Raw genomic sequence first — 57671 nt, forward strand, 5'->3', positions numbered from 1 at the left:
GTCAGCGCCTGCAGGCGAGCGACCAGTTCGAGGAAAGAGAACGGCTTGCCAAGGTAGTCATCGGCACCATCGCGCAAGCCCTTGATGCGGTCTTCGACTCGCTCGCGGGCGGTCAGCATGATCACCGGGGTTTGCTTGCGCGCACGCAGCGCACGCAGTACGCCAAAGCCGTCGAGGGCCGGTAGCATGACGTCGAGGACGATCACTGCGTAGTCGCTCTCCAGCGCCATGTGCAGGCCTTCTACACCGTCGCGCGCCAGGTCCACGGTGTAACCCTGTTCCGTCAGGCCGCGGTGCAGATAGTCTGCGGTTTTTTCTTCGTCTTCGATGATCAGGACGCGCATGACCCCGCCTCAGTCTGTGGTCGCCAGCGCCGATGCCGGGGCTGGTTCAGGTCGATGGAATAGCCGCTCCAGCCACAAGTATATGACCGGCGTGGTGAACAGCGTCAGTGCCTGGCTCACCAGCAGGCCGCCAACCACCGCGATCCCCAAGGGTTGGCGCAGTTCGGCGCCGGTGCCGTAGCCGAGCATCAACGGCAAGGCGCCGAGCAGTGCGGCGAGGGTCGTCATGATGATCGGCCGGAACCGCGTGATACAGGCCTCATAGATCGCTTCTTGCGGTGACAGGCCACGGTTGCGCTGGGCATCGAGGGCGAAATCAATCATCAGGATACCGTTCTTCTTCACGATACCGATCAGCAGCACCAGGCCGATCAGCGCCATGATGGAAAAATCCTGGCCACAGATCCACAGCATGATCACCGCCCCGAGCCCGGCAGACGGCAGCGTCGAGATAATGGTCAGCGGATGGACAAAGCTCTCGTAGAGCACACCGAGGATGATATACACCGCCACCAGCGCCGCCAAAATCAGCCATGGCTGGCTGGCCAGCGAACTCTGGAAGGCCTGGGCCGCGCCCTGGAAATTACCGCTCATGGCGGCCGGCATGCCGATCTCGGCCTTGGCCTGGTTGAGCATGATCACCGCATCACCCAACGCCACGCCGGGCGCCAGGTTGAATGACAGGTTGGCAGCCGGGAACATTCCATCATGGGCAATTGACAGCGGACCGACCGTTGGCGCATCGAATCGGGCCAGGGCGGAAAGGGGCACCATTTCTCCGCTCAACGGTGAGCGCAGGTAGAAATAGTTGAGGCTTTCAGCCTTGCCGCGTTGCCGGGTGTCCAGTTCCAGAATGACGTTGTACTGGTTGATCTGGGTCTGGAATTCGTTTATCTGGCGTTGGCCGAATGCGTCGTACAGCGCTTCGTCGACATCGCTCGCCGTCAGGCCAAAACGCGCGGCGGCGCTGCGATCGATGCGGATATGGGTGATGCTGCCGCCCAGTTGCAGGTCGTTGGAAATATCACGGAACGCCGGGTTGCTGCGCAGTTTCTCGGTCAGACGCTGGGTCCAGATGCCGAGCGTCGCGCCATCGTTGCTCTTGAGCACATATTGATACTGCGCGCGGCTCGGGCCGGAGCTGAGGTTGATGTCCTGGCCGGCACGCAGGTACAGCACGATGCCTGGGACTTTCATCAGCTGTGGACGAATCCGGTCGATGAACTCGCTGGCCGAGACATCGCGGTCGCCGCGTTTTTTCAGGGATATCCAGAACCGGCCGTTGGCGATGGTCTGGTTGCTGCCCGAGACGCCGACCGAATGGGAAAAGGCCTGCACGGCTGGGTCGGCGGCGACTATCTCAGCCATTGCCAGGTGTTTTTTCACCATGTCGCCGTAGGAAATATCCGCAGCGGCTTCGGTGGTGCCCAGGACAAATCCCGTGTCCTGCACCGGAAAGAAGCCCTTGGGAATGAATATGTAGCCGGCAATGGCCAGGCCCAATGACATCCCGAACACCCCGATCATCAGGGTCTGGTGCGCGAGTGCACGGCGCAAGCCCTTTTCATACCATCCCAGCAGACGCTCACCGAACCCCGGCTTGCAATTGGCGTGATGCACCGGTGCGCGCATGAACAGCGCAGCCAGGGTCGGTGCCAGGGTCAGCGACACCACGACTGAAATCATGATGGTCGCGGTGGCCGTCAGGGCGAACTCCTTGAACAGCCGCCCGACCACACCGCCCATGAACAGCAACGGAATGAACGCCGCCACCAGCGAGAAACTGATCGACACTACGGTGAAACCGATTTCGTCGGCACCCTTGATCGCCGCCTCGCGCATGCCATCGCCAGCCTCCAAATGACGGTGGATGTTCTCCACCACCACAATCGCATCGTCGACCACAAACCCCACGGCCACCACGATGGCAACCAGGGTCAGGTTATTCAGGCTGAAGCCCATGATGTACATCAGGGCGAAGGTGGCGACCAGTGAAACACCCAGTACCGCCGAGACGATCAGCGTTGCGGAGAGCTGGCGCAGGAACAGCGCCATGACGGCCACGACCAGGGCAATGGCGATCAGCAGGGTGATTTCCACCTCATGCAGGGACGCCCGGATGGTCTGGGTGCGGTCGATCAGCACCTTGACTTGGACCGAGGCCGGCAGCATGGCCTCCAGGCCGGGTAACGCGGCCTGGATGCGGTCGACTGTTGCGACAATGTTGGCTCCCGGCTGGCGCGAGATCACCAGGTTCACGCCAGGTTGATCACCGGCCCATGCCTGCACGTAGGCATCTTCCGAGCCGTTGACGACCTTGGCCACATCCTTGAGATGAACCGGTGCACCGTCCTTGTAGGAAACGATGAGCTGTCCGTATTCCTCGGGGTGGAACAACTGGTCATTGGTCGACAGGGTTGAGATGCTTGATTCGCCGTATAGCGCGCCCTTGGCCAGGTTGAGGCTGGTCTGCTGGATGGCCAAGCGTATGTCGGCCAGGGTCAGGCCGATCGCTGCAAGCTTGTCCGCTGAAGCCTGGACGCGAATGGCCGGGCGCTGCTGACCGGTTATGTTGATTTGGCCCACGCCGTCGATCTGACTGATCTGACGCGCCAGCAGGGTTTCCACCAGGTCGCTGAGTTCCGGGCCGGGCAGCAGGGTTGAGTTGATACTGAGAATCAGCACCGGGCTGTCGGCCGGGTTGACCTTGCGCCAGGTCGGCAGGTTCGGCATATCCTTGGGCAGTTTGCCGGAGGCCGTGTTGATCGCCGCCTGCACTTCCTGCGCGGCGCTGTCGATGCTTTTGTCGAGGGTGAACTGCAGGGTCAGGTTGGTCGAGCCCAGGGCGCTGCTTGAGGTCATCTGGGTCACACCCGGGATGGCGCTGAATTGCACTTCAAGCGGCGTGGCCACCGATGAAGCCATGGTCTCCGGGCTGGCCCCGGGTAACTGCGCAGCCACCTGGATGGTCGGGAATTCGGCTTGCGGCAGCGGCGCGATCGGCAACTTCGGGAACGCCATCCCCCCCAGCAGCACCAGGGCGAAAGTCAGCAGGATCGTCGCGACCGGATGATCGATGCACCAGGTGGAAACCGAGCCGTGGCCTTTCATGGCTTAGGCTCCGACTGCACGACCTGCGGCGGCTCGGTCAGTACCTGTACCGTGGAGCCGGGCTTGAGCCGTGACTGGCCGTCACTGACCAGCACGTCGCCGGGCTCCACGCCCTTGATGATGTCCTGGCCGCTGCCTTGATACACCATCTGCACCTGGACGATCTCGACTTTGTCACCTTTGACCCGATAGACGAAATGTTGATCGAGGCCACGCTGTACAACCGTGGGTGGAACCACCAGCGCACCTTTATCCACGCCTGTCTGAATTTTCACTGTCACCAGCAGGCCGGGCCAGAGTTTCTGCCCGGGATTGTTGAATTCGGCTTTAGCGCGGATGGTCCCGGTGTTGGAGTTGATCTGGTTATCGATCAGGGTCAGATGCCCCTCGCCCAGCAGGTTGCCGGTCTCACTGTCTGTGTCGGATCCGATGTAGGCCAAGACCTGTGCATGTTCGGGATCGTTGATCAGGCCTTGCAGGGTCGGCAGCATTTGCTGGGGCAGGGAGAACTCCACGGCAATCGGGTCGATCTGGGTCACTGTGAACAGCCCCTGGGTATCGGTCATGCGCAGGAAATTGCCTTCATCTACCGTGCGAATACCCACCCGACCGGTGACTGGTGAGCGAATCTGGGTGTAGGACAGTTGTACTTGGGCCGCGTCAATCGAGGCCTGATTGCCTTGGGCTGTGGCCTTGAGTTGGTTGACCAGCGCCTGCTGCTGATCATAGGTCTGCTTCGACACTCCATCGTCGATACTGAGCAATTTGTAGCGCTTGAGGTTGACCAGTGCCACCTGCAGCTGTGCCTGGCTTTCACCCAGCCGCGCGCGGGCTTGGTCGAGGTTGGCGCGAATCGTGCGGTCATCGATGGTGGCGAGAAGATCGCCAGCTTTCACCCGTTGACCTTCCTTGACCAGCAATTTGGTGAGGACACCATCGATCTGCGGGCGCACCACCACGCTGTGCAGCGACAACACCGAGCCGATGCCGCTGACAAAACGCGAAACATCTTTTTCGGCGACATTGACTACGCGCACAGGGATAGCGGTCGGAGCTGCCAGTTTCGCCGTGGCCGGTTTACTCAGGTACCAGATGCCCAGCGCAATCAGCATGATCAGAGGGGTGGCGAGCAGGGCGGTCTTGTTCTGGATTCGCATGCGAGTGGGGCGCCAGGCAGGAAGTGCAAATTGGATTGAGATTTATACTTTCCTTATAGCCCTGTTACACCGTCAGCAAAGTGACTGCCAACTGACAGCGCTGTCAGTTTGGCCGCCAAGGTTACAATTGCGGTTTAAAGATCATTGCCCGGGTGCGGATACAGAGAGTGTCAGAACCTTTCTGGAGCGATCCTGCGATGAAGTTTACAGTCATGATTTCCAGCGCGCTGTTGCTGGTTCCGCTGGCCCTGTCGGCCGCGCCCGCGAATATGTCGGGCCGCATCAGCTTTGTCGGGCATATCGCCGAGTTTACTTGTGCCGTACAGAGCACGCGGGCGGTGCAGTTCAGCGAGTCGCGAAATCTGCAGGTCATTCCGGGGGTGGACCTGGAAGTGAGCACCCATGAAAACATCTGCGCGGGTGGTTCTTTGCCCTTGTCCGCCACATTCGAAGCATTGGCTGATAACGAGGCCATCAGTGTCTCGAAGCCTGTAAGAGGCATTGTCACCGTCACCTACCTCTAGGCAACGGTTGTCAGCAGGTGCTGTAAATTCTTGCAGTGCCGACCGAAGGTGCGCGTGCGTGGGTCGGCCGGGCAGGTATACTGCCGCCTTTCGTGGCTCGCTGACCGGGCCCGACTCTTTTGCATCACCCGGAGCTTTCATGACTTCCCCGACACAACCGCCGGTTGCCGACGCTTCGAGCGACGCCCCGGCAGACCTGCCAGACAGCGTCGACTCCAGCGCAGACAGCGAGACCAAAACTGCAATCCCGGAATTCAAGTTCCCGTTCAAGCCAGGTGAACTGGCCGCTGCGAAGAACGCCAGCCAGCCGTGGTACAAGAATGGCGCGAAGAACGGCCATACCAAGACGCCGGGCGCTGCGCCGCCGGGTACCCGCAGGTCGATGGGTAAGCGCTAGGCTTCAAGGTTTTTGGTGATTGATACGCCGCCATCGCGAGCGGGCTCGCTCCCACAGGGGCTTGGCCGCTCAGGGTCTGCGGTCACGTGGCGCGCAACGAAATAAACGCATAGTTTTGCGCTGCCTCGTCGGTCACCTCAGCACCGGCGGCTTGCACTTGGCCGGCGATGTCGTCACCTGATACATGGAACAGCCACTCGCTGGCCCATTCCGGCAACGTCTGCCCGGCCAGCTCATCGAAGATCGTGGCGAACTCGGCCATATCCGGCAGATACGCGGTAAACCCGTCGCCCTTCAACGCCGTGGTGCGGATCCCCAATAGCGCACACATCGCATCCTTGACCAGCACATCATCACGGTCCGCCTGACGGGAGCGCTGGATCAGTTCGGCCAGTGGCTGGTCGACCAGTGTGCCGCCCACGATCAGATCCGGGCCGTTTTCCCACGATTGCGGCGGACATTCCTTTACCGCGATGTTGAGTGGGATGTGTGGATTGATTTCCATGGGGTAGATGCGGCAGACCAATGGGCGGCGCTCATAGATGCGGCACAGGTTGTCTTCGTCAAGATTCCGGCAGCGACCAAGGTTGTAGGCGGCAAAGGTGATTGCCACAAAAGCCTCTGTTTTGCCGCTGCTGACTCGCACTGAACGGCGCTCGGCATGCTCGCGCTGCTGCGCCGGCAGGCCCAGGCCATTGTTGAGAAAACCCTCGACCAGCACGATCACCTGACCGCCGTCAGCGGCCCACATACGGGCTTCATCCAGGGTCAGGGGGACATGGTGATCGGTGCAGCATTTGCCACAACCTACGCAGGAAAACGTCGTATTCATTGAGCGGTCAGTCGCATCCGGAAACAGGAAAGCGGTGACGGAAAATCACCGCGAAGGCCTGGCTGGAAGCAAGTTATGAGCCACTCATTGAGTTTTGGCCGGCGGGCGGATGGAATCCCACTCGGTGACATAGGCGGTTTTGCTTTTCTTGTTGTAGAGGCACAGCTCGGTGCCTTGCTGGCCTTTCATGTGTTTTTGCGGGTACTGGCCTTGCAGCAGGAGTGCGGTGTACTCGACCCGATCATCGAATTGAGCGGCGCTGCCGATCGGTTTGGCGTTCTTCAGGCCGCTGGCCTTGGTGCAACTGGCGAGCACTGCCTTGTCGAAGGCAGCCCAGGCGTCGGAGCTGGAAGCCTGGGCCTGGGTGGCGAGGGCGCTGAGGCAGATGAAGGTCAGAGTGATTGCTTTCATGGGGTCTGAGATCCTTGGGCATGTGTTGTCCGAGGTTGGAGTATGCCTCAAGAGGGTAAGTTTGCCCGATTGCCAAAAGATCGCAGCCTTCGGCGATATCAGGCAGGAACCGGTTCCCGGCGAACCACATACATTCCGACACGCTCATATAACCGCTGCGCCCGAAGGTTGTCTTCCCGCACCTTCAAATCTACAAAACCTTCGCGCCTTTGCTGAAATGTATTGAAGGCATGGAGCAACAAAGTGCGTCCTAATCCTTGGCCCCGAGCCCGTGGATGCACCACCAGGTTTTTGATGTAGGCACTTGTCCAGCACTGACAAACACCCACTATGCCTGCGGCATCCAGAGCGATGAAGCACAGGGTCGGGTCGTACTCAGGATCAGTTTCAAAACGCTGTTGCCAGATAGCCAGTGCCGGCACGCGAGCGCCACCATCCTGATACCCCTGCGCCATCAAACGATGAACAGCTTCAGCCCGTTCAGGGTGGTATTCACCGATGACAACTCCCTGAGGCCAAGTGATCGCGGGCACAACTTCAGCGAGGTTGCGCCGCATCAGAAAACAGAAGTCCTTGCTCAAACCTCAATGACCTTGTTCTGCAACAGCCTTGGCGGCTTCGATCAGGCACTTGGTCAGTTCTGGCGAGGAGAACTTGGTCAACACTGCGTTTGCGCCAGCAAGACGGGCCTTTTCGCTGTTCATCGCACTGTCCAGTGAAGTGTGGAGCAACACATAGAGGTGCGAGAAATCCGGGGTTTCACGCAGGGTCCGGGTGAAGGCATAACCGTCCATCTCCGACATTTCAATGTCTGAAACGATGAGGTTGATCTGCTGTTGGGTGCCTTGCAAGTCCAGCAGGCAATCGATGGCTTCCTTGGCGCTGCGGGCGGTGTGGCATTGCAGGCCGAGGTTACGCAGGGTGTGTACCGATTGCTGCAGCGCGGTCTGGCTGTCATCGACCACCAGAATCCGCGCGTTGCCGAGTATTTCAGCGTCTTCCATGCTGAGTTCGGTCGGCGCCGATTCAATCTGCGCCGGGGCAATGCCGTGGATGACCTTTTCGATATCCAGCACCTGCACCAGCGTGCCATCGACTGAAGTGACCCCGGTGATGTACGAGCGCAAGCCACCAGAGCCGTAGGGCGGGGGGCGTATATCGGTGGTCAGGCAGTGGACGATCTTGCTGACGGCCTGCACGTGCAGGCCTTGTTTCGAGCGGCTGACATCAGTGACGATCAGGCAGCCACCGTTGGGGTCTTCCAGCGGCCGCTCGCCAATGGCGCGGCTGAGATCGATCACCGACAACGACATGCCGCGCAAGCTGGCGATGCCTTTGACGTGGGGGTGTGACTCCGGCAGTTTGGTCAGCGCCGGGCAGGGGATGATTTCACTGACTTTCAGCAGGTTGATCGCCATCAGCTTGCCGCTGCGCAAGGTAAATAGCAGAAGCGAGAGTGAGTCTGCGCGGGCTTTGGTGGAGGACATAAAAACCTTCTGTGGAAAAAGGTGATGGACGATCCGGGAACCGCCAACAACTATCGATGCCGTGTTATCGACTTGTTGCGGGCAGGCTTTAGCATTCAATCAATGTCGGGTGGAGCAAAAGGTCGTATTTCCTGCAGGCGCTGCCGAAGCCTGCGATCTTTGCTTATTTCATGCCGAGGCGTTTGGCCATCCGCCCAAGATTCGCTCGGTCCAGGCCTAGCTCCCGCGCCGCGCTGGCCCAGTTGTCGTGGTGCCGTTCCAGGCAAGCGCTGATCAATTGCCGCTGATAATTTTCGGTTGCTTCACGCAGATCGCCCGACACCCATGCCACCGCAACCCCTACGGGTTGCTCTGGCACTGCTTTGACGCCGCCACTGGGCAGATCAAAATCCGCCGCGCTCAAGCTGAGAATTTTTGGCCGTTCCTTGCATTGACCCAGCGCCTTCAGGGCACTGCGGCCGATTAAGTGCTCCAGTTCCCGCACGTTGCCCGGCCAGTCGTAGGCCATCAACGCGGCCTGGGCATCGCTGCTCAGGCGCAGGCTGTTGAGGCCCATGCGTGAACGGTTCTGCTCAAGGAAATAACCACTGAGCAACAGTACATCGCGTCCGCGGTCGCGCAACGCCGGCACCAGCAGTGGGTAGACGCTCAGTCGGTGATAAAAATCGGCACGATAGCGACCACCGCGCACCTCCTCGGCGAGGTCGCGGTTGGTCGCCGCAATCAAGCGCACGTCCACCCGATGTTCCTTGTCCGACCCCAGCCGTTGCAGTTGGCCGCTTTGCAGCACGCGCAGCAGTTTGGCCTGCACGGTCAACGACAGCTCGCCCACTTCGTCAAGAAACAGCGTGCCGCCATTGGCCAGTTCGAATTTGCCGCGCCGGTCACTCGTGGCACCGGTGAAAGCGCCGCGCACGTGGCCAAATAGCTCGCTTTCCACCAGGGTGTCGGGCAAGGCGGCGCAGTTGAGGCTGATGATCGGTTTGTCGGCACGAGCAGAAGCGGAGTGGATGGCCTGGGCCACCAATTCCTTGCCAACCCCGGTTTCACCGGTGATCAATACGGTCAGGTCGCTGCCGCCCACCAGGGCGATTTCTTCAACCAGGCGTTTATGCGCCTTGCTCTGGCCGATCATCTCGCGGTGCTGCTGGCCGCTTGCCTGGCGATAGACCTCCGCACGTTGATGTTCGTCTTCGGCCCTGTTGGCCAGGCGTTCGATCCGTTCGGCGGCATTGACCGTGGCGGCCGCAAGGCTGGCGAAGGCTTGCAGCGCGTCCAGTTCAATGGGTTCGAAACTTTGCGGATCAAGCGCATCCAGCGTCAGCAGGCCCCAGGGACGCTCGTCAATAAATAGGGGGCAGCCCATGCAGTCATGGACTTCCAGATGCTCATGCAGGCCATCGACCAGCCCGTCATAGGGGTCAGGCAGCTTGCTGTCGGCGGCAAACCGGGTGGGGCCGTGACTGCTGAGCAGCGCTTCGAAGCGCGGGTGCTCGCTAATTTTGAAGCGTCGTCCCAGGGTGTCGGTGCTCAGGCCGTCAACTGCCAACGGCACCAGCCAGTCTCCATCAATGCGCAGCAGCGCTGCGGCGTCGCACGGCAGCAGGGCGCGCATGGCTTCGAGCAGGCGTCGATAGCGCTCGCCTTCGGGGAGTTCGCGGGACAGGTCGGAGACCAGTGGCAGCAGGGCGGTGAGCAGGGATTTTGCAGTCATAGTGACTCCATATAGTCGATATGACTATAAATCTATCCAGGTCGAAATGACTATATATTCAATAAGTTATTGATTTTAAACGATTTTAAAATTGGCATGGAAACTGATACCTAAGGGGCAAACGAATAGAAACCAGGAGTCACCTTATGCTGAGCGCTCAAGATCGTGCAATCGTCAAATCCACCGTGCCGTTGCTGGAAAGCGGTGGCGAAGCGTTGATCACCCATTTCTACCGGATGTTGCTCTCCGAGTACCCAGAAGTGCGCCCGCTGTTCAACCAGGCTCACCAGGCCAGTGGTGACCAGCCGCGTGCCTTGGCCAACGGTGTGCTGATGTATGCCCGTCACATTGATCAACTCGACCAGTTGGGCGACCTGGTGGCCAAGATCATCAACAAGCACGTGGCCCTGCAGATCCTGCCGGAGCATTACCCGATCGTCGGCACCTGTTTGTTGCGAGCCATCTACGAGGTGCTGGGTAACGAGATCGCCACGCCTGAAGTGATGGCCGCCTGGGGTGCCGCCTATGGTCAACTCGCCGATATCCTGATGGGTGCGGAAAAAAGCATCTACGACCAGAAGGAGCAGGCGCCTGGCGGTTGGCGTGGCGCGCGGGAATTCATCGTGGCGGCCAAGGTCGAGGAGAGCGCGGAAATCATTTCGTTCTACTTCGAGCCGGCGGACAAGGGGCCGATCCTGGCAGCGGAACCCGGCCAGTACATTGGTATGAAGCTGATGCTGCAGGGTGAAGAAATTCGCCGTAACTATTCACTGTCGGCCTTGGCCAATAAGGGCCAATACCGCATCAGCGTCAAGCGTGAGCATGGAGGTCGCGCCTCCAACCACCTGCACGATCAACTGCATGTTGGGGCGTCTATCCAGCTGTTCCCGCCATCGGGTGAGTTCACCCTGAGCGCCAGCGACAAACCGTTGGTGCTGATCAGCGGCGGCGTTGGTATCACCCCGACCCTGGCGATGCTCGAAGCGGCGCTGGCAACTGAGCGTCCGGTGCACTTTATCCACTGCGCGCGTAATGGCAGCGTCCATGCGTTTCGTGACTGGATTGACGGTCTTGCCGAACGGCACCCGCAGCTCAAGCGTTTCTACTGCTATGCCGAAGATGACGGCGTAAGCCCTGCCGCACACAAGATTGGGGTGTTGAGCCAGGAACAGTTGGGCGAGTGGTTACCGCAGGAGCGCGATCTTGACGCCTATTTCCTCGGGCCGAAAGGCTTCATGGCCGCGGTCAAGCGACATCTCAAGGCGCTGGGTGTGCCGGAGAAGCAAAGCCGCTACGAGTTCTTCGGCCCGGCATCCGCGCTGGAATAATCACCGTTAGTTGAACGCCAAGGAACTTGTGGCGAGGGAGCTTGCTCCCTCGCCACAAGTTCCTTGGCGTTGCGGTCAGCCCTTGAGTTCCTTCAAATGCTTGTACACCGTCGCCCGCCCCATGTTCAGGACATTCGCCACATAGTTGGACGCGCTTTTGCCTTTGAATGCGCCTTCGGCGTGCAGGGCCAGGACCAATTCGCGTTTGTGGTCGCGGGTCAGCATGCTCAGGCTCAGCTGTCGCTCGCGCAGCCAGGCATGGAGGAACGTGTTGATCCGCTCCTGCCAGTCATCTCGGAACAATGAGTCCGGCTGCGGTATCAGCTTGCTCGGCGACAGGAACAAATCCAGCGCCGCCTTGGCGTTCTCGAACAGCGAAATATTCAGGTTGATGCACAGCACCGCCGAAGGATGGCCATCGCTGTCGCGCAACACACTGCTCAAACTGCGAATTTTCTGACCATCCCAATTGAGTTTTTCATACGGCCCGATATTCCGCTCGCAGACCTCTTCACTGAGCATGTCTTCCAGCGAGGAGTCATCGCCCACTACGCGTTTCGACAGGTTGTTGGCGATGTAGTCGACTTTCTGCGTGCGCAGATCGTGCAGCACCACTTCGGCATGGGGAAAGAACAGCGTCGCAATCGCGTCGCTGATAGCTCGGTAGTTATCCAGGGCCGGATCTCTCTCGGGTGCGTTCATTGGGTGGCGCTCCAGGCGGCGTCAGCGCCCATAAGGCAGGGCGCTGGAAGTTTGCCGTAAACGGCTGTGGACGTCACCTGACTACCCCTGCGTGCTCAGGCGCGCGGGGTCGAGCATCGCGGCGCTCAGGCCGAAACAAGTCAGGGTTTCGGGCAGGGGCTCGCCGCGCACCAGTGCCGCACTGGCCTGGCCCATCGCCGGAGAGGTCTGAATCCCATAACCCCCTTGAGCCGCCACCCAGAACAGGCCAGGTACCTGCGGATCGAAACCGGACAGCAAATCGCCGTCGCTGACAAAACTGCGCAAGCCCGCCCAGGTGCGGGTCGGGCGGCGGATGGTCAGGGTGGTGGCTTCCTCGATCTGGTAGATGCCCATGGCGATGTCCAGTTCTTCGGGTTGCACATCGTGCGGCTCGACCGGGTCGGCATTGGCCGGCGAGCCCAGGAACATCCCGGCGTCGGGCTTCATGTAGAAGGATTCATCCAGGCTGACCAGCATCGGCCAGTTGTGGATGTCCACGCCTTCCGGCCCGGCAAAGATGAACGCGGCGCGGCGCTTGGGTTGCAGGCCCAGTGGCCGGGCACCGGCGAGTGCACCGATCTTGTCCGCCCAGGCGCCTGCAGCGTTGATGACGATGGGAGCGCTGAAGGTCTGGTCATTGGTTGTTACCTGCCACTCACCGTCGGCATCGCGAATGAGGCTCAGCACCTCGCAGTCTGTATGCACTTGGCCTTGATTACGACGAATCCCGCGCAAATAGCCCTGGTGCAGGGCATCGGTGTCGATGTCGCTGGCGGTTGGGTCATAAATGGCACCATGGACTTTTTCCCGGCGCAGGATCGGCAGGCGCACGCACGCTTCTTCGGCGCTGAGCCATTGCATCTCCGGCACTGTGGCCTTTGCGCTCAGGTACTGGTTCTGCAGTTCAGCAGGGTCGCCGCTGAAGTCCACGGTCATCTCGCCACGCGGGGTCAGCAGCGGATGTTCGCAGAAGCCTGCAGGGGGGGCGTCGAAGAAATCCCGGCTGGCCTGGGTCAATGCCCGAACCTGCGGGGTGCCATAGGCCGCGGTATACAGCGCGGCGGAACGGCCGGTGGAGTGATAGGCCGGATGGGATTCGCGTTCGAGCACAATCACCCGGGCGTGCTGCGACAACCAGAAACCGGTGGAAGCGCCGGCAATGCCGCCGCCGATGATGATGAAGTCTGCCTGGCTCATGAACGTCTCCTGGAGGGGCGCAAATGCCATTGATATAGAGGAACACTGTGGGCGCCGGGCTTGCCCGCGATTGCATCACCGCGGCGAGCCTGACAGAACGCGGCGCCTGAATCGCGGGCAAGCCCGCTCCCACAGGGTCAGGTGTTAACGCTGTAGTTGGTAAAGGGCATTCGCCAGCGCGATGTCTTCCAGGCCCAGACCGATCGAGCGGAAGAACACATGACGGCCGTACTCTGGGCGTTGCACTTTCTCGCTGAGCAGGTCGGGCAGGTCACCAACGATGCAGCTCTTGTCCCAGCCATGCTGTTCACCGGCAATCAGCATTTCGCCGGCCGAACCGGGGGTGGTCAGACGGTAGTCGCAGAACACCTGCATGTCGTTGAGGCTTTGCGGCGGCACTTCGTGAGCCCTTGGCGCGTTGGTGCTGATGGAGGTGATAAGCGCCGGCTTGCTCAAACTGGACGGGTCAATGACCGGTCCAGCGGACGAGGTGCACAGCATGATCACGTCGGCGTCCAGCACGGCCGCTTCGCGACTGTCGACCAGCGTCAGGCGCGGGTCGAGGCCTGTGAGCTGTGCCTTCGCTTCAGCGTCAAGGCCGTCGAGGCCAGGGGAGTACAGGCTGATGCTCTGCCAGTCGCGCAGGCCTTTCACGTAAAGCAGGTGCGCCTGGGCCACCTTGCCACTGCCGATAATCGCCAGGCGCTGCGCCTTTGGCGGGGCCAGGGCATCAACCGCCACCGCAGTGGTCGCGGCAGTGCGCGCCGTAGTCAGTTCACCGGCATCGCACAGTAATAACGGCTGGCCGGTCTGCATCGACATCAACAAAGTCCACGCAGTCACCAGCGGGCCCTGCTCGCGCACGATGTACGGCGAAGTCTTGACGCCGTACACCCCGTCTTCTGCCAGCACGCCCAGGTAGTTGATGAAGTCGCCCGCGCGCCCGGGGAATTCCACCAGTTGCTGCGCTGGCTGCACCGCTTGCCCTGCCGCCAGGTCGCGGAACAGTTTGCGCAGGATCTGCGGCACATCGATTCGATCGAGTAACTCACGGGCTTGGGGTTGGGTGATCACGTAAGGCGTGCTGGACATGAACGGCTCCGGAGACTGCATATAAACTATTTTGTCTATTATGGACTTTTAGTTTTGTCCGGCAAGCGCCTATTGAGAAAAAGCCAGGCGAAAAAAAGGCGCAGTCCGTTTCCGGCTGCGCCTCTTGTACTGCGACCCGCGTTACGGGCGCTTGCGCTCAACCGTTCGCAGCAGATGCGTCGGCGGCGTTTCACAGCTGATCTTGCGACCCAGCAGAGCTTCGATGGACGGTAGCTGGTAGGAGTCGTCTTCACCGGCAAAGCTGATGGACACGCCATCGGCGCCCGCACGACCGGTGCGGCCGATACGGTGCACGTAGTCGTCCGGCACTTCCGGCAGAGTGAAGTTGATCACGTGGCTGATACCGTCGATGTGGATGCCGCGACCGGCCACATCGGTGGCGACTAGCACGCGGATCTTGCCCTCGCGGAAACCTTCCAGCGTCTTGATGCGTTTGTGCTGCGGCACGTCGCCGGACAACTGCGCGGCATTGACACCGTCACGCACCAGGCGTTCTTCGATGCGCCGCACTTCGTCCTTGCGGTTGGCGAACACCATGACCCGCTCCCAGCCGTTGTCGTTGACCAGGTTGTAGAGCAGTTTGTATTTATCGGCGCCGGCGACGGCGTAGATGTGCTGCTCGACGTTTTCGCTGGCCACGTTATGCGACTCGATCTCGACGATCGACGGCTCGGTGGTCCATTGCTTGGCCAGGTTCATCACGTCTTCGGTGAAGGTCGCGGAGAACAGCAGTGTCTGACGCTCGTTCTTCGGCGGGGTCTGGCGAATGATTTGCCGTACCTGCGGGATGAAGCCCATGTCGAGCATGCGGTCGGCTTCGTCCAGGACCATGACTTCGACCATGTCCAGGTGCACGTCGCCGCGCTGGTTGAAGTCCAGCAAACGACCGGGCGTAGCCACGAGGATGTCGCAGTGACGGGCTTCGAGGTGCTTGAGTTGCTTGTCGAAGTCCATGCCGCCGACAAACGTCATGACGTTGAGGCCGGTGTACTTGGTCAGGTCAGCGGCGTCCTTGGCAATCTGCACCACCAGTTCCCGAGTCGGCGCGATGATCAGCGCCCGCGGCTCGCCCATGTAGCGCTCTTTAGGCGGCGGGGTTTGCAGCAACTGGGTGATGATCGAGATCAGGAACGCGGCGGTCTTGCCGGTGCCGGTCTGGGCGCGGCCGATGGCATCCTTGCCTGCAAGGGTAAAGCCCAGCACTTGGGCCTGGATCGGCGTGCAATACGGGAACCCCAGGTCCTGGATGGCGTGCATCAGCTCGGGGGAGAGTTTGAAATCATGGAAACGGGTTTTGCCTTCCTGGGGTTCGACGACAAAGTCTTCGAGTTTCCAGGGAATAACCGGTGCCTTGGGCTTGGGTTCGCGACGCGGCCTGGCAGGCTTGGGCGCTTCGCTACGCGGCGGCTCGTCGCTCGTGTCCTCGACAGCTGGGGTGGCCGGTGGGGTCATCGGTTCGTGCTTCGGTGCCGCTGTGGTTGCGGCCCGGCCCGGCTGATTACCGTCGGTGCGGTGGCTGGGTGAGTGAGACGGAGCGCTGGAGGCTGGCGCGAGCTGCTCAGTCTCGCTTTTACCGAACATTTTCTTGAGTGCTTTGAGCACGGTCATCTCATCAATTGATTAAGGAATGTACGCCGGCCAGTGTAATGCAAGAACCGGGCGCGGCGTAGTGTGATGATCAAAGGCGGCTTTTAAACGGCGTGATTAACGCAGGCGCTCGGTGAGCCAGGCCCCGATATCGCGGATTTCCTGGGGTAACACTTCGTGTCCCATTGGGTATTCCTGCCATGTCACGGTGACACCACGGACCTTCAAGTGCTCGTAGGCGCTGCGCCCCATCGAGTTTTGCACCACTTCATCGTACTGACCGTGCAGGCACAGCACGGGAATACGCTGCTGGCTGGCGGAAATTTCCAATTCATCGCTGAACGTAGGAGCGTAGGTGGAGAGGGCAAGTACGCCACCCAGGGGGCCTTGGCATTTCAGGAAGGCTGCGTGCAATACCACGGCGCCGCCCTGGGAAAAACCGGCGAGGAAAATTCGCGAGGCGTCTATTCCGCTGGCGCGCTCGGTTTCGATCAAATCCAGCACCCGCTGTGCCGACTCGTCCAGTTGCTCGCGGCTGATCGCCCGGGCGGGGCTCATGGCCAATATGTCGTACCAGCTCGGCATCTCGTAGCCACCATTAATGGTGACGGCGCGTGTCGGTGCCTGGGGCAAAATAAAGCGGGTGCTCAACAGGATTTCCTGCAGCGCTTCGGCCACCGGCAGGAAGTCGTAACGGTCGGCGCCCAGGCCGTGCAGCCAGATAACGCAGGCATCTGCTGGCTTGACGGGTTGAAGAATCAAGGGCTCGGTCATGTTCGCTCCATTTTTGTGCGTGCGCTCCCATTGAGTGCGAGTTCTGAGTGCGCGGCTGGTTGATCAGTTAAGAAGATGTCGCAAGGTTACAAGTTTTGCTATTGACCTGTCTTTGAATCGCTTTAGCGAGCGGTCTGGTACGGGCTTTGCTATGAGACAACCCGAGCAATCAATCCTACAACCGGCGGTAACACTATCAGTGTACTGCTGGCGGCGGGATAGCAAAAAAAATCCGGTGATGGATGTTCGCCAGTAGCCGCTACGGGCTTCGCGAACGTGAAGGGCTACAGCCCGTTCGGCCGATTGGTGAGAAGTGAGTGATCCATGATGTGGATTTTCTCCTACTAGACTCATAGCTAAGGTTCTACGTCGCTTGACCCTCAAAAAAGCCAACACGGGTCAACAACGCCTCATAAGGGTGCGACTGGACTCACGCTCCGACACAACAAGAGCAAAACTGGAGGTTTGAATGAAGATGTTGAAATCCACCCTGGCCGTCATGACTGCAGCCGCAGTACTTGGCGTCAGCGGGTTCGCTCAGGCGGGTGCAACCCTGGATGCAGTGCAGAAGAAAGGTTTCGTGCAGTGCGGTGTGAGTGACGGCCTGCCGGGTTTCTCGGTACCGGACGCCACTGGCAAGATCCTCGGCATCGATGCTGACTTCTGCCGCGCAGTGGCCGCTGCAGTATTCGGCGACGCGACCAAGGTTAAATTCAGTCAACTGAACGCCAAGGAGCGCTTCACCGCGCTGCAGTCCGGCGAAATCGACATCCTGTCGCGCAACACCACCATGACCAGCTCCCGTGACTCGGGCATGGGCCTGAAGTTTCCAGGCTTCATCACCTACTACGACGGCATCGGCTTCCTGGTAAACAAAAAGCTGGGCGTCAAGAGTGCCAAGGAACTGGACGGTGCAACCATCTGCATCCAGGCCGGTACCACCACCGAACTGAACGTTTCCGATTACTTCCGTGGCAACGGTCTGAAATACACCCCGATCACCTTTGACACCTCCGACGAAAGCGCCAAATCGCTGGAATCCGGTCGTTGCGACGTGCTGACCTCCGACAAGTCCCAACTGTTCGCCCAGCGCAGCAAGCTGGCCGCGCCGAAGGACTACGTGGTTCTGCCGGAAACCATCTCCAAGGAGCCCCTGGGCCCTGTGGTGCGTAACGGCGACGACGAGTGGCTGGCCGTAGTTCGTTGGACTGGCTACGCCATGCTCAATGCTGAAGAAGCCGGTATCACTTCGAAAAACGTCGAAGCTGAAGCCAAGGCCACCAAGAACCCGGACGTCGCTCGTATGCTCGGGGCTGACGGTGAATACGGCAAGGATCTGAAACTGCCGAAGGACTGGGTCGTGCAGATCGTCAAGCAAGTGGGTAACTACGGCGAAGTGTTCGAGAAAAACCTCGGCAAGGACACTCCGCTGGAAATCGACCGCGGCCTGAACGCGCTGTGGAACAACGGCGGCATTCAATACGCACCACCAGTGCGCTGATGGTTCTATCACCCGGTGGGCCAACCGCCGGGTGATGTTCTGTTCCATTCTTTGCGGGGCACTTCATGCAAAATTCAATCGGCGCACCAAAGCAGAGGCTCAGCCTCAGCGATCCCAAAGTGCGTGCGTGGCTATTTCAGATCATCACCATTGTGGCGGTGGTCTCGCTGGGCTGGTTTCTGTTCGATAACACCCAGACCAACCTGCAGCACCGGGGCATCACCTCCGGCTTCGACTTTCTGGAGCGCAGTGCCGGTTTTGGCATCGCTCAACACTTGATCGACTACACCGAATCGGACAGCTATGCCCGGGTGTTTGTCATTGGCCTGCTCAATACGCTGCTGGTGACTTTCATCGGCGTGATCCTGGCGACGATCCTCGGGTTCATCGTCGGCGTTTCACGGCTGTCGAAAAACTGGATCATTGCCAAGCTGGCGACGGTGTATGTAGAAGTTTTCCGTAACATTCCGCCGCTGCTGCAGATTCTGTTCTGGTACTTCGCGGTATTCCTGACCATGCCAGGACCGCGCAACAGTCATAACTTCAGCGATACGTTCTTTGTCAGCAGCCGTGGCCTGAACATGCCGGGGGCGTTGGCGTCGGATGGTTTCTGGCCATTCGTGGCCAGCGTGGGCGTGGCCCTCGTCGCTATCGTGCTGATGAACCGCTGGGCTACCAAACGTTTCGAAGAGACCGGCGTGCCGTTCCACAAGTTCTGGGTGGGCGTTGCCCTGTTCCTGGTGATCCCGGCGCTGTGCACGTTGATTTTTGGCGCCCCCGTACACTGGGAAATGCCCAAGCTGCAAGGCTTCAACTTCGTCGGTGGCTGGGTACTGATTCCGGAACTGCTGGCGCTGACCCTGGCGCTCACCGTGTACACCGCGGCATTCATTGCCGAGATCGTGCGTTCGGGCATCAAGTCGGTCAGCCATGGCCAGACCGAGGCTGCACACTCCCTGGGGCTGCGCAACGGTCCGACCCTGCGCAAGGTGATCATCCCGCAAGCCCTGCGCGTGATCATTCCGCCACTGACCAGCCAGTACCTGAACCTGGCAAAAAACTCCTCGCTGGCCGCCGGTATCGGTTACCCGGAAATGGTTTCGCTGTTTGCCGGCACGGTGCTGAACCAGACCGGACAGGCGATCGAGGTGATTGCCATCACCATGAGCGTGTACCTGGCGATCAGTATCAGCATTTCCCTGCTGATGAACTGGTACAACAAGCGCATTGCGCTGATCGAGCGGTAAGGAAAAGCGCATGAGTACTCATACTTTCAAACCTGACATGCCGCCACCGGACCGCAGTATCGGTGTGGTGGCGTGGATGCGCGCCAACATGTTCTCCAGCTGGCTCAACACCCTGCTGACCCTGTTTGCGTTCTACCTGATCTACCTCGTGGTGCCGCCGATTCTCAGTTGGGCGATCATCAATGCCAACTGGGTCGGCACCAGCCAGGCCGACTGCACCAAAGAGGGCGCCTGCTGGGTGTTCATCCAGCAGCGCTTCGGCCAGTTCATGTACGGCTACTACCCGGTGGGCCTGCGCTGGCGCGTGGACCTGACCGTGTGGCTGGCGGTTATCGGCGTGGCCCCATTGTTTATCTCGCGTTTCCCGCGCAAAGCGGTGTACGGGCTGAGCTTCCTGGTGCTGTATCCAATCATTGCCTGGTGCCTGTTACACGGCGGTGTGTTCGGCCTGACCCAGGTGGCGACCAGCCAATGGGGCGGCCTGATGCTGACCCTGGTGATTGCCACCGTCGGTATTGCCGGCGCCTTGCCGCTGGGCATTGTCCTGGCGCTGGGGCGTCGATCGAACATGCCGGCGATTCGGGTGGTCTGCGTGACCTTCATCGAGTTCTGGCGCGGCGTGCCGTTGATCACGGTACTGTTCATGTCTTCGGTGATGCTGCCGTTGTTCCTGCCCGAAGGCATGAACTTCGACAAGCTACTGCGGGCCTTGATCGGCGTGATCCTGTTCCAGTCGGCCTATGTTGCCGAGGTGGTGCGCGGTGGCCTGCAGGCGATTCCCAAAGGTCAGTACGAAGCGGCCGCAGCGATGGGCCTGGGCTACTGGCGCTCAATGGGCCTGGTGATCCTGCCGCAAGCCCTGAAGCTGGTGATTCCTGGCATCGTCAACACCTTCATTGCGCTGTTCAAGGACACGAGCCTGGTGATCATCATCGGCCTGTTCGACCTGCTCAACAGCGTCAAGCAAGCTGCCGCCGACCCGAAATGGCTGGGTATGGCCACTGAAGGCTACGTGTTCGCCGCCCTGGTGTTCTGGATTTTCTGTTTTGGTATGTCGCGCTATTCCATGCATCTGGAACGCAAGCTCGACACTGGCCACAAGCGTTAGGAGTTCTTTTTATGAGCGAAGCAATCAAGCAGCCTGTGAGTCCTGAAGGCATTATTCAGATGCAGGGCGTGAACAAGTGGTACGGCCAGTTCCACGTGCTGAAAGATATCAACCTGAACGTCAAGCAGGGCGAGCGAATCGTCCTGTGCGGCCCGTCGGGTTCCGGCAAGTCCACCACCATTCGCTGCCTCAATCGCCTGGAAGAACACCAGCAGGGGCGCATCGTGGTCGATGGCGTGGAGCTGACCAACGACCTCAAGCAGATCGAGTCGGTGCGTCGCGAAGTCGGCATGGTGTTTCAGCACTTCAACCTGTTCCCGCACCTGACCATCCTGCAGAACTGCACCCTGGCGCCGATGTGGGTCCGCAAGATGCCCAAGCGCAAGGCCGAGGAAATCGCCATGCATTACCTGGAGCGCGTACGCATTCCGGAGCAGGCGCATAAATTCCCCGGGCAACTGTCCGGCGGTCAGCAGCAGCGCGTGGCGATTGCCCGTGCCCTGTGCATGAAGCCGAAAATCATGCTGTTCGACGAACCGACTTCGGCACTCGACCCCGAGATGGTGAAAGAGGTGTTGGACACCATGATCGGCCTGGCCGAAGACGGCATGACCATGCTCTGCGTGACCCACGAAATGGGCTTTGCCCGTACCGTGGCCAACCGCGTGATCTTCATGGACAAAGGGGAGATCGTCGAGCAGGCGGCGCCGAATGACTTCTTCGACAACCCGCAGAATGAGCGGACCCAGCTGTTCCTGAGCCAGATTCTGCATTGATCTGATTCAGGCGTTGAAAAAAACCCGGACTCACTTCCGGGTTTTTTTTCGCCTGCAATTTAGCGCCGTGACGCGATCTCGTATGAGCTGTGTTGATCTTTAATAGATAGCTGACTAAAATGTCAGGAAATTCATCCTATGATTGGATGACAGGGCGAATCTTATGTCTGAAATCTCTCCATTAGTTAAACGCTCCTTGGTCGATCAGGCCCTGGACCAATTGCGCCTGCGCATCACCGAAGGCGTGTGGACCGTTGGCCAACGCCTGCCCACTGAGCCGGAGCTGTCCGCAGAGTTGGGCATCAGCCGCAATACTGTGCGCGAAGCCATGCGCGTATTGGCTTTTTCCGGATTGATTGAGATTCGCCAGGGCGACGGCAGTTACCTGCGCGCAGTGATCGATCCGCTGGATACCCTGAAAGCGCTGTCGCGCTGCTCCCATGAACAGGCGCGCGAAACCCGGCACATCCTTGAAGTCGAGGCCATTGGCCTGGCCGCCTTGCGCCGCACCGACGAGGATTTGGCGGCATTGCGCGAGGCGCTGGGCGTCAGCGGCAGTCACTACCATGGCGACCTCGACAGCTACATCGCCTGCGACCTAGTGTTTCACCGGCGCCTGGTCGATGCCGCACACAACCCCACGCTCAGCGAACTGTATCGCTACTTTTCCAGCGTCGTCGGCGCGCAACTGCGCCAGACGCTGAACATCACCCCACGGCGCCAGGAAGTGTTCGATCTGCATATCGAACTGCTGGACGCCGTCGAGCAACGAGACCCGGAACGGGCCAAAGCCCTGTCCAGGCAGTTGATCAATGAACCTTGAACACGAGAAAACCATGTCCAGCCGCAACAGCAACATCCCTGAAGCCAAACGCACGGCAGAGCTCGAAGAGCTGCTGATCGATGCCGAGGCCGATGACGACGAGGTGCAGAACAGCCACCCGATCCTGCGCCGGCCCTGGCTGCTGTTGCTGGGCCTGATCCTGGTCGCATTGAACCTGCGTCCGGCGCTGGCGAGCATGGCGCCGATGCTCAGTGAGGTGTCGAAAAGCCTCGGGCTATCGGCAGCCCAGGCGGGTTTACTGACCACCTTGCCGGTGCTGTGCCTCGGCTTGTTCGCACCGCTGGCGCCGATTCTGGCGCGACGTTTCGGCGCCGAGCGGGTGGTGCTGGGCATTCTGCTGACCCTGGCGGGCGGCATCATCCTGCGCAGTTCATTTGGCGAAATCGGCCTGTTTGCCGGCAGCGTCCTGGGCGGTGCAAGTATCGGCGTGATCGGCGTATTGCTGCCCGGTATCGTCAAGCGTGACTTCGCCAAACACGCCGGCACCATGACCGGCGTCTACACCATGGCCCTGTGCCTGGGCGCGGCGATGGCCGCCGGCGCCACCGTGCCGCTGAGCGAGCATTTCGACCAGAGCTGGGCCATCGGCCTGGGCTTCTGGGTTATTCCTGCGTTGATCGCGGCGCTGTTCTGGCTGCCGCAAGTCGGCCATAAACATGGCGCGCACAATGTCGCCTACCGGGTTCGCGGTTTGCTGCGCGACCCACTGGCCTGGCAAGTGACCTTGTACATGGGCCTGCAATCGTCCCTGGCCTACATCGTGTTCGGCTGGCTGCCTTCGATCCTGATTGGTCGCGGCCTGACGCCGACCCAGGCGGGGCTGGTGCTGTCCGGTTCGGTCATTGTGCAGTTGGCCAGTTCGTTGGCGGCGCCCTGGCTCGCCACCCGTGGCAAAGACCAACGCCTGGCCATCGTGATCGTCATGGCCTTGACCCTCGGCGGCCTGTTCGGCTGCCTGTATGCACCGATCGACGGCTTATGGGGCTGGGCGATTTTGCTTGGGTTGGGGCAGGGTGGTGCGTTCAGCCTGGCGCTGACCCTGATCGTGCTGCGCTCGCGAGACGCGCACGTGGCGGCGAACCTGTCGGGCATGGCCCAAGGCTTTGGCTACACCCTGGCATCCATGGGGCCATTGGCGGTGGGCATCGTGCATGACTGGACCGGCGGCTGGACGGCGGTCGGCTGGATTTTCGGCGTCATAGGCCTGGGCGCGATCATTGCCGGACTGGGTGCCGGGCGATCGTTGTACGTTGGGGCGGTCAGCGAGAGGGTCTGACTACAGGTACACCATATCCAGCGTCGCCGAGCCGTCGAGTTGGATGTCGGTGCTCAGGTCCAGCCCGGCGGTGGGCGCTATCACCGTTTCCAGGGTGACCTGGCTGGTCAGACGCTGGATGGCAATCGGCCCGGCGTTGCTCCCGGCCATGTCGGTGAACCCGAGGTAGCTTCTGGCGCCAATCGGAATGGAGCGGCTGTTCGATGCGCTCCACGCCTTGCCACCTGTGGTGGAGTCGGTGCGATAGACCTGTGACAGCTCGTCCACCACCGTGTGCGCAGGATCGAAATGCAGCGCGTACAGGCCGATCTTGTTGGCACTTTGATCGTGGTTCAGGCCGTAGTAGATCTCGCTGTTGACGGTCGCCGAGCCGTCGCGATTGTCGTGCATCAGCAGGGCAAAACGCGCGGGGGCGATGCACTGGATGGTCAGTTCCAGGGTCTGGTCGCGCAGTCGTGTGGGCCTGTCGGCGTTGAGGTCGTGGCGGGAGATTTTGCCGAAGTCGACCAGGCCGCTGTTGGACAGCAAGGGCGTGCAGGCGATAGGAGTGAGGGTGCCTTTGACGCTCAGGTCGGTGTTTGAGGCGGCGAGGGTGGCGGTTGGCAGTGCGAACAGCAGTACCGCGCAAAGGGTTGAACGATAAGTCTTCAACGACAGATTCCTTTCGGGTGGAGGGTTGAACCTCTCGCGAGTTACTGGGCGAGAGGTTCAGTGCAAGGCCGGGTATCAGTATTTGATTTCCAGCGTTGCCGAGCCGTTGATAGGCGCTTCAGCGGTCAGGTCCAGGGAGTCAGCCCTTGCTATGTAAGTACTGATTTGAAGATCTGCGAGCAGCTCCTTGATCGCTATCGGAGTGGTGGGATCAGCAGGGGAGCCGAATGCGTTAATCGTGGTGGGGCGCATGTAGCTGGTCTGAACCCAGGTGTCGCCATTGTTTCTGGAGTTCAGGACGGTTGCAGGCACGTTGTCGGCGATCGCGTTCCTGATGAAACCTTGGAAGCCGCCCAGCTTCTGATCGCCATTGATCTTGCCCAAGCCGAAGAGATCCCCGTCATGGCCGGTATTCGGTCTGTTATCGATCGGCTTCAACGTGTACAACGTCGCGGAGTCGCAAAGCACACGGAACTGCAACGTATGTCTGGCCAGGAGTGTTTCCGTGGTCTGTTTCAGGTCCTTGGCAGAAACCTTGCCGTGTTCGACGATCCCCCCATTGGACAGTTCTGGTACGCATGCCGCCGGCGTAATGAGGCCAGTGACTGTCAACTCAGTGGTCGAATTCGCCAGCGCATAAGGCGCAACGCCGATTAGCGCGGTGGCGGAGAGTATCGCGAGGTACTTTTTCATCGTTGTTTCTCACTTTTTGTGGTTGTTCCCGTCTCTTGCCGGTGGCCCAAATGCGCCCAGGCTTTGACGGGATCGGGTTGGGTGTTACAGGTAAATGATCTCGATCGTCCCTGCGCCATCGAGGTCGATGGCGCTGCTCAGATCGAGGTTGTTGGTCGGGGCGATGACGGCTTGCACCGTTACCCGAGTGCTGAGTGTCTGGATCAGCACCGGGCCGGCGTTGCTGCCGGCGCTGTCGGTAAACGCCAGGTAACTGGTCTTGCCGATGGGAATCGGGTTGGAGTTGCTGGAACTCCAGGCTTTGCCGCCGGTGGTGGAGTCGGTTCGATAGAGCCTGGGGTAACGGTCGGCGCTGGCGTCGTTGGGGTCGACGTTCAGCGAGTACAGGCCAATTTTGTTGTCGCGGCGGTCTTTGCCCAGGCCGTAGTAAATCTCGCTGTTCACGGTCGCCGAGCCCAGGCGGTTGTCGTGCATGACCAGGGCAAATGGCGTCGGCGCGTCGCAGCCAACGGTGAGGGTCAATGACTTGGGGGGCAGGCGAGTGCTTTTGTCGGCGCTCAGGTCGTTTTTTGTCAGCGTGCCGAAGTCGACCAGGCCGCCATTGGACAGCGTCGGCTCACAGGCCGCCGGGGCAAACCGGGCGCGCAGGGTTGCCTCGCGGGTGAGCCCCGGCGCGATGGCGTCGAATACCCCGGTGGTTTCCCAGGTGAGCGCGTCACGCAGCTGCATCCCTTGTTCCTGAACCCACGCAGTGACCTCAAGTTGCGCGGAAAAAGTGCGTCCTTGGGACGGCGCTCCCGCCTGCACCGCCACCACCCCGTGACCCGGACGCCAGGTGAGTGTCGAGGCGGTTTGCGTCGGCGGTTGTCCTGGTGCGGCAATCAAACCGATATCGACTGAATGACCGTCGAGCACCGCATCGCGGATGCGTATCTGATAGCTGCCGCGATCGGCAAAGTGGAAACGTTCGGCCGTCGCCGCCATGGCCCGGTAAAACAGGCTGACGTCGGTGGGCTGCGAGCAGCTCAGGTTGAGGCTCAGGTTACGCACCCCGAGGTTGCGCTCCGGGGCGCCGTCGGGTCGTATCGCCCGGTTCATCAGCCCGTAGTCGAGTACGGGCTGGCTCAAATTGAGCTGACACTCATCGGCCACGGCGAGCGACGTAAATGCGCAAGACACCAAGGGGGCGAGGATCAGCAGTAAGCGTGACAGGTTCATCAAGTCATCCTCAGAGTGCCCGGCACTGGGCGGGGGCCATTTCGTAATAGGCGTTGGGGTCGGCGTCCGCCGGCAGTTCGAAACTCAGCGCGCAACGTTCCAGCCCCGGTGCGGTGATCCACAGCGCGCGACGGTCGAGGGCGTTGGGCACAAATACCAGGCCGTTGTCCTGCACCAGGGTCACGAACTCGCCCTCTGCCGTCGTCACGGAGGCGCCGCGCGGTAGCGGTGCGCCGTTGGCCATCGTGGCCTTGAGCAGGACGCGGCGGGTCAGGCTGATGCCGAATTCGACGGTGTCGACAGCGCCGCGACCGGCCGAAATCACGGCCAGGCCGTTGTGGATATCGGCGTTGCGCGGCAGGGTTTTGGTGTCGACTTCCACCGGGCTGCGGCCGTAAGCCGCGACCTGCGGGATCACCGCCTGGCCTTGCCAGTCGGTCCATACCGGGCCGCTGGGCGTCGACACCTTGATGGCGCCCATATCGCCCAACGACAGCAGGGCGAAGGTGTCGCTCACCGGGTAAGGCGACAGGGTCATGCCACCACTGTGCAGCACCGCCGCACCACGGGCGCTCGCCTGATAACTGGAGCGGTCGGCGTCGGCGCGGGTGTAGTTGAAATCCAGCTGGGTGTAGCGTGGCAGCAGTGAAACGCCGACCGTGGACTGCACTTGTTTGTCACGGGTGTCGTGCTCGACGCCGACCCGGTAACCGAACTGATCGTTGACCCGCTCACTCAAGCCCACGCCACTGCGGTATTCGCCGTCGGAACTGCGCACCCAGGTGCGCGCCCGGCGGTTCTCACCCAAGGGAATACTGAGGTTCAGGTAGACACTGTCGTCACTGCGGTTGGCGCCGCTGAGCTGCCATTCGGCGGTCGCCGATACCGATACGCCAGCGATGCTGGTGCCCCAGGAGGTGATGGCACGGCTGCTGCTTTGGCCGTCGAAGGAACTGGAGCGGCTGAAACCGCTGCTGAAGGCTCCGAGCCACGGGTGCGACCAGGACAAGCCCGCGCTCTGCTGATCGCGATACCCGGACTTGCTGTTGTCGCCGGTGTGGGCGAAAACCGCATCTTCCAGCTCACGGTAACCAAGGGTGCGATAGGAACTGCCGGCGTTGAGTGCCCACTGGTCATTCAAACGGTGCGACACGCTGAGGTCCGCCTGCAGTCCCTGGCTGGCTTGTCTGCCACTGGCGTCAGCGCCGGTCAGCGTGGCCTGAACCTGGGTGAACGGCGAGGGCAGCAGGCCGACACTGGCCCCTGCCGCACGATAATCGGCGGCGCCGGTCAGGCCGCCGCTCAACAACACTTGCGGGGTGAGCGCGCCGCTCCAGCCGCCGCTGATCACCCAGGGATCGCTGCCCTCGGTGCCACTCACACTGCGCACCTGACCGGCCGCCAGCGAGTAACCCGGTGCGGGCAGGCCGATGCCGAGCATGGCCGCAGGCACGGTGAAACGGCGCTCGCTGCCGTCGGCCTCTTTGACCGTGACTTCCACGTCAGAACGGGTGTTCAGGCGGCGCACGTTGTTGAGTGCAAAAGGACCGGCCGGCACCACCGTGGAATGGATCAGCGAACCGTTCTGGCGCACTTCCACCTGGGCCTGACTGTTGGCGATCCCTTCGATCACGGCGCCCTGGGATTCAACCTGCAAGGCCTGTTCGTTGAGCACTTGCAGGCCGGTGATCTGCGCGCCGGCCAGCACCGGGTTGTAGAGGTTGATCTGGCCCGCCTGCAGGACCATTTCCTGGCTGGCGAAGGTGCGTTGGGCGTAGGCCGCGATATGCGTAGTACGGGAAACATCGTCTTGCCAGGTTTGCACCTGGCGACTGCGCACGATCCAGTCCCCGGCATTAAATCCGAGTTCAGTATTGGCTGACGCGTAGCGACTCGACTGGTCGCCGTACTGGCTCTGCGAGCCGGTAATGTCGTAGTTGATCAGGCCGGCAATGCCGCCGGTTTGATACCCGGAAAAGTCCCGGGCAGCCGGACGAATCGCGTCGGTGGGCACGATCAGCGACAGGGCGAGGTTCGCCGGATCCGTTTCGATGATGGTTTGCGGCGACGTGCCAAGAAAGTCGTGACAGCGACCATCGTCCAGAAACGCTGCGGGCACGTTCAGGTTGGCGGCATCTAGCAGGACGCGATCGAAACACAGTGCCCCTGCGTCATTGAAGGCAACGTCGACCCGGCCCTGCCGCTGGCCGTTGACGGTGAGCGTAACGGGGTGCCTGCCCGCCGTGAACTGCGGCGCCTGCATCAGCAATGTCGCCAACGCCGGATCGATGCCGCGCTGCAGCAACGTGTCCTTGTCGAACGACACCGCCAGCGATTCAGCGCCTTGCGCATCGAGCGCCACCGGTACCATCAGCGCTTGAGTCAACAATAGCGCCACCCGCGCGTACCATCGCAACACGTGCGCACGAGCGCTGGCACGAATCGCGGGCATGGCTTCGCCATCACGGTAATTCAATACGGTGTTCATCGGGCTCACTTGGGTTAATCCGGCGTGCCGGCCTGCTGTACCAGGGCCTCAATCACGCTCGTGGCGAAGGACTGGACCATCGCCTTTGTACGAAGGCGCTCGCGGTTCCTTTGCGGCGCTGTGGGATGACGATGGGTTCAGGATTTGACGGGCGCCTCGTAATGCGGCACCGCAAAGCCGTAGACGGTCGCCGGTTGAAAGCGCACTTGGGTCGCGCTGCCGTCAGGCGCCTTGATACTGATATGTTCGCCAGGCAGTAGATAGGTTTTGGGCAGCATGGCGTTGCCTGCCGACGGCAGCAATTGCACTTCCTGGCCCATTCGGACCACATACGGCGTGTCATTGCGCACGGTCAGTTGCCCGTCTTTGAGCGACCATTGCAGGTCGGTCCACGGCGTTCGATTGGGGGCCAAACCCTTGGGGTGCAGAATCACCGGCAAGTTCTGGCGCACCGTCACGCCCACTCGGGCTTGCCCGGCTTCGGCGGCGGGTTTGCCCTGGGGGATGCCTTCGAAGATCACCCGTTTCAAACGCTGGGTGAGCAAGGGCTTCTCCGACTGGAGAATGAAGCGCACCAGTTGCGCCTCGCCCGCTTCGACCCGCGCCAGTGGTGGCGTGATGATCAGCAGGGACTCGTTGTCCTCGGCGATATTTTCCAGGGTGACGTGCAGCAGTGCGAGGTTGGCATCCGTGTTGGTCACGGACACCGACGCTTCACCGTCAGCCTCGTTGACGATCACCACGGAAGTATCGGGCACCATGCCGTCGGCCTGGACTTGTGCGCTCAGCAAAAGGGCGAGCGCGCCGATGCTCGACTGCAGCAAACGGCTGGGAAATCCTGAAAACATCTGCATGACGTTTCTCGTGTGAGTGGCTATTCAGTAATTGAGTTGCACGGTGACGTGACCGTCGATGGGGACTTCGTCGGTCAGCGTCAGGTCGTTTGCGCGCACTATGGTGGTAAACGCGGTGAGCCGCGCGGTCAGTTTTTTGATGGCGATCGGGGTGCTCAAGTCGTTCAACGCTGCAAAGGCGGTGAGGCCGGCATGTCCCAGGTAGGAAGACACTCGCCAGCTGGCGCCGTCGTTGAGCGAGATGATGGTCTTCACCGCCTCCCCATCGGCAACGGTGTCGAACAGACCCAGCGCCACGCTGCCCAGGTTCTGGTCCTCGTTGATGACACCCAGCCCGTGACTGTTGGGGTGGATGGCGGAAGAGCCTGGGCGGTTATCGATCGTCGTCAGGGTGAATGGCGTGGCGGCCTCGCAAATCACCTCCAGGTACAGCGTGCCGTTTTCCAGGGCAGTGGGCTGGTCCGGTTTGAGGTCCTTGACCGTCAGTTTGCCGTGGTGGACGGTGCCGCCATCGGACAGGCTGGGTGTGCAGGCGCTGGGGGTGATCATGCCGGTGACACTGAGCTGGGTGCTGCTGACCGCCAGCGCTGCAGGGGCGCCCAGAATCAGCAGCGGGGCCAATAGAGCGATTGAACATCTGTCCATGACGGGTCGTCCTTGGAGTGAGCGGGCAGTGCCTGTGGCAGGCGCTGCCCGATGGATATGGAGATTTACAGGTATTTCACTTCGAGGGTTGCAGCGCCGTCGATTGACTCCTCGTCGGTCAGGGTCAGGCCGTCAGCACGGGCAATAAACGCATTTATTTCCATGTCCATTACCAACGTTTTGATCAGCACCGGAGCCCAGTCGCCGCTGGCGTTGTTGCCCGCGGAGGCCCAGCTGCCAGGATCTATCGGGATGCCCTCGGTGCGTTTCCACGTTTTGCCCTCATCGAACGAAACCAGGGCGTTGCTCGGGCCACTTTCGGTAATGGCGCGGGAGTAAGCAACTGTGAAACCGCCGAGTTTTTCGCCTGCGTCGGTCTTGCCCAGGCCGTACACCTCAGGGGCGAACGCGGAATAGGCGCGATTGTCTATGAGGTTTAGTGCAAACGTTGTAGGACCGTCACACCCCACACTCACTTGCATATATTTCATGCCCAGATGGGTTGTGCTGGTTTGCTTGAGATCGCTGACGGAGCGTTTGCCGAAATCGACGGTTCCATTATCGGAAAGACTTGGGAGGCAAGCTGCTGGAGTGATTTTGCCCGTCACCGTCAGGTCAGTGCTGGATGCCGCAAACGCCGACGATGCGCCGGTCAACAGTAGTGCAGCGGTCAGAAGGGATATACGAGTGTTCATGTGGAACGCTACCTCAACGAATGATTGATGGGCTTTGCCCCGTGGGGGTGGGCGCAATTTATCGATGGGGGTAGCCGGGTGAAATGCAACTAATACGAAAAACAGCTGAGAAAATGGATGAAAAAGAGCTTTCGTCGTTAATTCGGCATTGTCTGTAGTCCTTTTTCCTGTCGGGTGTAGGTCATTCACGTAGGAGATTTTTTTCTTTTTTGTAGGAGAAAAGTAAGAGCCCTGAAAGTGTTGAATATCGCGGGTTTGTGTGGAATTTGAGGTCTTGTAGTGGCGCTATGACAGCGCTATTTTTTGCTCATTCCAGCCATCACCCAGGATAAATCCTACAATGCGTGTAATCATCGCTGACGACCATCCTGTCGTTCGCATCGGGTTGCGGATGCTCGTGAATCTGAACCGACATTGCGAGGTCGTCGGCGAAGCCGATGGCCCCGACAGCCTGCTCGACCTGCTAGCCACTACTCCCTGTGATGTGCTGATCACGGACTTTTCCATGCCGGGAAACTCCCAGGCAGACGGGCTGAAGATGTTGAGTCAAGTGCGGCGTACCTACCCCAAAATGCAGATCATTCTGGTGACCATGTTCGCCAACGTGACGACACTCAGGGCCGTCTTTGCACAAGGGGTCCTGGGAATCGTTGCCAAAGGCGCATCGGCGCAGGAACTGCCCCTGGCGATTAAATCGGTGGCCGACGGGCGACGGTTTATCAGCGAGTCATTGCGTTTGACGCTGCTTCAGGTCGACCCCCGCACTCAGGCCAATCCCCCGGCGTTATCGGCAAAGGAATATGAGGTCGTGAGAATGCTTGCCAGCGGCATGACCGTCAGTGAGATTGCCAACCAATTCAAGCGCAGCGTCTCCACCATCAGCAGGCAGAAGATCATGGCCATGCAGCGGCTGGGCATTTCCAACGATGTGGAGCTGTTTGTCTATGCCCGTGAAAGTGGCATGGTGCATTAGGTTCAGGCATGCCCGAGGACATTCCCGATACTGATGCCGGTAGTGGTCCGCGCTGTTGTTGACTATGGTGCAGTCCATCTTGCAAAACCAATTGTTACCCAGGGAGCCTGAAAATGAGTGATGCCCATCAAGCATTGATTACCCGGTTTTACCAAGCCTTCCAGCGGCTGGATGCCGAGGCCATGAGCGCCTGCTACACCGATGATGTGGTGTTCAGTGACCCGGCCTTCGGCGAACTGCGCGGGCGCGACGCGGGTGACATGTGGCGCATGCTCACCACTCGCGCCAGGGACTTTTCCCTGACGTTCGACGACGTCCGCGCCGACGAGCACTCCGGCAGTGCGCATTGGGTGGCGACGTACCTGTTCAGCCAGACTGGAAATACCGTGGTGAACGACATCCAGGCAAGGTTCGTGTTCCGCAATGGCAAAATCTGCGAGCATCACGACAGCTTTGATCTGTGGTCCTGGTCGCGCCAGGCGCTGGGTCTCAAGGGCCTGCTGCTGGGCTGGACGCCATTGGTGAGGAACGCCGTACGCGCCCAGGCCTTGAAAGGGCTGAAGGCATTTCAGGCGGGTCGCTGATACCATCGCTACTTGTTTTCTTCCAAGCCCTGATCGTCCCGTGAACACTCCAAGTGATTCTTGCGTTATTGCCACCGAACCGACACTGGTCAGCAAGCCCTGGTTCGTCTACCTCGTTCGCGCGGCAAATGGTTCGCTGTATTGCGGGATCAGCGACGATCCCGTGCGCCGCTTCGCCGCTCACCAGCGTGGCAAAGGTGCGCGCTTCTTCCTCTCAAGCCCGGCCGTGGCCCTGGTCTACACCGAAGCCTGTTGCGACAGGAGCGAAGCGTTGCGTCAGGAGCGGCTGATCAAGAAGCTCAGGAAAAGCGCCAAGGAGTGCCTGGTCGCGAGCTATCAATCTGGCTGATACGTTCCCATCAGGCAGACCGGTAGGCTGCCTGCGGATTGCACGCTAAGCTGCGGACTCCTTATTCGCGTGGCGGAGCCGAGCATGTCCGAGTTAATTCTGCATCATTACCCGACGTCCCCTTTCGCCGAAAAGGCCCGCCTGTTATTGGGTTTCAAGGGACTGTCCTGGCGGTCGGTGAAAATTTCACCGGTGATGCCAAAACCTGATCTGACCGCCTTGACCGGCGGCTATCGCAAGACACCGGTGTTGCAGATCGGCGCTGACATCTACTGCGACACAGCGTTGATTGCCCGGCGTCTGGAGCAGGAAAAAGCCTTGCCGGCGTTCTTCCCGCAAGGTCAGGAAATGATCGCTGCGTCGTTCGCCGCCTGGGCGGACTCCGTGGTGTTCCAGCATGCCGTGAGCCTGGTGTTCCAGCCGGAATCGGTCGCCGTGCGCTTCGCCAGCCTGCCGCCGGAAGCCATCAAGGCCTTCCTGGCAGATCGCGCCGGGCTGTTCAGTGGCGGCAGCGCCACCCGGTTGTCTGCCGAGCAAGCCAGGCATCAGTGGTCGACGATCATGGCGCGACTCGAGCAGCAACTACAGCGCGAGGAGGGTGATTTCCTCTTTGGCGAGCCGTCGATTGCCGATTTCGCCTTGGCGCATCCCATGTGGTTTCTCAAGGCGACGCCGGTCACTTCACCGCTGGTCGATACCTACCCGGCAGTGTCCGCCTGGTTGGGCCGCGTGTTGGGCTTTGGCCATGGGGCGGCGAGCGAGATGACTGCAGAAGAAGCGCTTGAGGTGGCACGAAACGCTACACCGGCTGTGTTGCCGCAGGAGCAGTTCGAAGAGCCTAACGGATTTGAGGCAGGTCAACAGGTAGTGATCGCGGCGACGGATTACGGGGTTGATCCGGTGGCGGGTGAGCTGCTGTTTGCCGGGAGTGAAGAGCTGATTCTGCGTCGCGAGGATGAGCGCTGCGGGGTGGTGCATGTGCACTTTCCGCGATTCGGGTTTCATATCCAAAGAACCCAGTAAATCAACAGATCGCAGCCTGCGTCAGCTCCTACATTAAAGGTGTGTGCACCTGCAGGAGCTGCCGAAGGCTGCGATCTTGTTTATTTCAGGGCCGCAAGTATTGCATCCGGGTCATACCCGCGAATCAGCGTCCCGTTCACATCAAGGATCGGGATGCCGCCACCACCGAGCGCCTCATAGGCCTTGCGCGCCTCGGTATCCTTCTCGATGTCGAACTCCCGATACGGAATACCTTTCTGATCAAGACACCGCCGGGTCACCTTGCAGTAGCCACACCACTGCGTGGCGTAGAGCACCACATTGGCCTTGGCCTGGGTCTGCTCCGACACCACCTGGGACGGATTGAACACCCGCTCGATCTTGCCCCAGTTCTGATAGACCACAACCACCAGCACAATGAGCAGGCATTTCTTCAATACGCCCTGGAGCATCAGTTGCGACGCTTTAGCTGATCGGTGAGCTGGGTTGGCAGGCCCTTGATGATCAAGGTGCCGGCTTCTTCGTCATACTCGATCTTCGAGCCCAGCAGGTGCGCTTCAAAGCTGATGGAGAGACCCTCGGCACGGCCCGTGAAACGACGGAATTGATTCAAGGTGCGTTTGTCTGCAGGAATCTCCGGAGACAGGCCGTAGTCCTTGTTGCGGATGTGATCATAGAACGCCTTTGGACGTTCTTCATCAATCAACTCGGACAGCTCCTCCAGGCCCATGGGCTCACCCATCTTGGCCTGGCTGCTGGCGTAGTCCACCAACGTCTTGGTCTTCTCCCGGGCAGACTCTTCCGGCAGGTCTTCGCTTTCGACGAAATCGCTGAAGGCCTTGAGCAGTGTGCGGGTTTCACCGGGGCCGTCGACGCCTTCCTGACAGCCGATGAAGTCGCGAAAATACTCCGAGACCTTCTTCCCGTTCTTGCCTTTGATGAACGAAATGTACTGCTTTGACTGCTTGTTGTTCTGCCACTCCGACACGTTGATCCGTGCCGCGAGGTGCAACTGACCCAGGTCCAGGTGTCGGGACGGTGTCACATCCAGCTGCTCGGTCACGGCGACGCCTTCGCTGTGGTGCAGCAAGGCGATGGCCAGGTAGTCGGTCATGCCTTGCTGATAGTGCGCAAACAGCACGTGACCACCCACCGAGAGGTTGGATTCCTCCATCAGCTTCTGTAGGTGCTCCACCGCCACCCGGCTGAATGCCGTGAAGTCCTTGCCGCCTTCGAGGTACTCCTTCAGCCAACCACTGAATGGATGCGCTCCGGACTCGGCATGGAACAAACCCCAAGCCTTGCCTTGCTTGGCGTTATAGCTCTCGTTGAGGTCGGCGAGCATGTTCTCGATGGCGCTCGACTCAGGCAGTTCTTCGCTGCGGGCGTGCAGAACTGCAGGCGTGCCGTCGGGTTTTTTGTCGATCAGGTGGACAATGCAATGGCGGATCGGCATGGGCTTCTCGGCTGATTGTAGAGAGGAGGGCGCGCTCCCCGAAAAAGCGCCCAGTGTACCGCAACCATTGGTTTTGGCGCGGGGTGAAGGGCAATTCCGGGGGGCGCACTGCTGCTTGTGCTGTTTTTTAACGATTTAGAGCAATAAAGCTGACCAAATGGGTAGCTAGAGGCGGATATTTCCCCGTCTCTGTGCTAGTTTTGCCCGGTCTTGCGCGAAGTCACTGCGTTAAGCGTGCATTCAGCATTTGTCAGGTCGAACCAAACCCTGATTTCGGTATCTATAACCCCGATCCAGTGGTTATTGGCCGAGGGTGCCAGATCCAGAAGATCGGGCTCGATGGCTGACACTGCACTCTGCAATCCATATGAATTTGATAGGGAAGGAACACTACATGGCTCTTACTAAAGACCAACTGATCGCCGACATCGCTGAAGCTATCGACGCGCCAAAAACCACCGCGCGTAACGCTCTGGACCAACTGGGCCAAATCGTTGCTGATCAGCTGGAAAACGGCGGCGAAATCACTCTGCCTGGTATCGGCAAACTGAAAGTGACTGAGCGTCCTGCCCGTACCGGCCGCAACCCTTCGACTGGCGCTGCCATCGAAATCGCTGCCAAGAAAGTTATCAAGCTGGTTGTGGCCAAAGGCCTGACCGACGCTGTTAACAAGTAAGACGTGTAAAAAAACCGTGCTCCGGAGCGATCCGGGCACGGTTTTTTTGTGCCTTGAATTCTTCAAGACACCAAAGATCATTGTGGGAGCGGGCAAGCCCGCTCCCACAGGGATTTTTGGTTACTCAGCTTTTACGCGCCCAACGTTGGCGCCACACCTGCTGTTCGCTCTTGGTCTGGAAGGTCCAGGCGACAAAACGGCTTTTCTTCTGGCCCTGGGACATTTCCACGACCTGGCTTTCCAGCACACCGGCCTTTTTCAGCGCGATTTCGATGGCGGGCAAGTTCGACGCCTTGGACACCAGGGTGCTGAACCACAGTACCTTGTGCTGGAAGTGCGCGCTCTCGGCAATCAGCTGAGTCACGAAGCGGGCTTCGCCGCCCTCGCACCACAGTTCTGCCGACTGGCCACCAAAGTTCAGCACCGGTAGCTTGCGTTTCGGGTCGGCGCGGCCCAGTGCGCGCCATTTACGCTCGCTGCCTTTGGTGGCTTCGTCCATCGACGCGTGGAAAGGCGGGTTGCACATGGTCAGGTCGAAGCGTTCGCCGGGTTCCAGCAAACCCAGCAGAATGTGCTTGGGATTGGTTTGCTGGCGCAACTGAATGGCCTTGTTCAGCCCGTTGGACTGGACGATGGCCTTGGCGGCGGCGACGGCGGTCGGGTCGATTTCCGAGCCGAGGAAGTGCCAGCGGTAGTCGCTGTAGCCGATCAACGGGTAGACACAGTTGGCGCCCATGCCGATGTCGAGCACCTTGACCGGCGCGCCGCGCGGGATTTCACCGTCGTTGACGCTGGCCAGCAGGTCGGCCAGGAAGTGCACATAGTCGGCACGCCCTGGAACCGGCGGGCACAGGTAATCCGCCGGGATATCCCAGTGGGCCACTCCGTAGAACGACTTGAGCAGCGCGCGGTTGAACACCCGCACCGCGTCCGGGCTGGCGAAGTCGATACTTTCCTTGCCGTACGGGTTGATGATCACGAACTTCGCCAGTTCCGGCGTGGTTTTGATCAGCGCCGGGAAGTCATAGCGACCCTGGTGGCGGTTGCGCGGGTGCAGGCTGGCCTTCTCGCGAGGCTCGACCGCTTTGGCCGGGGTCGCGGATTCGGGCTTCTTGCGCGCAGGTCTTGGTGTGCGGGGGGCGTTCATGGGCGTGATCGATTCGGGTATGGCTGAAAGTGACGGGTATTGTCCCACATCCAGACATTTTGAACCCAATTGTGAAGATCAGTTCGAATCCCTATGGGAGCGGGCTTGCCCGCGATGGCGATCTGTCAGTCACCTCAATGTTGAATTCGATGGCCCCATCGCGGGCAAGTCGAATCGTCGCACCGCCGCTCCCACAGGGTGTTGTGGTGATTGTGGGTAAGGGGCAGGCACAAAAAAGGGAGGCCATTTCGGGCCTCCCTGTTCATTGCGATTTGCCGTTACAGACTGGCAATCCGCGCATGCTGCTCGGCCAACTTGCCCAATGCCTGTTCGGCTTCAGCCAGTTTGGCGCGTTCCTTCTCGATGACTTCGGCCGGAGCCTTGTCAACGAAACCGGCATTGGACAGCTTGCCGCCCACCCGCTGGACTTCACCTTGTAGACGCAGGATTTCCTTGTCCAGGCGTGCCAGCTCGGCGTCCTTGTCGATCAGGCCGGCCATCGGCACCAGCACTTCCATCTCGCCGACCAATGCGGTAGCGGACAGCGGCGCTTCTTCGCCTGCCGCCAGCACAGTGATCGACTCGAGTCGCGCGAGCTTCTTCAGCAGAGCTTCGTTCTCGGTGAGACGGCGCTGGTCTTGGGCGCTGACGTTTTTCAGGAACAGGTTAAGCGGCTTGCCTGGACCGATGTTCATTTCGGCGCGAATGTTGCGCGTGCCAAGCATCAGTGTTTTCAGCCATTCGATGTCATCTTCGGCGGCCGCGTCGATGCGCTCTTCATTGGCCACTGGCCAAGGCTGCAGCATGATCGTCTTGCCTTCGATGCCGGCCAGCGGCGCGACGCGCTGCCAGATTTCTTCGGTGATGAACGGCATGAACGGGTGCGCCAGGCGCAGGGCAACTTCCAGTACGCGAACCAGGGTGCGACGGGTGCCACGCTGGCGTTCGACCGGTGCGTTCTCGTCCCACAGCACCGGCTTGGACAGTTCCAGGTACCAGTCACAATACTGGTTCCAGATGAACTCATACAAGGCTTGTGCCGCCAGGTCGAAGCGGAACTGATCGAGTTGACGGGTCACTTCGGTTTCGGTGCGTTGCAGCTGCGAGATGATCCAGCGATCCGCCAGGGACAGCTCGTAGGCTTCGCCGTTCTGGCCGCAGTCTTCGCCCTTGTCCAGCACGTAGCGCGCGGCGTTCCAGATCTTGTTGCAGAAGTTGCGATAGCCTTCGACGCGGCCCATGTCGAACTTGATGTCACGGCCAGTGGAGGCCAGCGAGCAGAAGGTGAAGCGCAGGGCGTCGGTGCCGTAGCTGGCGATGCCGTCGGCGAACTCGTCGCGGGTCTGCTTCTCGATCTTTTTCGCCAGTTTTGGCTGCATCATGCCCGAGGTGCGTTTCTGTACCAGCGCTTCGAGCTCAATGCCGTCGATGATGTCCAGCGGGTCCAGGACGTTGCCTTTGGACTTGGACATCTTCTGGCCCTGGCCATCACGCACCAGACCGTGCACATAAACGGTCTTGAACGGAACCTGCGGCGTACCGTCTTCGTTTTTCACCAAATGCATGGTGAGCATGATCATCCGGGCAACCCAGAAGAAAATGATGTCGAAACCGGTCACCAGCACATCGGTGGAGTGGAATTTCTTCAGGAATTCGGTCTGCTCAGGCCAACCAAGGGTGGAGAAGGTCCACAGGCCGGAACTGAACCAGGTGTCGAGTACGTCGTTGTCCTGTTGCAGCGCAACGTCCGGGCCAAGGTTGTGCTTGGCGCGCACTTCGGCTTCGTCGCGACCGACGTAGACCTTGCCCGACTCGTCGTACCAGGCCGGTATCCGGTGACCCCACCAGAGTTGGCGGCTGATGCACCAATCCTGGATGTCACGCATCCACGAGAAGTACATGTTTTCGTATTGTTTAGGTACAAACTGGATGCGGCCATCTTCAACGGCAGCGATTGCAGGCTCGGCCAAAGGCTTGGTCGACACGTACCACTGGTCGGTCAGCCACGGCTCGATGATGGTGCCCGAGCGATCACCTTTCGGCACTTTCAGGCCGTGGTCGTCCACGCTGACCAGCAGGCCGGCGGCGTCGAAGGCGGCGACAATCTGCTTGCGCGCGTCGAAACGGTCAAGGCCGGCGTATTCGGCCGGGATCTTGCCGTCGATGCTTTCGTTCAGTGTGCCGTCGAGGTTGAACACCTGGCAGGTCGGCAGGACGGCGGCGTTCTTGTCAAAGATGTTCAGCAGCGGCAGGTTATGACGCTTGCCGACTTCGTAGTCGTTGAAATCGTGGGCCGGGGTGATTTTCACGCAGCCGGTGCCGAATTCAGGGTCGCAGTAATCGTCGGCGATGATCGGAATGCGGCGGCCGACCAGCGGCAGCTCGACAAATTTGCCGATCAGGGCTTTGTAGCGTTCATCGTTCGGGTTAACCGCGACGGCGGAGTCGCCGAGCATGGTTTCCGGGCGAGTGGTCGCGACGATCAGGAAATCCTTGCCTTCTGCGGTCTTGGCGCCGTCGGCCAGTGGATACTTGAGGTTCCACAGGAAACCTTTCTCGTCGTGGTTTTCCACTTCGAGGTCGGAAATCGCCGTGTGCAACTTGGTATCCCAGTTGACCAGGCGCTTGCCGCGATAAATCAGGCCATCTTCGTGCAGGCGTACGAACGCTTCTTTAACGGCTTCCGACAGACCGTCGTCCATGGTGAAGCGCTCGCGGCTCCAGTCCACGGACGAGCCGAGGCGGCGGATCTGACGGCTGATGTTGCCGCCGGACTGATCCTTCCATTCCCAGACTTTTTCGAGGAATTTCTCGCGGCCGAGGTCGTGGCGACTCTGGCCCTGGGCTTCGAGTTGACGCTCCACCAGCATCTGCGTCGCGATACCCGCGTGGTCGGTACCCGGTTGCCACAGGGTGTTGCGACCCTGCATGCGGCGGAAACGGATCAAGGCGTCCATGATCGCGTTGTTGAAACCATGCCCCATGTGCAGGCTGCCGGTAACATTTGGCGGCGGGATCATTATGGTGTAGGAATCGCCCGCGCCTTGCGGGGCGAAGTAGTTCTCTGACTCCCAGGTGTTGTACCAGGAAGTTTCAATGGCGTGCGGCTGGTAGGTCTTATCCATGCGCGGCGGGACCCTATTGGCATTTATTCAGGAAAAGCCGGCAAGTATAGCGGGGCATGGGGCGCAGGGCGAGCAGGGGCGGACAGGGCGCCGATCAAAGTGTGGAATGGACCTGTGGCGAGGGAGCTTGCTCCCGCTGGGGCGCGAAGCGGCCCCAACATCAGCAAGTCAGGTGCGCCAGGTGCTCGGCGTGTTCAGGCTTTGCGGCTGCTTAGCAACCGAGCGGGAGCAAGCACCCTCGCCACAGAAGCCCACCCGGATCAGAATTATTCGTACTGGCTGAGGAGCCGTTCCATTCGCGCCGCCAGGCGGCGTTTGACTTCGGTTTCGATGTGCGGCGCGAAGTCGTCGATCACGTCCTGCATGATCAGCATGGCGGCGGCGCGCAGTTCGCCGTCCAGATGCAGCAGGGCGTCCGGACCTTTATCTTCGGCAAGGGGCGCAGAGGGCGGCTCGCTGGCAGCAGGCGGGTTGCCGGCAGCCTCGAACAGCATGGGAATCTGTTCCTGGTCATCGCTCTCGACCGTGTCGGTCAACAACGGTGGTTGCAGGTTGTCATCACCGAGCAGTTGGCGGATCGACTCGAGGTCGTCCAGCAGGTGCGCAGACTGTTGCTGTTTTGGCGTGTCCATCGGAATACTCAGAGTCGCTGTAAACGGTGGTCTTGCAGAGGATAGCCCTGTTCACGATAGAAACGGAAACTCTCCCGTGCGGCCTGGCGAATCACCGGATCTTCCACCACCACTTCCGCCACGCGGGCGAACCTGTTGGCAAAGGCCGGCACTTTCAAGTCGAGATTGACCAGCAGGTCTTGATGTTGACCGCAGTCGTCACCCAGGCCCAGCACAATCAAACTCTGCGGCTCGCTCTCGGCGGGACCGTGGGGCACGAAACTTTCGCCCTTGAACGCCCAGAGGCGTGCGTCGAGATCGTCACGTTGGCTCGCATCGCTGCAATGCAGGTAAATGCGATGGCCCATGCGCCAGGCTTTCTCCGTGAGCTTGCAGGCGAAATCCAGCCGCGCCGACGGATCGGCGCTGGGCAGGATATAAAAATCGACTTTGGTCATTGCGGTTCCTGGAATCAACTTCCGCGGAATCTGTAGGAGCGAGCTTGCTCGCGAAGGTCGTCAACGATTACGCGGGAAACCAGGTTAATCGCGGTGATCTTGAGTTTTTCGCGAGCAAGCTCGCTCCTACAGTGGTCCGTGAGCGATATTTAGGCCTTGGCGCGGTCCAGCAGGTATTGGGTCAGCAGGGGCACCGGACGGCCAGTGGCGCCCTTATCCTTGCCGCCGCTGGTCCAAGCGGTGCCGGCGATGTCCAGGTGCGCCCAGTTGAGGTTTTTGGTAAAGCGCGACAGGAAACAGGCCGCGGTGATGGTGCCGGCTTTCGGCCCGCCAATGTTGGCGATGTCGGCGAACGGGCTGTCCAGCTGTTCCTGGTACTCATCGAACAGTGGCAACTGCCAGGCACGGTCGTCCGCGGACTGGCCGGCGCTGAGCAGTTGGCCGATCAGTTCGTCGTTGTTGCCCAGCAGGCCGGAGGTGTGTGCGCCCAGGGCGACAACGCAAGCGCCGGTCAGGGTCGCGATGTCGATCACTGCTTGCGGCTTGAAGCGTTCGGAGTAGGTCAGGGCGTCGCACAGCACCAGGCGGCCTTCGGCGTCGGTGTTGAGGATTTCCACGGTCTGGCCGCTCATGGTGGTGACGATGTCGCCTGGGCGCGCAGCGTTGCCGCTCGGCATGTTCTCGGCGCAGGCCAGGATGCACACCAGATTGATCGGCAGTTTCAGTTCGAGCACGGCGCGCAGGGTGCCGAAGACACTGGCGGCGCCGCCCATGTCGTACTTCATTTCGTCCATGCCGGCGCCCGGCTTGAGGCTGATGCCGCCGGTATCAAAGGTAATGCCTTTACCAACCAGGGCGAACGGCTTCTCGGATTTCTTGCCGCCATTGTATTGCATGACGATCAGGCGCGGAGGCTGTGCACTGCCCTGGCCGACCGCATAGAACGAGCCCATGCCCAGGTCCTTGATTTTCTTCTCGTCGAGGACTTCGACTTTCAGGCTCTTGAATTCCTTGCCCAGGCTCTTGGCCTGCTCGCCCAGGAAAGTCGGGTGGCAGATGTTCGGCGGCAGGTTGCCCAAGTCGCGGGTGAACGCCATGCCGTTGGCGATTGCAGTGGCGTGGGCCGCCGCGCGCTCGACTTCAGCCTGGGCAGCCTTGATGGTCACCAGGGTGATTTTCTTCAGGGCGCGCGGCTCGGCTTTCTGGCTCTTGAACTGGTCGAAAGTGTATTCGCCATCCACCAGGGTTTCAGCCAGCAGGCGGGTCTTGCCGTAGCTGTCACGGCCCTTGACCACGACTTCGTCCAGGGCCAGCACCGCATCGCTGCCATTCAGGCCTTTGAGGGTATTGAGGATGCCGGCAATGATTTTACGGAATGGGCGATCGCCCAGTTCTTCGTCCTTGCCGACACCAACCAGCAATACACGCTCGGCCTTGAGATTCGGCAGGCTATGCAACAGCAGGCTCTGGCCAACTTTACCGGCGAGGTCGCCTCGCTTGAGCACTGCGCTGATCGCGCCGCCGCTCAGTGCGTCGAGTTGGCTGGCCACGGCGCCCAGCTTGCGGCCTTCGCCTACGGCAACCACCAGCGTGGCGGTTTTCAACGTTTCCGGATTAACGCTTTTTACAACCAATTCCATGTTGGGGCCCCTGAATCATTGATCAACACGCAAGTGTGCACACTTGCCTATAAATAGAAATACGCAAGTGAGCCTTGCGACAAAGGCCGCAGTTTGAACCTCGCTGGCGGCGCCTGACAACCCTGGGTCGCAGGTTAGTCACGGTTTCGGCCGCCCTTGCAGGAGCAAGCTGGCTCCGGGCGGCGTTCCGACGATGAACCTGAGAGCACCGTTGAGTGTCAGACATCCCGCGTAATCGTTGACGACCATCGCGAGCTTGCTCATGGAGAACGCGCGCAGTGACAGGCGCATGCAATCACAGGATAATGCGCCATCTTTTGCGGCGGCCCTGCTTTGCGGTTCGCCTGCTACGTTTGCTTGTTTGGCCGCCTTCGCCTGACAACCCTGGAGTGTCTGGTTTGATTGTCTTCCGTTACCTATCCCGCGAAGTCCTGTTGACCTTGAGCGCCGTCAGCGCCGTGTTGCTGGTCATCATCATGAGCGGGCGCTTCATCAAATACCTCGCCCAGGCCGCTGCGGGCTTGCTGGACCCAGGCTCCCTGTTCCTGATCATGGGGTTTCGCCTTCCGGGCTTCCTGCAACTGATCCTGCCGCTGGGCCTGTTTCTCGGCATTCTGCTGGCCTACGGTCGTCTTTATCTTGAAAGCGAAATGACCGTGTTGTCGGCCACCGGCATGAGCCAGCAACGCCTGTTCGCCATTACCCTGTTTCCGGCCACTCTGGTGGCATTGGTGGTGGCCTGGCTGAGCCTGAGCCTGGCGCCCCAAGGTGCCAATCAGTTCCAATTGTTGCTGAACAAACAAGATGCCCTGACTGAATTCGACACCCTGGAGCCTGGCCGCTTCCAGGCCCTGCGTGATGGCACGCGGGTGACCTACACCGAGACCCTGACGGACGATCGCATCAACCTGGGCGGCGTGTTCATTTCCCAGAAGAACACCAGCACCGACCAGAAGGACCGCGGGATTTCCGTGCTGGTGGCCGAGAAGGGGCGCCAGGAAATCCGCCCTGACGGCAACCGCTACCTGATTCTTGACAATGGCTACCGCTACGACGGCAAGCCGGGCCAGGCGGATTACCGGGCAATCAAGTACGACGAGTACGGCGTGCTGCTGCCCAAGCCGGATGTCAGCGACGAAGTCACCGACCGCGACGCGATGCCCACCAGCAGCTTGATTGGCAGCGATGACGTTCGTTCGCGCACTGAATTGCAATGGCGCATGTCCCTGCCGTTGCTGGTCTTCATCGTCACCCTGATGGCCGTGCCGCTGTCGCGAGTCAACCCGCGCCAGGGACGGTTCCTCAAGCTGCTGCCAGCGATTCTTCTTTATATGGCCTACCTGACCATCCTGATTGCCGCTCGCGGCGCGCTCGAAAAAGGCAAGATCCCGATGGCCCTGGGCTTGTGGTGGGTGCATGGAATCTTCCTGGTGATTGGTCTTGGGTTGCTCTATTGGGAACCCCTGCGCCTGAAGATGGCGAGTCGCCGCAGCGCGCTGGAGGTGGCTCGTGGTTAAGCTGGATCGCTACATTGGTAGCAGCGTGCTCGTGGCCATCCTGGCCGTATTGGGCATCATTCTCGGCCTGGCAACGCTGTTCGCCTTCATCGACGAGATGGGCGATGTGAGCGACACCTACACTTTGCTGGACGTGCTCGGTTACGTCCTGCTGACGGCGCCCCGTCGCCTGTACGACATGTTGCCGATGGCGGCCCTGATCGGCTGCCTGATCGGCCTGGGCAGCCTGGCCAGCAACAGCGAACTGACCATCATGCGCGCCGCCGGCGTGTCCATTGGGCGGATCGTCTGGGCGGTGATGAAGCCTATGCTGGTGCTGATGGTTGTTGGTATCTTGATCGGCGAATACGTAGCGCCGGCCACCGAAAGCACTGCCCAGGCGAACCGCTCGCTGGCTCAGGGCAGCGGTGATGCACAAAGCGCCCGCCATGGCCTGTGGCACCGCCAGGGTGACGAGTTCATCCACGTCAACTCGGTGCAACCCAACGGCTTGCTGTACGGCGTGACTCGCTATCGCTTCGACAAAGAGCGGCACATGTTGTCGGCCAGCTTTGCCAAGCGCGCGGAGTTTGACAAAGACCACTGGCAGCTGAGCGATGTCACCACCACGGTTTTCCATGAAAAGAGCACCGAAGTGGTCGCGGCCCCGGTCGAGCGCTGGGAAGTCGCACTCAGTCCGCAACTTCTGAGCACGGTGGTCATGGCGCCCGAGTCTCTGTCGATCACCGGTCTGTGGGGTTATATCCACTACCTGGCCGACCAGGGGCTGAATAATGGCCGTTACTGGCTGGCATTTTGGGTCAAGGTGTTGCAGCCGCTGGTCACCGCGGCACTGGTACTGATGGCGATCTCCTTCATCTTTGGCCCGCTGCGCTCGGTGACCCTCGGTCAGCGGGTGTTCACCGGTGTACTGGTAGGGTTCACCTTCCGTATCGTCCAGGATCTGCTGGGGCCGTCGAGCCTGGTATTCGGTTTCTCGCCGCTGTTTGCGGTGCTGGTGCCGGCCAGCGTGTGCGCCCTGGCCGGGGTCTTGTTGTTGCGCCGGGCCGGTTGATTCCGGGGACTTGTCCAGCTGCGAAGCCATGAAAAACGCCCTTGTCGTGAGACCAGGGCGTTTTTGTAAGTGCCGTCCGACCTGCGCAGGTGACGCTTGCGCCGTGGATCAGGTACAATTCCCGGCTATTTTTCGGCGGGCTATGCCTGCAGCCTTTTTGAGTGTTGATCCGTGAGTGATTTGAGTCATATCCGCAATTTCTCCATCATCGCCCACATTGACCATGGCAAGTCGACGCTGGCCGATCGCTTCATCCAGATGTGTGGCGGCCTTGCCGAGCGCGAAATGGAAGCCCAGGTACTGGACTCCATGGACCTGGAGCGTGAACGCGGGATCACCATCAAGGCCCACAGCGTCACCCTTTATTACACGGCTCGCGATGGCATCAAGTACCAGCTGAATTTCATCGACACCCCGGGCCACGTTGACTTCACCTATGAAGTCAGCCGCTCGCTGGCGGCCTGTGAAGGTGCTTTGCTGGTGGTCGACGCCGGTCAGGGCGTAGAGGCGCAGTCGGTTGCCAACTGCTACACGGCGATTGAACAAGGCCTGGAAGTCATGCCAGTCCTGAACAAAATCGACCTGCCGCAGGCCGATCCGGACCGCGTGAAGGAAGAAATCGAAAAGATCATCGGCATCGATGCCACCGATGCAGTCGAGTGCAGCGCCAAGACCGGCCTGGGCGTCGATGAGGTCCTCGAGCGCCTGGTGCACACCATTCCTGCGCCGACCGGCAACTACGAAGATCCGTTGCAAGCGTTGATCATCGACTCCTGGTTCGACAACTACCTGGGCGTTGTTTCCCTGGTGCGCGTACGCCACGGTCGCGTGAAGAAGGGCGACAAGATCCTCGTCAAGTCCACTGGCAAGATCCATCTGGTGGACAGCGTCGGTGTTTTCAACCCGAAACATACCGCTACCACTGACCTGAAGGCCGGTGAAGTAGGCTTCATCATCGCCGGCATCAAGGACATTCACGGTGCGCCGGTGGGTGACACCCTGACCTTGAGCTCGACCCCGGACGTCGACGTCCTGCCGGGCTTCAAGCGCATTCAGCCGCAGGTTTACGCCGGCCTGTTCCCAGTCAGCTCCGACGACTTCGAAGATTTCCGTGAGGCCCTGCAAAAGCTCACGCTCAACGACTCGTCGCTGCAGTACACCCCCGAGAGTTCCGACGCCCTGGGCTTCGGTTTTCGTTGCGGGTTCCTCGGCATGCTGCACATGGAAATCATCCAGGAGCGCCTGGAGCGCGAGTATGACCTGGACCTGATCACCACGGCGCCGACGGTTATTTTCGAGCTGCTGCTGAAAACCGGTGAAACGATTTACGTCGACAACCCGTCGAAGCTTCCAGACCTGTCTTCCATCGAAGACATGCGCGAGCCGATTGTGCGGGCCAACATTCTTGTGCCGCAAGAGCACCTGGGTAACGTTATTACGCTGTGCATCGAGAAGCGTGGCGTGCAGCACGACATGCTGTTCCTCGGTACCCAGGTCCAGGTGACTTACGATCTGCCGATGAACGAAGTGGTCCTGGACTTCTTCGATCGCCTGAAGTCAACCAGCCGCGGCTATGCTTCGCTGGACTATCATTTTGATCGTTATCAGTCGGCTAATCTGGTGAAACTGGATGTGCTGATCAACGGTGACAAGGTCGATGCCCTGGCGCTGATCGTGCACAAGGATAACGCGCACTACAAAGGTCGCCAGTTGACCGAGAAGATGAAAGAACTGATTCCGCGTCAGATGTTCGACGTAGCGATCCAGGCCGCCATCGGCGGGCAGATCATTGCACGGACCTCCGTCAAGGCTCTCAGAAAGAACGTATTGGCCAAATGCTACGGTGGTGACGTCAGCCGTAAGAAGAAACTGCTTGAAAAGCAAAAGGCCGGTAAAAAACGCATGAAGCAAGTCGGCAACGTGGAAATTCCACAAGAAGCCTTCCTTGCAGTGCTCAGGTTGGATAGTTAGGTCCTATGTCACTAAATTTCCCGCTGTTGCTGGTCATCGCCGTGTTCGTCTGCGGCCTGTTGGCGTTGCTCGATCTGGTTTTCCTCGCGCCGCGTCGGCGTGCAGCCATTGCATCCTATCAGGGCAGCGTCAGCCAGCCTGACGGGATGGTGGTCGAAAAACTGAACAAGGAGCCGCTGCTGGTCGAATACGGCAAGTCGTTCTTCCCGGTGTTGTTCATCGTGCTGGTGCTGCGTTCGTTCCTGGTGGAACCGTTCCAGATCCCGTCCGGCTCGATGAAACCGACCCTGGACGTTGGCGATTTCATTCTGGTGAGCAAGTTCTCCTACGGGATCCGCTTGCCGGTGATCGACCAGAAAGTCATCGAGATCGGTGACCCGCAACGCGGCGACGTGATGGTGTTCCGTTATCCGAGCGATCCGAGCGTCAACTACATCAAGCGTGTAGTGGGCCTGCCGGGCGACCAGATTCGCTACACCGCCGACAAGCGCCTGTTCGTCAACGGCGAGTCAGTCGCCGAGCAGTTGGTCGGCTCCGAGCCGGGTACCCTGGGTAGCGCCGAGCTCTACAAGGAAAAACTCGGTGTCGCCGAGCACTTGATCCGCAAGGAAATGAGCCGTTATCGCGCAACGCCGGACCGTTCGTGGACCGTGCCTGCCGGGCACTACTTCATGATGGGCGACAATCGCGACAACTCTAACGACAGTCGCTACTGGGATGATCCGAGCATTCCCAAGGACCTGCTGGGCATGGTCCCCGACAAGAATATCGTCGGCAAGGCCTTCGCGGTCTGGATGAGCTGGCCGGAACCCAAACTCAGTCACCTACCGAATTTCTCGCGGGTTGGCCTGATCAAGTAATCACACACGGCGCTGTTGAACACAGCGCCGAATGCATTTCTGGAGCCGCTACAATCGGCCCCCGAGGCATGAAAACAATGATATTCAGGACGTAATTTTTGAACACAGCGTTAATTGTCCCAAGCCTGCGCCGCACCCCGGCGATGGCGGTGGAATCCAGCCACGAACTCAGCGTGGGTACACCGTGAGCGTTTCCTTAAGCCGTCTAGAGCGTCAGCTCGGCTATACCTTCAAGGATCAGGAACTGATGGTCCTGGCCCTGACTCACCGCAGCTTTGCCGGGCGCAACAACGAACGCCTGGAATTCCTCGGTGATGCCATCCTCAACTTCGTCGCTGGCGAGGCGCTGTTCGATCGCTTCCCGCTGGCTCGCGAAGGCCAGTTGTCGCGTTTGCGCGCACGCCTGGTGAAAGGTGAGACCCTGGCGGTACTGGCCCGTGGTTTCGACCTGGGCGAGTACCTGCGCCTGGGCTCTGGCGAGTTGAAGAGCGGCGGTTTCCGTCGCGAGTCGATTCTGGCCGATGCCCTGGAAGCACTGATCGGTGCGATCTACCTGGACGCCGGCATGGACATGGCGCGCGAGCGCGTGCTGGCCTGGCTGGCCGGTGAGTTCGAAGGTCTGACGCTGGTCGACACCAACAAAGATCCAAAAACCCGCCTGCAGGAATTCCTGCAATCGCGTGGGTGTGAGCTGCCGCGTTACGAAGTGGTGGATATCCAGGGTGAGCCGCATTGCCGGACGTTCTTCGTCGAATGTGAAATCACCTTATTGAATGAAAAAAGCCGAGGTCAGGGTGTGAGTCGTCGTATTGCCGAACAGGTAGCGGCCGCCGCAGCACTGATTGCCCTGGGGGTGGAGAATGGCAATGACTGATTCAACCGCAACACGCTGTGGCTATGTTGCCATCGTCGGCCGTCCCAACGTGGGCAAGTCCACGCTGCTGAACCACATCCTCGGGCAGAAGCTCGCGATCACTTCGCGCAAGCCGCAAACCACCCGTCACAACATGCTGGGCATCAAGACCGAAGGCGCCGTGCAGGCGATCTACGTTGATACTCCGGGCATGCACAAAGGTGGCGAAAAAGCCCTGAACCGCTACATGAACAAGACTGCTTCGGCAGCCTTGAAAGACGTGGACGTGGTGATCTTCGTGGTCGACCGCACCAAGTGGACTGACGAGGATCAGATGGTCCTGGAACGCGTCCAGTACGTGACCGGCCCGCTGATCGTGGCGCTGAACAAGACGGATCGCATCGAAGACAAAGCCGAGCTGATGCCGCACCTGAGCTGGTTGCAGGAACAGTTGCCGAACGCGCAGATCATGCCGATCTCGGCCCAGCATGGGCACAATCTCGAAGCGCTGGAGCGGGTGATTGCCGGTTACCTCCCGGAAAACGATCACTTCTTCCCGGAAGACCAGATCACCGACCGCAGCAGCCGCTTCCTGGCGGCCGAACTGGTTCGCGAAAAGATCATGCGCCAGATGGGTGCAGAACTGCCGTACCAGATCACTGTCGAAATCGAAGAGTTCAAGCAGCAGGGCAAGACCCTGCATATCCACGCCTTGATTCTCGTCGAGCGCGACGGCCAGAAGAAAATCATCATTGGCGACAAGGGCGAGCGGATCAAGCGCATCGGCACCGAGGCGCGCAAGGACATGGAACTGCTGTTCGACTCCAAGATCATGCTCAACCTCTGGGTGAAAGTGAAAGGCGGCTGGTCCGATGACGAGCGCGCGCTGCGTTCGCTGGGTTACGGCGACCTGTAACACCGGATCCAGATACACCGAAGAACCCCTGTGGGAGCGAGCCTGCTCGCGATGAGGACCTGAAATTCAACATCACTGTTGACTGTCAGGCCGCAATCGCGAGCAGGCTCGCTCCCACATTGGTTTCTGGTTGTTTATAAGATCGCGTTTCTTCATTGAGAACTCCATGTCCCAACCCATCGGCCAACCCGCCTACGTCCTCCACTCCCGCGCCTACCGCGAAAGCAGCGCGTTGGTGGATTTCCTCACGCCGCAAGGTCGGCTGCGGGCGGTCTTGCGTAGCGCGCGGGGCAAAGCAGGAACATTGGCCCGGCCGTTCGTGTCGCTGGAAGTGGAATTTCGCGGGCGGGGAGAGCTAAAGAACGTCGGGCGAATGGAAGCCGCCGGTGTTTCTACCTGGCTCAACGGCGAGGCGCTGTTCAGTGGCCTCTACCTCAACGAACTGCTTATCCGCCTGTTGCCCTCAGAGGACCCGCACCCTGGCGTGTTCGATCACTACGCCGCGACGTTGCTCGCACTGGCCGAGGGTCGACCGCTGGAACCGCTGCTGCGCTCCTTCGAATGGCGCCTGCTCGACGATCTCGGTTACGGTTTCGCCCTGACCACCGACATCCACGGTGAGCCCATCGCCCCGGACGGCCTCTACCGTTTGCAAGTGGACGCCGGTCTTGAACAGGTATATCTGCTGCAACCCGGTCTGTTCAACGGCACCGAACTGTTGGCCATGGCCGACGCCGACTGGACCGCGCCCGGCGCATTGTCCGCTGCCAAACGGTTGATGCGTCAGGCATTGGCCGTCCATCTGGGCGGTCGTCCTTTGGTTTCCCGAGAGTTGTTTCGAAAGCCGTAAAATCCCCGTGTATGCTGTGCACCGAACTTTCCCCTCTTCAGGAGCGCTTCCGTGACCACCAGCAATCGCATTCTTCTTGGCGTGAACATCGACCACGTCGCCACCCTGCGCCAAGCCCGGGGCACTCGTTACCCGGATCCGGTCAAGGCTGCACTGGACGCGGAAGAGGCGGGCGCTGACGGTATCACCGTGCACTTGCGTGAAGACCGTCGCCACATCCAGGAGCGCGACGTGCTGCTGCTCAAGGACGTGCTGCAGACCCGCATGAACTTTGAGATGGGCGTCACCGAAGAGATGATGGTGTTCGCCGAACGCATTCGTCCTGCGCACATTTGCCTGGTCCCGGAAACGCGCCAGGAGCTGACCACTGAAGGCGGTCTGGATGTAGCGGGGCAGGAGGCACGGATAAAGGCTGCGGTGGATCGCCTGGCTCGAATCGGGTGCGAAGTATCGTTGTTCATCGATGCGGACGAGCGCCAGATCGAAGCGTCCCGTCGAGTCGGAGCGCCGGCCATCGAGTTGCACACTGGGAGGTACGCCGATGCAGAGACTCCGACCGACGTGGCTGAAGAGCTCAAGCGAGTGGCTGATGGTGTGGCGTTTGGTCTGGCCCAGGGGTTGATCGTCAACGCCGGCCATGGTTTGCACTACCACAACGTTGAAGCAGTGGCGGCGATCAAGGGCATCAACGAACTGAACATCGGCCACGCGCTGGTGGCGCATGCGTTGTTTGTAGGGTTCAAGTCGGCTGTTTGCGAGATGAAGGCGTTGATTCTGGCCGCAGCAAAAGCTTAAACACCACCACAAAACACTGTGGGAGCGAGCCTGCTCGCGATAGCGGTCTGACAGTCACCATTTATGTTGACTGGAAGGACCTCATCGCGAGCAGGCTCGCTCCCACATTTGATACGTGCGGTCGTTAAAGCTGCGGCGAATCCTGGTTCGGCTTGGACTTGTCGATCCCCGGCACATGCAAATTGCCTTCAGCCACTTGATCACCTTCAAGCTGCGGCTGCGTCACCCAGGTCAGGATGTCGTAATAGCGGCGGATGTTCGCCACAAAGTGCACGGGCTCACCGCCCCTGGCATAACCGTAGCGGGTTTTGCTGTACCACTGCTTCTGCGCCAGGCGCGGCAGGATTTTCTTCACGTCCAGCCATTTGTTCGGATTCAGCCCCTCCTTGGCCGTCAGTTTGCGCGCGTCATCCAGATGGCCGCTGCCGACGTTATAGGCCGCGAGGGCAAACCAGGTACGATCGGGTTCCTTGATCGACTCGTCCAGTTGTTCCTTCATTTGGGCCAGGTACTTGGCGCCGCCCATGATGCTCTGCTTGGGGTCCAGGCGATTGGACACGCCCATGGCCTGCGCAGTGTTCTGGGTCAGCATCATCAGGCCGCGAACGCCGGTCTTGGATGTCACGGCCGCTTGCCACAGCGATTCCTGATAACCCACTGCCGCCAGCAGGCGCCAGTCGACCTTTTCTTTCTTGGCGTAGGATTTGAAGTGCTGTTCGTATTTGGGCAGACGCTGCTGCAAATGCTGGGCAAAGGTGGTGGCGCCCACGTAGCCGAGCACATCGACATGGCCGTAATAGCGGTCTTTCAGCCGTTGCAGGGTGCCATTCTTCTTCACCTTGTCGAGGTAGTCGTTGATCTCGTTGAGCAGGCTGTTGTCTTCGCCTGCCGCCACGGCCCAGCTCTGGTTGCTGGCGTCACCGAGGTCAAAGGCGACCCGCACGTTGGGGAAGTAGACCTGGTTCATCGCCACTTCGTTGGAGTCGACCAAGGTCAGGTCGATCTGGCCTTCATCGACCATGCGCAACAGGTCCACGACTTCAACCGCGTCGGACTCTTCGTATTCAATACGCGGGAACTTCCTTTTCAGCTCTGCCAGTTGCTCGGCGTGGGTGCTGCCCTTGAGCACCATGATCTTCTTGCCTACCAGATCTCCCGCGTCGGTAGGGCGTGATTGGCCGTTGCGATAGATGATCTGCGGGGTGACTTCCAGGTAGGAGTGGGAGAACCGCACCTGCTTTTTACGTTGCTCGCTGCTGACCAGTCCGGCAGCAGCCAGCACGGGGCCGTTGGGCTTGCCCACCTGATTGAATAGGTCGTCCAGATTTTCGGCGGTCTCGATTTCCAACTTGACCCCCAGATCGTCGGCGAAACGCTTCACCAGCTCGTATTCAAAGCCGGTTTCACCGCTGCGATCCTGAAAGTAGGTGGCGGGGCTGTTTCGGGTAACCACCCGCAGCACGCCATCCTCCTTTACACGCTCGAGTGTGTTGGGTTTATCAACACAGCCACCGAGCATCAGGAAGAGTCCGGTTGCGATCAGCCATTTGGCGTACCGCGGACGCAAAGCCGTTGGGGAAAACATCTGCGCAGTATACGCAAAGGACCACGAGCGCCATATCTCGACAGCAAAGGGCCAGTCTGTTAGAGCCGCGAAAAAACGCGCAAAACCCGCAGGAACAGGCTTTTACGACACTTCTTGATGGAAAAAATATCCGCCGAAGGCCTCCTGTTTCTGCTCTCAAACCCCGGCCCGACGTTCGGGTGCGGCCGTACGCACCGTTTCGGGTGATGTCGCGGGCGGTTTAGGCTAGAATGCACGGCCTCAAAGCACACCCCTTCCCGAGGCTGTCCCGAAGATGTTGATCCTGCGCGGCGCTCCTGCCCTTTCTGCCTTTCGCCACAGCAAACTCCTTGAGCAACTGAGCCAGAAAGTCCCGGCTGTCAGCGGCTTGTATGCTGAATTCGCTCACTTCGCCGAAGTCACCGGCGTCCTGACCGGCGACGAACAGCAGGTGCTCGCGCGCCTTCTGAAGTACGGCCCAAGTGTTCCAGTCCAGGAGCCGACCGGTCGTCTGTTCCTGGTGTTGCCACGTTTCGGCACCATCTCGCCCTGGTCCAGCAAAGCCAGCGATATTGCTCGCAACTGCGGCCTGAGCAAGATCCAGCGCCTTGAGCGCGGCATCGCCTTCTATGTTGGCGGCCAGTTCAGCGAAGCTGAGGCGCAGCTGATCTCGGACGCCTTGCACGACCGCATGACCCAGATCGTCCTGGCCAACCTGGAGCAGGCCGCAGGCCTGTTCAGCCACGCCGAACCCAAGCCCCTGACCGCGATCGACGTGTTGGGCGGTGGCCGCGCCGCGCTGGAAAAAGCTAATACCGAGCTGGGCCTGGCCCTGGCCGAAGACGAGATCGACTATCTGGTCAACGCCTTCGTCGGCTTGAAGCGCAACCCCCACGACATCGAACTGATGATGTTCGCCCAGGCGAACTCCGAGCACTGCCGTCACAAGATCTTCAACGCCAGTTGGGACATCGACGGCCAGAGCCAGGAAAAAAGCCTGTTCGGCATGATCAAGAACACCTACGTGATGCACAGCGAAGGCGTTCTGTCGGCTTATAAGGACAACGCTTCGGTGATCGTCGGCAACGTTGCCGGCCGTTTCTTCCCGGACCCTGAAACCCGCCAGTACGGCGCGGTGCAGGAGCCGGTGCACATCCTGATGAAAGTCGAGACCCACAACCACCCGACCGCGATTGCCCCGTTCCCGGGCGCGTCCACCGGTTCCGGTGGCGAGATTCGCGACGAAGGCGCAACCGGTCGTGGCGCCAAGCCAAAGGCCGGCCTGACCGGTTTCACCGTCTCCAACCTGCAGATCCCGGGCTTCGAACAGCCGTGGGAAGTGCCGTACGGTAAGCCCGAGCGCATCGTTACCGCGCTGGACATCATGATCGAAGGCCCACTGGGTGGTGCCGCGTTCAACAACGAATTTGGCCGTCCAGCCCTGACCGGTTATTTCCGTACCTTCGAACAATCGATCACCACCCCCCGTGGCGACGAAGTTCGTGGCTACCACAAGCCGATCATGCTGGCCGGCGGCATGGGTAATATCCGTGCCGAACACGTGCAGAAAGCCGAGATCACCGTTGGCTCCAAGCTGATCGTGCTCGGCGGCCCGGCGATGCTGATTGGCCTGGGCGGCGGCGCCGCTTCCTCCATGGCCACCGGCACCAGCTCGGCGGACCTGGATTTCGCTTCGGTACAGCGCGAAAACCCGGAAATGGAACGTCGCTGCCAGGAAGTTATCGACCGTTGCTGGCAACTGGGTGATAAAAACCCGATCAGCTTCATCCATGACGTCGGCGCGGGCGGTCTGTCCAACGCCTTCCCGGAACTGGTCAACGATGGCAACCGTGGCGGTCGCTTTGAACTGCGCAACATTCCAAACGACGAGCCGGGCATGGCCCCGCACGAAATCTGGAGTAACGAATCCCAGGAACGCTACGTTCTGGCCGTTGGCCCGGCTGACTTCGAACGCTTCCAGGCGATCTGCGAACGCGAGCGTTGCCCGTTTGCAGTCGTCGGCGAAGCCACTGCCGAGCCGCAACTGACGGTCACCGACAGCCACTTCGGCAATAGCCCGGTGGACATGCCACTGGAAGTGCTGCTGGGCAAAGCCCCGCGCATGCACCGTTCGGCCGTTCGTGAAAACGAACTGGGCGACGATTTCGATCCGTCGACCCTCGAGATTGCAGACTGCGTCGAACGCGTTCTGCATCACCCGGCCGTGGCGAGCAAAAGCTTCCTGATCACCATCGGCGACCGCACCATCACCGGCCTCGTGGCTCGTGATCAAATGGTTGGCCCGTGGCAGGTTCCAGTGGCCGACGTTGCCGTCACCGCCACCAGCTTCGACGTCTACACCGGTGAAGCCATGGCCATGGGCGAGCGTACTCCGCTGGCTCTGCTGGACGCTCCGGCGTCGGGTCGCATGGCCATTGGTGAAACCCTGACCAACATCGCGGCTTCGCGCATCAACAAGATCTCCGACATCAAGTTGTCGGCGAACTGGATGTCCGCTGCCGGTCACCCGGGTGAAGACGCTCGTCTGTACGACACCGTGAAAGCGGTTGGCATGGAATTGTGCCCGGACCTGGGTATCACCATCCCGGTGGGCAAGGACTCCATGTCCATGGCCACGCGCTGGAACGAAAACGGCGAAGACAAGACCGTCACCTCGCCGATGTCCCTGATCGTGACCGGTTTCGCGCCAGTGGCTGACATCCGTCAGACCCTGACCCCGGAACTGCGTATGGACAAGGGCACCACCGATCTGATCCTGGTCGACCTGGGCCGTGGCCAGAACCGCATGGGCGCCTCGATCCTGGCCCAGGTTCACGGCAAGCTCGGTTCGCAAGCGCCGGACGTCGATGATGCCGAAGACCTCAAAGCCTTCTTCGCCGTGATCCAGGGCCTCAACGCCGACGGTCACCTGCTGGCTTACCACGACCGTTCCGACGGCGGTCTGCTGACCAGCGTGGTGGAAATGGCCTTTGCCGGTCACTGCGGCCTGAGCCTGAACCTCGATGGTCTGGCAGAGACTTCCGCCGACATCGCCGCGATCCTGTTCAACGAAGAACTGGGCGCCGTGATCCAGGTTCGCCAGGACGCGACTCCAGATATCCTCGCGCAATTCAGTGCTGCCGGTCTGGGCGAGTGCGTGTCGGTGATTGGTCAGCCGATGAACAACGGCCAGATCAACATCACCTTCAACGGCGAAACCGTGTTCGAAGGCCAGCGTCGTCTGCTGCAGCGTACATGGGCTGAAACCAGCTACCAGATCCAGCGTCTGCGTGACAACGCCGACTGCGCCGAGCAAGAGTTCGACGTGCTGCTGGAAGAAGACAACCCAGGCCTGAGCGTCAAGCTGAGCTACGACGTCAATCAGGACGTCGCTGCGCCTTACATCAAGAAAGGCATCCGCCCACAGGTTGCCGTACTGCGTGAGCAGGGTGTCAACGGTCAGGTGGAAATGGCCGCAGCGTTTGATCGCGCTGGTTTCAACGCAATCGACGTGCACATGAGCGACATCCTGGCCGGTCGTGTCGACCTGAACGAGTTCAAAGGCCTAGTGGCGTGCGGTGGTTTCTCCTACGGCGACGTACTGGGGGCCGGTGAAGGCTGGGCCAAGTCCGCGCTGTTCAACAGCCGTGCTCGCGATGCGTTCCAGGGTTTCTTCGAACGTAACGACAGCTTCACCCTTGGCGTGTGCAATGGTTGCCAGATGATGTCCAACCTGCACGAGCTGATCCCGGGCAGCGAGTTCTGGCCGCACTTCGTGCGTAACCGTTCCGAACAGTTCGAAGCGCGCGTGGCGATGGTTCAGGTCCAGGAGTCGAACTCGATCTTCCTGCAAGGCATGGCCGGTTCGCGCATGCCGATCGCTATCGCCCACGGCGAAGGCCATGCCGAGTTCGCCAGCGAAGAAGCGTTGCTGGAAGCTGATCTGTCCGGTTGTGTGGCGATGCGTTTCGTCGACAACCACGGCAAGGTCACCGAGAAGTATCCGGCCAACCCGAACGGTTCGCCGCGCGGGATCACCGGGCTGACCAGCCGTGACGGTCGCGTGACCATCATGATGCCGCACCCTGAGCGTGTATTCCGCGCCGTGCAGAACTCGTGGCGGTCGGAAGACTGGAACGAAGACGCACCGTGGATGCGCATGTTCCGCAACGCGCGCGTGTGGGTGAACTAAGCCTCATGTTCAAGCTCGCTTTTTTCGTTCCGGCCAGCCACGTTGATGGGGTCAAGAGTGCTGTGTTCGCTGCCGGTGGCGGTCGAGTCGGTGCCTATGATCACTGTTCGTGGCAGGTCCTGGGCCTCGGCCAGTTTCGCCCGCTGGACGGCAGTCAGCCGTTCATTGGCGAGGCTGGCGAGGTCGAGCAGGTGGAGGAGTGGAAGGTCGAGCTGGTCGTGGCGGATGAGCTGATCGTGGCCGTGGTGGCCGCGTTGAAACTCAGTCACCCGTACGAGACACCGGCTTACGAGGTGTGGCGGCTGGAGGATTATTGATCTCTGGCTGCTGAGACAGGAAACCCGCTGGGCCAGTTTGGTCGGTGGGTTTTTTGTTGTCTGTAA

General features: G+C 60.2%; 52 protein-coding genes (1 of these 52 only partly in view). 24 read left to right on the plus strand and 28 right to left on the minus strand.

Annotated elements, in window-relative coordinates; all coding sequences use genetic code 11:
• The 3 genes in view from L9059_RS16825 to L9059_RS16835 are tightly spaced (at most 9 nt apart) and all read right to left on the minus strand, a layout consistent with a single transcriptional unit that may run on beyond the window.
• Positions 1-344: the 5' portion of a heavy metal response regulator transcription factor gene (locus L9059_RS16825; protein ID WP_247292103.1), read on the minus strand. The gene continues 334 nt to the left of window position 1, outside the view; 344 of the gene's 678 nt are visible here — the first part of the coding sequence; the start codon lies at positions 342-344; the stop codon falls past the left edge of the window.
• 9 nt (positions 345-353) lie between these two features.
• Positions 354-3455, minus strand: coding sequence for a multidrug efflux RND transporter permease subunit (locus L9059_RS16830; RefSeq protein WP_247292104.1), 3102 nt, complete (start codon positions 3453-3455; stop codon positions 354-356).
• A complete protein-coding gene (locus tag L9059_RS16835; RefSeq protein ID WP_247292105.1) occupies positions 3452-4612 on the minus strand; it encodes an efflux RND transporter periplasmic adaptor subunit in 1161 nt (386 codons plus the stop codon). Before L9059_RS16835 ends, L9059_RS16830 begins: the two co-directional genes overlap by 4 nt.
• A 197-nt stretch (positions 4613-4809) precedes the next feature.
• Here L9059_RS16835 and L9059_RS16840 point away from each other — a divergent pair, with 197 nt between their 5' ends.
• Together L9059_RS16840 and L9059_RS16845 are read left to right on the plus strand one after the other, a co-directional pair.
• Positions 4810-5136, plus strand: a complete 327-nt coding sequence (locus L9059_RS16840; protein ID WP_247292106.1) for a hypothetical protein — start codon at positions 4810-4812, stop codon at positions 5134-5136.
• 139 nt (positions 5137-5275) lie between these two features.
• Entirely contained in the window at positions 5276-5533 is a 258-nt protein-coding gene (locus L9059_RS16845) for a hypothetical protein (RefSeq protein ID WP_247292107.1), read from the plus strand.
• Positions 5534-5615: 82 nt separating this feature from the next.
• Here L9059_RS16845 and L9059_RS16850 read toward each other — a convergent pair whose 3' ends face one another.
• The 5 genes from L9059_RS16850 to norR all read right to left on the minus strand — a co-directional run bounded on the left by L9059_RS16850 (position 5616) and on the right by norR (position 9977).
• Positions 5616-6365 carry a YkgJ family cysteine cluster protein gene (locus tag L9059_RS16850; protein WP_247292108.1) on the minus strand — a complete coding sequence of 250 codons (750 nt, stop codon included), beginning with the start codon at positions 6363-6365 and terminating at the stop codon, positions 5616-5618.
• Positions 6366-6449: 84 nt separating this feature from the next.
• Positions 6450-6776 carry a hypothetical protein gene (locus tag L9059_RS16855; protein WP_247292109.1) on the minus strand — a complete coding sequence of 109 codons (327 nt, stop codon included), beginning with the start codon at positions 6774-6776 and terminating at the stop codon, positions 6450-6452.
• 98 nt (positions 6777-6874) lie between these two features.
• The gene (locus L9059_RS16860) at positions 6875-7333 is read right to left on the minus strand and encodes a GNAT family N-acetyltransferase (protein WP_247292161.1); all 459 of its coding nucleotides are present in this window, start codon (positions 7331-7333) and stop codon (positions 6875-6877) included.
• A 27-nt stretch (positions 7334-7360) separates the two neighbouring features.
• Complete coding sequence (locus L9059_RS16865; protein WP_247292110.1) at positions 7361-8263, minus strand: chemotaxis protein CheV; 903 nt, start codon at positions 8261-8263, stop codon at positions 7361-7363.
• A 163-nt stretch (positions 8264-8426) separates the two neighbouring features.
• Positions 8427-9977: a nitric oxide reductase transcriptional regulator NorR gene (gene norR / locus L9059_RS16870; RefSeq protein WP_247292111.1), complete on the minus strand. Its 1551-nt coding sequence runs from the start codon at positions 9975-9977 to the stop codon at positions 8427-8429.
• Between the two features lie 146 nt (positions 9978-10123).
• Here norR and hmpA point away from each other — a divergent pair, with 146 nt between their 5' ends.
• The gene (gene hmpA, locus L9059_RS16875; RefSeq protein ID WP_247292112.1) at positions 10124-11305 is read left to right on the plus strand and encodes an NO-inducible flavohemoprotein; all 1182 of its coding nucleotides are present in this window, start codon (positions 10124-10126) and stop codon (positions 11303-11305) included.
• Between the two features lie 75 nt (positions 11306-11380).
• On the opposite strand, the gene L9059_RS16880 is transcribed toward hmpA, so the two are convergent.
• From L9059_RS16880 to L9059_RS16900, 5 genes are all read right to left on the minus strand, one after another.
• Positions 11381-12007 carry a helix-turn-helix transcriptional regulator gene (locus L9059_RS16880; RefSeq protein WP_247292113.1) on the minus strand — a complete coding sequence of 209 codons (627 nt, stop codon included), beginning with the start codon at positions 12005-12007 and terminating at the stop codon, positions 11381-11383.
• A gap of 81 nt (positions 12008-12088) precedes the next feature.
• Positions 12089-13225, minus strand: coding sequence for an NAD(P)/FAD-dependent oxidoreductase (locus L9059_RS16885; RefSeq protein ID WP_247292114.1), 1137 nt, complete (start codon positions 13223-13225; stop codon positions 12089-12091).
• Between the two features lie 144 nt (positions 13226-13369).
• The gene (locus L9059_RS16890; RefSeq protein ID WP_247292115.1) at positions 13370-14317 is read right to left on the minus strand and encodes an ornithine cyclodeaminase family protein; all 948 of its coding nucleotides are present in this window, start codon (positions 14315-14317) and stop codon (positions 13370-13372) included.
• 141 nt (positions 14318-14458) lie between these two features.
• The gene (rhlB, locus tag L9059_RS16895) at positions 14459-15946 is read right to left on the minus strand and encodes an ATP-dependent RNA helicase RhlB (protein ID WP_247292116.1); all 1488 of its coding nucleotides are present in this window, start codon (positions 15944-15946) and stop codon (positions 14459-14461) included.
• Between the two features lie 96 nt (positions 15947-16042).
• Entirely contained in the window at positions 16043-16699 is a 657-nt protein-coding gene (locus tag L9059_RS16900) for an alpha/beta hydrolase (protein ID WP_247292117.1), read from the minus strand.
• 469 nt (positions 16700-17168) lie between these two features.
• On the opposite strand from L9059_RS16900, the gene L9059_RS16905 reads away from it, so the two are divergent.
• From L9059_RS16905 to L9059_RS16930, 6 genes are all read left to right on the plus strand, one after another.
• Positions 17169-18200, plus strand: coding sequence for an amino acid ABC transporter substrate-binding protein (locus L9059_RS16905; protein ID WP_247292118.1), 1032 nt, complete (start codon positions 17169-17171; stop codon positions 18198-18200).
• Between the two features lie 65 nt (positions 18201-18265).
• Positions 18266-19447, plus strand: a complete 1182-nt coding sequence (locus tag L9059_RS16910; protein WP_247292119.1) for an amino acid ABC transporter permease — start codon at positions 18266-18268, stop codon at positions 19445-19447.
• A gap of 10 nt (positions 19448-19457) precedes the next feature.
• A complete protein-coding gene (locus L9059_RS16915) occupies positions 19458-20555 on the plus strand; it encodes an amino acid ABC transporter permease (protein ID WP_247292120.1) in 1098 nt (365 codons plus the stop codon).
• 11 nt (positions 20556-20566) lie between these two features.
• The gene (locus L9059_RS16920; RefSeq protein ID WP_169954530.1) at positions 20567-21331 is read left to right on the plus strand and encodes an amino acid ABC transporter ATP-binding protein; all 765 of its coding nucleotides are present in this window, start codon (positions 20567-20569) and stop codon (positions 21329-21331) included.
• Between the two features lie 163 nt (positions 21332-21494).
• On the plus strand, positions 21495-22154 hold the full coding sequence (locus L9059_RS16925) for a FadR/GntR family transcriptional regulator (protein WP_247292121.1): 660 nt from the start codon (positions 21495-21497) through the stop codon (positions 22152-22154).
• Positions 22144-23451 carry a CynX/NimT family MFS transporter gene (locus tag L9059_RS16930; RefSeq protein ID WP_247292122.1) on the plus strand — a complete coding sequence of 436 codons (1308 nt, stop codon included), beginning with the start codon at positions 22144-22146 and terminating at the stop codon, positions 23449-23451. Before L9059_RS16925 ends, L9059_RS16930 begins: the two co-directional genes overlap by 11 nt.
• On the opposite strand, the gene L9059_RS16935 is transcribed toward L9059_RS16930, so the two are convergent.
• The 7 genes from L9059_RS16935 to L9059_RS16965 all read right to left on the minus strand — a co-directional run bounded on the left by L9059_RS16935 (position 23452) and on the right by L9059_RS16965 (position 30884).
• Positions 23452-24102 (minus strand): DUF1120 domain-containing protein, encoded by a 651-nt coding sequence (locus L9059_RS16935; RefSeq protein ID WP_247292123.1) that lies wholly within the window; start codon positions 24100-24102, stop codon positions 23452-23454.
• Between the two features lie 75 nt (positions 24103-24177).
• Complete coding sequence (locus L9059_RS16940; RefSeq protein ID WP_247292124.1) at positions 24178-24795, minus strand: DUF1120 domain-containing protein; 618 nt, start codon at positions 24793-24795, stop codon at positions 24178-24180.
• Positions 24796-24879: 84 nt separating this feature from the next.
• The gene (locus tag L9059_RS16945; RefSeq protein ID WP_247292125.1) at positions 24880-26013 is read right to left on the minus strand and encodes a DUF1120 domain-containing protein; all 1134 of its coding nucleotides are present in this window, start codon (positions 26011-26013) and stop codon (positions 24880-24882) included.
• A gap of 10 nt (positions 26014-26023) precedes the next feature.
• Positions 26024-28501 (minus strand): fimbria/pilus outer membrane usher protein, encoded by a 2478-nt coding sequence (locus L9059_RS16950; RefSeq protein WP_247292126.1) that lies wholly within the window; start codon positions 28499-28501, stop codon positions 26024-26026.
• A 137-nt stretch (positions 28502-28638) separates the two neighbouring features.
• Positions 28639-29355, minus strand: a complete 717-nt coding sequence (locus L9059_RS16955; protein WP_247292127.1) for a fimbria/pilus chaperone family protein — start codon at positions 29353-29355, stop codon at positions 28639-28641.
• 24 nt (positions 29356-29379) lie between these two features.
• On the minus strand, positions 29380-30000 hold the full coding sequence (locus L9059_RS16960) for a DUF1120 domain-containing protein (RefSeq protein WP_247292128.1): 621 nt from the start codon (positions 29998-30000) through the stop codon (positions 29380-29382).
• A 65-nt stretch (positions 30001-30065) separates the two neighbouring features.
• Positions 30066-30884 (minus strand): DUF1120 domain-containing protein, encoded by an 819-nt coding sequence (locus L9059_RS16965; protein ID WP_247292129.1) that lies wholly within the window; start codon positions 30882-30884, stop codon positions 30066-30068.
• Between the two features lie 151 nt (positions 30885-31035).
• On the opposite strand from L9059_RS16965, the gene L9059_RS16970 reads away from it, so the two are divergent.
• The 4 genes from L9059_RS16970 (at position 31036) to L9059_RS16985 (ending at position 33624) form a co-directional block, all read left to right on the plus strand.
• A complete protein-coding gene (locus L9059_RS16970) occupies positions 31036-31668 on the plus strand; it encodes a response regulator (RefSeq protein WP_247292130.1) in 633 nt (210 codons plus the stop codon).
• A gap of 113 nt (positions 31669-31781) precedes the next feature.
• The gene (locus L9059_RS16975; RefSeq protein WP_247292131.1) at positions 31782-32252 is read left to right on the plus strand and encodes a nuclear transport factor 2 family protein; all 471 of its coding nucleotides are present in this window, start codon (positions 31782-31784) and stop codon (positions 32250-32252) included.
• A gap of 40 nt (positions 32253-32292) precedes the next feature.
• Positions 32293-32601: a GIY-YIG nuclease family protein gene (locus tag L9059_RS16980; RefSeq protein WP_247292132.1), complete on the plus strand. Its 309-nt coding sequence runs from the start codon at positions 32293-32295 to the stop codon at positions 32599-32601.
• Positions 32602-32685: 84 nt separating this feature from the next.
• A complete protein-coding gene (locus tag L9059_RS16985; protein WP_247292133.1) occupies positions 32686-33624 on the plus strand; it encodes a glutathione S-transferase family protein in 939 nt (312 codons plus the stop codon).
• Positions 33625-33704: 80 nt separating this feature from the next.
• On the opposite strand, the gene L9059_RS16990 is transcribed toward L9059_RS16985, so the two are convergent.
• Complete coding sequence (locus tag L9059_RS16990) at positions 33705-34055, minus strand: glutaredoxin family protein (RefSeq protein ID WP_247292134.1); 351 nt, start codon at positions 34053-34055, stop codon at positions 33705-33707.
• Positions 34055-35059 carry a nucleoid-associated protein YejK gene (gene yejK, locus L9059_RS16995; protein ID WP_247292135.1) on the minus strand — a complete coding sequence of 335 codons (1005 nt, stop codon included), beginning with the start codon at positions 35057-35059 and terminating at the stop codon, positions 34055-34057. Before yejK ends, L9059_RS16990 begins: the two co-directional genes overlap by 1 nt.
• Positions 35060-35453: 394 nt before the next feature.
• Between yejK and L9059_RS17000 the strand changes: the two genes are divergently transcribed.
• Positions 35454-35735 carry an HU family DNA-binding protein gene (locus L9059_RS17000; protein ID WP_007905514.1) on the plus strand — a complete coding sequence of 94 codons (282 nt, stop codon included), beginning with the start codon at positions 35454-35456 and terminating at the stop codon, positions 35733-35735.
• A gap of 124 nt (positions 35736-35859) precedes the next feature.
• Here the strand turns inward: L9059_RS17000 and rlmF are convergent, their stop codons facing one another.
• From rlmF to L9059_RS17025, 5 genes are all read right to left on the minus strand, one after another.
• On the minus strand, positions 35860-36882 hold the full coding sequence (gene rlmF, locus L9059_RS17005) for a 23S rRNA (adenine(1618)-N(6))-methyltransferase RlmF (RefSeq protein ID WP_247292136.1): 1023 nt from the start codon (positions 36880-36882) through the stop codon (positions 35860-35862).
• A 278-nt stretch (positions 36883-37160) separates the two neighbouring features.
• Positions 37161-40007, minus strand: a complete 2847-nt coding sequence (locus L9059_RS17010) for a valine--tRNA ligase (RefSeq protein ID WP_247292137.1) — start codon at positions 40005-40007, stop codon at positions 37161-37163.
• Between the two features lie 266 nt (positions 40008-40273).
• Positions 40274-40639, minus strand: a complete 366-nt coding sequence (locus tag L9059_RS17015) for a DNA polymerase III subunit chi (RefSeq protein WP_247292138.1) — start codon at positions 40637-40639, stop codon at positions 40274-40276.
• A gap of 8 nt (positions 40640-40647) precedes the next feature.
• Positions 40648-41076 carry a DNA polymerase III subunit chi gene (locus L9059_RS17020; RefSeq protein ID WP_247292139.1) on the minus strand — a complete coding sequence of 143 codons (429 nt, stop codon included), beginning with the start codon at positions 41074-41076 and terminating at the stop codon, positions 40648-40650.
• A gap of 149 nt (positions 41077-41225) precedes the next feature.
• Complete coding sequence (locus L9059_RS17025) at positions 41226-42716, minus strand: leucyl aminopeptidase (RefSeq protein ID WP_247292140.1); 1491 nt, start codon at positions 42714-42716, stop codon at positions 41226-41228.
• A 398-nt stretch (positions 42717-43114) separates the two neighbouring features.
• Here L9059_RS17025 and lptF point away from each other — a divergent pair, with 398 nt between their 5' ends.
• From lptF to pdxJ, 8 genes are all read left to right on the plus strand, one after another.
• Positions 43115-44233 carry an LPS export ABC transporter permease LptF gene (gene lptF, locus L9059_RS17030; protein ID WP_247292141.1) on the plus strand — a complete coding sequence of 373 codons (1119 nt, stop codon included), beginning with the start codon at positions 43115-43117 and terminating at the stop codon, positions 44231-44233.
• On the plus strand, positions 44226-45287 hold the full coding sequence (lptG, locus tag L9059_RS17035) for an LPS export ABC transporter permease LptG (protein ID WP_247292142.1): 1062 nt from the start codon (positions 44226-44228) through the stop codon (positions 45285-45287). Before lptF ends, lptG begins: the two co-directional genes overlap by 8 nt.
• 171 nt (positions 45288-45458) lie before the next feature.
• A complete protein-coding gene (lepA, locus tag L9059_RS17040) occupies positions 45459-47258 on the plus strand; it encodes a translation elongation factor 4 (protein ID WP_247292143.1) in 1800 nt (599 codons plus the stop codon).
• A 5-nt stretch (positions 47259-47263) separates the two neighbouring features.
• Entirely contained in the window at positions 47264-48118 is an 855-nt protein-coding gene (lepB, locus tag L9059_RS17045; protein ID WP_247292144.1) for a signal peptidase I, read from the plus strand.
• Positions 48119-48302: 184 nt separating this feature from the next.
• Entirely contained in the window at positions 48303-48992 is a 690-nt protein-coding gene (rnc, locus tag L9059_RS17050; RefSeq protein ID WP_010463056.1) for a ribonuclease III, read from the plus strand.
• Positions 48985-49887: a GTPase Era gene (era, locus tag L9059_RS17055; protein ID WP_059403406.1), complete on the plus strand. Its 903-nt coding sequence runs from the start codon at positions 48985-48987 to the stop codon at positions 49885-49887. Before rnc ends, era begins: the two co-directional genes overlap by 8 nt.
• A 166-nt stretch (positions 49888-50053) precedes the next feature.
• Positions 50054-50737, plus strand: coding sequence for a DNA repair protein RecO (gene recO, locus L9059_RS17060; RefSeq protein ID WP_247292145.1), 684 nt, complete (start codon positions 50054-50056; stop codon positions 50735-50737).
• 51 nt (positions 50738-50788) lie between these two features.
• Positions 50789-51532 carry a pyridoxine 5'-phosphate synthase gene (pdxJ, locus tag L9059_RS17065; protein ID WP_247292146.1) on the plus strand — a complete coding sequence of 248 codons (744 nt, stop codon included), beginning with the start codon at positions 50789-50791 and terminating at the stop codon, positions 51530-51532.
• A 124-nt stretch (positions 51533-51656) separates the two neighbouring features.
• Here the strand turns inward: pdxJ and mltF are convergent, their stop codons facing one another.
• Complete coding sequence (gene mltF, locus L9059_RS17070) at positions 51657-53117, minus strand: membrane-bound lytic murein transglycosylase MltF (protein ID WP_247292147.1); 1461 nt, start codon at positions 53115-53117, stop codon at positions 51657-51659.
• A 274-nt stretch (positions 53118-53391) separates the two neighbouring features.
• Between mltF and purL the strand changes: the two genes are divergently transcribed.
• Together purL and L9059_RS17080 are read left to right on the plus strand one after the other, a co-directional pair.
• Positions 53392-57288, plus strand: a complete 3897-nt coding sequence (purL, locus tag L9059_RS17075) for a phosphoribosylformylglycinamidine synthase (RefSeq protein WP_247292148.1) — start codon at positions 53392-53394, stop codon at positions 57286-57288.
• A 5-nt stretch (positions 57289-57293) separates the two neighbouring features.
• Complete coding sequence (locus L9059_RS17080; RefSeq protein WP_247292149.1) at positions 57294-57605, plus strand: YqfO family protein; 312 nt, start codon at positions 57294-57296, stop codon at positions 57603-57605.
• Positions 57606-57671 lie beyond the last annotated feature (66 nt).

Source organism: Pseudomonas violetae (genome assembly GCF_023072615.1).
In the GTDB taxonomy this organism is placed as follows: Bacteria; Pseudomonadota; Gammaproteobacteria; order Pseudomonadales; family Pseudomonadaceae; genus Aquipseudomonas; species Aquipseudomonas violetae.

Excerpts from the sequence above, each read along its gene's own strand:
- L9059_RS16845 (WP_247292107.1), top strand. The coding sequence starts at position 5,276 with ATGACTTCCCCGACACAACCGCCGGTTGCCGACGCTTCGAGCGACGCC.
- mltF (WP_247292147.1), bottom strand. The coding sequence starts at position 53,117 with ATGTTTTCCCCAACGGCTTTGCGTCCGCGGTACGCCAAATGGCTGATC.
- L9059_RS16910 (WP_247292119.1), top strand. The coding sequence starts at position 18,266 with ATGCAAAATTCAATCGGCGCACCAAAGCAGAGGCTCAGCCTCAGCGAT.
- L9059_RS17020 (WP_247292139.1), bottom strand. The coding sequence starts at position 41,076 with ATGACCAAAGTCGATTTTTATATCCTGCCCAGCGCCGATCCGTCGGCG.
- L9059_RS16945 (WP_247292125.1), bottom strand. The coding sequence starts at position 26,013 with ATGAACCTGTCACGCTTACTGCTGATCCTCGCCCCCTTGGTGTCTTGC.
- L9059_RS17010 (WP_247292137.1), bottom strand. The coding sequence starts at position 40,007 with ATGGATAAGACCTACCAGCCGCACGCCATTGAAACTTCCTGGTACAAC.
- L9059_RS16835 (WP_247292105.1), bottom strand. The coding sequence starts at position 4,612 with ATGCGAATCCAGAACAAGACCGCCCTGCTCGCCACCCCTCTGATCATG.
- norR (WP_247292111.1), bottom strand. The coding sequence starts at position 9,977 with ATGACTGCAAAATCCCTGCTCACCGCCCTGCTGCCACTGGTCTCCGAC.
- L9059_RS16915 (WP_247292120.1), top strand. The coding sequence starts at position 19,458 with ATGAGTACTCATACTTTCAAACCTGACATGCCGCCACCGGACCGCAGT.
- L9059_RS16970 (WP_247292130.1), top strand. The coding sequence starts at position 31,036 with ATGCGTGTAATCATCGCTGACGACCATCCTGTCGTTCGCATCGGGTTG.
- lepB (WP_247292144.1), top strand. The coding sequence starts at position 47,264 with ATGTCACTAAATTTCCCGCTGTTGCTGGTCATCGCCGTGTTCGTCTGC.
- L9059_RS16860 (WP_247292161.1), bottom strand. The coding sequence starts at position 7,333 with ATGCGGCGCAACCTCGCTGAAGTTGTGCCCGCGATCACTTGGCCTCAG.
- rlmF (WP_247292136.1), bottom strand. The coding sequence starts at position 36,882 with ATGAACGCCCCCCGCACACCAAGACCTGCGCGCAAGAAGCCCGAATCC.
- L9059_RS16950 (WP_247292126.1), bottom strand. The coding sequence starts at position 28,501 with ATGAACACCGTATTGAATTACCGTGATGGCGAAGCCATGCCCGCGATT.
- L9059_RS16900 (WP_247292117.1), bottom strand. The coding sequence starts at position 16,699 with ATGACCGAGCCCTTGATTCTTCAACCCGTCAAGCCAGCAGATGCCTGC.
- L9059_RS17015 (WP_247292138.1), bottom strand. The coding sequence starts at position 40,639 with ATGGACACGCCAAAACAGCAACAGTCTGCGCACCTGCTGGACGACCTC.
- L9059_RS16840 (WP_247292106.1), top strand. The coding sequence starts at position 4,810 with ATGAAGTTTACAGTCATGATTTCCAGCGCGCTGTTGCTGGTTCCGCTG.
- era (WP_059403406.1), top strand. The coding sequence starts at position 48,985 with ATGACTGATTCAACCGCAACACGCTGTGGCTATGTTGCCATCGTCGGC.
- L9059_RS16925 (WP_247292121.1), top strand. The coding sequence starts at position 21,495 with ATGTCTGAAATCTCTCCATTAGTTAAACGCTCCTTGGTCGATCAGGCC.
- L9059_RS17000 (WP_007905514.1), top strand. The coding sequence starts at position 35,454 with ATGGCTCTTACTAAAGACCAACTGATCGCCGACATCGCTGAAGCTATC.
- L9059_RS16920 (WP_169954530.1), top strand. The coding sequence starts at position 20,567 with ATGAGCGAAGCAATCAAGCAGCCTGTGAGTCCTGAAGGCATTATTCAG.
- L9059_RS16885 (WP_247292114.1), bottom strand. The coding sequence starts at position 13,225 with ATGAGCCAGGCAGACTTCATCATCATCGGCGGCGGCATTGCCGGCGCT.
- L9059_RS16855 (WP_247292109.1), bottom strand. The coding sequence starts at position 6,776 with ATGAAAGCAATCACTCTGACCTTCATCTGCCTCAGCGCCCTCGCCACC.
- L9059_RS16955 (WP_247292127.1), bottom strand. The coding sequence starts at position 29,355 with ATGCAGATGTTTTCAGGATTTCCCAGCCGTTTGCTGCAGTCGAGCATC.
- L9059_RS17080 (WP_247292149.1), top strand. The coding sequence starts at position 57,294 with ATGTTCAAGCTCGCTTTTTTCGTTCCGGCCAGCCACGTTGATGGGGTC.
- L9059_RS16905 (WP_247292118.1), top strand. The coding sequence starts at position 17,169 with ATGAAGATGTTGAAATCCACCCTGGCCGTCATGACTGCAGCCGCAGTA.
- L9059_RS16940 (WP_247292124.1), bottom strand. The coding sequence starts at position 24,795 with ATGAAAAAGTACCTCGCGATACTCTCCGCCACCGCGCTAATCGGCGTT.
- L9059_RS16960 (WP_247292128.1), bottom strand. The coding sequence starts at position 30,000 with ATGGACAGATGTTCAATCGCTCTATTGGCCCCGCTGCTGATTCTGGGC.
- rhlB (WP_247292116.1), bottom strand. The coding sequence starts at position 15,946 with ATGACCGTGCTCAAAGCACTCAAGAAAATGTTCGGTAAAAGCGAGACT.
- recO (WP_247292145.1), top strand. The coding sequence starts at position 50,054 with ATGTCCCAACCCATCGGCCAACCCGCCTACGTCCTCCACTCCCGCGCC.
- L9059_RS16865 (WP_247292110.1), bottom strand. The coding sequence starts at position 8,263 with ATGTCCTCCACCAAAGCCCGCGCAGACTCACTCTCGCTTCTGCTATTT.
- yejK (WP_247292135.1), bottom strand. The coding sequence starts at position 35,059 with ATGCCGATCCGCCATTGCATTGTCCACCTGATCGACAAAAAACCCGAC.
- hmpA (WP_247292112.1), top strand. The coding sequence starts at position 10,124 with ATGCTGAGCGCTCAAGATCGTGCAATCGTCAAATCCACCGTGCCGTTG.
- L9059_RS16830 (WP_247292104.1), bottom strand. The coding sequence starts at position 3,455 with ATGAAAGGCCACGGCTCGGTTTCCACCTGGTGCATCGATCATCCGGTC.
- L9059_RS16975 (WP_247292131.1), top strand. The coding sequence starts at position 31,782 with ATGAGTGATGCCCATCAAGCATTGATTACCCGGTTTTACCAAGCCTTC.
- L9059_RS16890 (WP_247292115.1), bottom strand. The coding sequence starts at position 14,317 with ATGTCCAGCACGCCTTACGTGATCACCCAACCCCAAGCCCGTGAGTTA.
- L9059_RS16880 (WP_247292113.1), bottom strand. The coding sequence starts at position 12,007 with ATGAACGCACCCGAGAGAGATCCGGCCCTGGATAACTACCGAGCTATC.
- L9059_RS16930 (WP_247292122.1), top strand. The coding sequence starts at position 22,144 with ATGAACCTTGAACACGAGAAAACCATGTCCAGCCGCAACAGCAACATC.
- L9059_RS16850 (WP_247292108.1), bottom strand. The coding sequence starts at position 6,365 with ATGAATACGACGTTTTCCTGCGTAGGTTGTGGCAAATGCTGCACCGAT.
- L9059_RS16990 (WP_247292134.1), bottom strand. The coding sequence starts at position 34,055 with ATGCTCCAGGGCGTATTGAAGAAATGCCTGCTCATTGTGCTGGTGGTT.
- L9059_RS17025 (WP_247292140.1), bottom strand. The coding sequence starts at position 42,716 with ATGGAATTGGTTGTAAAAAGCGTTAATCCGGAAACGTTGAAAACCGCC.
- L9059_RS16985 (WP_247292133.1), top strand. The coding sequence starts at position 32,686 with ATGTCCGAGTTAATTCTGCATCATTACCCGACGTCCCCTTTCGCCGAA.
- purL (WP_247292148.1), top strand. The coding sequence starts at position 53,392 with ATGTTGATCCTGCGCGGCGCTCCTGCCCTTTCTGCCTTTCGCCACAGC.